54 protein-coding genes (1 of these 54 cut by a window edge) are annotated in these 56,614 nt (G+C 71.1%); 26 read left to right on the top strand and 28 right to left on the bottom strand.

Annotated elements, in window-relative coordinates:
• Positions 1-358, bottom strand: partial view of a methylenetetrahydrofolate reductase gene (locus ACFWW9_RS13115; RefSeq protein ID WP_390375641.1) — the 5' end (the start) only. 527 nt of this gene lie to the left of the window's left edge; only the first 358 of its 885 coding nucleotides appear in the window; its start codon is at positions 356-358; its stop codon lies off the left edge, out of view.
• A 103-nt stretch (positions 359-461) separates the two neighbouring features.
• Between ACFWW9_RS13115 and ACFWW9_RS13110 the strand changes: the two genes are divergently transcribed.
• The 4 genes from ACFWW9_RS13110 to ACFWW9_RS13095 all read left to right on the top strand — a co-directional run bounded on the left by ACFWW9_RS13110 (position 462) and on the right by ACFWW9_RS13095 (position 5,701).
• Positions 462-1,541, top strand: coding sequence for a polyprenyl synthetase family protein (locus ACFWW9_RS13110; protein WP_390375638.1), 1,080 nt, complete (start codon positions 462-464; stop codon positions 1,539-1,541).
• A gap of 2 nt (positions 1,542-1,543) precedes the next feature.
• Positions 1,544-3,064: a phytoene desaturase family protein gene (gene crtI, locus ACFWW9_RS13105; RefSeq protein WP_390375635.1), complete on the top strand. Its 1,521-nt coding sequence runs from the start codon at positions 1,544-1,546 to the stop codon at positions 3,062-3,064.
• A 166-nt stretch (positions 3,065-3,230) separates the two neighbouring features.
• Positions 3,231-4,757 (top strand): polyprenol phosphomannose-dependent alpha 1,6 mannosyltransferase MptB, encoded by a 1,527-nt coding sequence (gene mptB / locus ACFWW9_RS13100; RefSeq protein ID WP_390375632.1) that lies wholly within the window; start codon positions 3,231-3,233, stop codon positions 4,755-4,757.
• Positions 4,754-5,701 (top strand): phytoene/squalene synthase family protein, encoded by a 948-nt coding sequence (locus ACFWW9_RS13095; RefSeq protein WP_390375629.1) that lies wholly within the window; start codon positions 4,754-4,756, stop codon positions 5,699-5,701. Before mptB ends, ACFWW9_RS13095 begins: the two co-directional genes overlap by 4 nt.
• On the opposite strand, the gene ACFWW9_RS13090 is transcribed toward ACFWW9_RS13095, so the two are convergent.
• Positions 5,683-6,048, bottom strand: coding sequence for an Rv2175c family DNA-binding protein (locus tag ACFWW9_RS13090; RefSeq protein ID WP_390375626.1), 366 nt, complete (start codon positions 6,046-6,048; stop codon positions 5,683-5,685). The two genes, ACFWW9_RS13095 and ACFWW9_RS13090, sit on opposite strands and share 19 nt — an antisense overlap.
• Before the next feature lie 79 nt (positions 6,049-6,127).
• Between ACFWW9_RS13090 and pknB the strand changes: the two genes are divergently transcribed.
• The 3 genes from pknB (at position 6,128) to ACFWW9_RS13075 (ending at position 9,022) form a co-directional block, all read left to right on the top strand.
• Entirely contained in the window at positions 6,128-8,209 is a 2,082-nt protein-coding gene (gene pknB / locus ACFWW9_RS13085) for a Stk1 family PASTA domain-containing Ser/Thr kinase (RefSeq protein ID WP_390375623.1), read from the top strand.
• 106 nt (positions 8,210-8,315) lie between these two features.
• A complete protein-coding gene (locus ACFWW9_RS13080; protein WP_390375621.1) occupies positions 8,316-8,624 on the top strand; it encodes a hypothetical protein in 309 nt (102 codons plus the stop codon).
• A complete protein-coding gene (locus ACFWW9_RS13075) occupies positions 8,621-9,022 on the top strand; it encodes a type II toxin-antitoxin system VapC family toxin (protein WP_390375618.1) in 402 nt (133 codons plus the stop codon). Before ACFWW9_RS13080 ends, ACFWW9_RS13075 begins: the two co-directional genes overlap by 4 nt.
• Before the next feature lie 58 nt (positions 9,023-9,080).
• Here ACFWW9_RS13075 and ACFWW9_RS13070 read toward each other — a convergent pair whose 3' ends face one another.
• A complete protein-coding gene (locus tag ACFWW9_RS13070) occupies positions 9,081-10,469 on the bottom strand; it encodes a class II 3-deoxy-7-phosphoheptulonate synthase (RefSeq protein ID WP_390375615.1) in 1,389 nt (462 codons plus the stop codon).
• 110 nt (positions 10,470-10,579) lie between these two features.
• On the opposite strand from ACFWW9_RS13070, the gene ACFWW9_RS13065 reads away from it, so the two are divergent.
• Complete coding sequence (locus tag ACFWW9_RS13065; RefSeq protein ID WP_390375612.1) at positions 10,580-11,602, top strand: DUF2891 domain-containing protein; 1,023 nt, start codon at positions 10,580-10,582, stop codon at positions 11,600-11,602.
• A gap of 48 nt (positions 11,603-11,650) precedes the next feature.
• Here the strand turns inward: ACFWW9_RS13065 and ACFWW9_RS13060 are convergent, their stop codons facing one another.
• The 3 genes from ACFWW9_RS13060 to ACFWW9_RS13050 form a co-directional block, all read right to left on the bottom strand.
• Positions 11,651-12,676, bottom strand: a complete 1,026-nt coding sequence (locus ACFWW9_RS13060) for a 6-phosphofructokinase (RefSeq protein ID WP_390375609.1) — start codon at positions 12,674-12,676, stop codon at positions 11,651-11,653.
• 137 nt (positions 12,677-12,813) lie between these two features.
• Complete coding sequence (locus ACFWW9_RS13055; protein WP_390375606.1) at positions 12,814-13,326, bottom strand: polyadenylate-specific 3'-exoribonuclease AS; 513 nt, start codon at positions 13,324-13,326, stop codon at positions 12,814-12,816.
• Between the two features lie 22 nt (positions 13,327-13,348).
• Positions 13,349-14,113 (bottom strand): lysophospholipid acyltransferase family protein, encoded by a 765-nt coding sequence (locus tag ACFWW9_RS13050; protein WP_390375749.1) that lies wholly within the window; start codon positions 14,111-14,113, stop codon positions 13,349-13,351.
• Between the two features lie 197 nt (positions 14,114-14,310).
• Here ACFWW9_RS13050 and ACFWW9_RS13045 point away from each other — a divergent pair, with 197 nt between their 5' ends.
• Positions 14,311-14,763: a hypothetical protein gene (locus ACFWW9_RS13045; protein ID WP_390375603.1), complete on the top strand. Its 453-nt coding sequence runs from the start codon at positions 14,311-14,313 to the stop codon at positions 14,761-14,763.
• Here the strand turns inward: ACFWW9_RS13045 and ACFWW9_RS13040 are convergent.
• Genes ACFWW9_RS13040 through ACFWW9_RS13015 form a run of 6 tightly spaced genes read right to left on the bottom strand, consistent with a single transcriptional unit; the run spans position 14,760 to position 18,944 of the window.
• Positions 14,760-15,731: an ROK family glucokinase gene (locus ACFWW9_RS13040; protein ID WP_390375600.1), complete on the bottom strand. Its 972-nt coding sequence runs from the start codon at positions 15,729-15,731 to the stop codon at positions 14,760-14,762. The two genes, ACFWW9_RS13045 and ACFWW9_RS13040, sit on opposite strands and share 4 nt — an antisense overlap.
• Positions 15,725-16,075 (bottom strand): hypothetical protein, encoded by a 351-nt coding sequence (locus tag ACFWW9_RS13035; RefSeq protein ID WP_390375597.1) that lies wholly within the window; start codon positions 16,073-16,075, stop codon positions 15,725-15,727. The genes ACFWW9_RS13040 and ACFWW9_RS13035 overlap by 7 nt, the downstream gene beginning before the upstream one ends.
• Positions 16,076-16,079: 4 nt before the next feature.
• Positions 16,080-17,312, bottom strand: coding sequence for an ArsA family ATPase (locus tag ACFWW9_RS13030; RefSeq protein WP_390375594.1), 1,233 nt, complete (start codon positions 17,310-17,312; stop codon positions 16,080-16,082).
• Entirely contained in the window at positions 17,309-17,743 is a 435-nt protein-coding gene (locus ACFWW9_RS13025; RefSeq protein WP_390375591.1) for an SRPBCC family protein, read from the bottom strand. The genes ACFWW9_RS13030 and ACFWW9_RS13025 overlap by 4 nt, the downstream gene beginning before the upstream one ends.
• Before the next feature lie 22 nt (positions 17,744-17,765).
• Positions 17,766-18,554, bottom strand: coding sequence for a metallophosphoesterase (locus tag ACFWW9_RS13020; protein ID WP_390375588.1), 789 nt, complete (start codon positions 18,552-18,554; stop codon positions 17,766-17,768).
• Between the two features lie 9 nt (positions 18,555-18,563).
• Positions 18,564-18,944, bottom strand: coding sequence for a polyketide cyclase / dehydrase and lipid transport (locus ACFWW9_RS13015; protein ID WP_390375585.1), 381 nt, complete (start codon positions 18,942-18,944; stop codon positions 18,564-18,566).
• 112 nt (positions 18,945-19,056) lie between these two features.
• On the opposite strand from ACFWW9_RS13015, the gene ACFWW9_RS13010 reads away from it, so the two are divergent.
• Both ACFWW9_RS13010 and ACFWW9_RS13005 read left to right on the top strand, forming a co-directional pair.
• A complete protein-coding gene (locus ACFWW9_RS13010; RefSeq protein ID WP_390375582.1) occupies positions 19,057-20,868 on the top strand; it encodes an AMP-dependent synthetase/ligase in 1,812 nt (603 codons plus the stop codon).
• A gap of 296 nt (positions 20,869-21,164) precedes the next feature.
• Entirely contained in the window at positions 21,165-24,224 is a 3,060-nt protein-coding gene (locus tag ACFWW9_RS13005; RefSeq protein WP_390375579.1) for a BTAD domain-containing putative transcriptional regulator, read from the top strand.
• Positions 24,225-24,612: 388 nt separating this feature from the next.
• Here the strand turns inward: ACFWW9_RS13005 and ACFWW9_RS13000 are convergent, their stop codons facing one another.
• The 4 genes from ACFWW9_RS13000 to ACFWW9_RS12985 all read right to left on the bottom strand — a co-directional run bounded on the left by ACFWW9_RS13000 (position 24,613) and on the right by ACFWW9_RS12985 (position 29,764).
• Positions 24,613-25,749 carry a glycosyltransferase family 4 protein gene (locus ACFWW9_RS13000; RefSeq protein ID WP_390375576.1) on the bottom strand — a complete coding sequence of 379 codons (1,137 nt, stop codon included), beginning with the start codon at positions 25,747-25,749 and terminating at the stop codon, positions 24,613-24,615.
• A 14-nt stretch (positions 25,750-25,763) separates the two neighbouring features.
• Positions 25,764-27,023, bottom strand: coding sequence for a hypothetical protein (locus ACFWW9_RS12995; RefSeq protein ID WP_390375573.1), 1,260 nt, complete (start codon positions 27,021-27,023; stop codon positions 25,764-25,766).
• 43 nt (positions 27,024-27,066) lie between these two features.
• Entirely contained in the window at positions 27,067-28,044 is a 978-nt protein-coding gene (locus tag ACFWW9_RS12990; protein WP_390375571.1) for an NlpC/P60 family protein, read from the bottom strand.
• 355 nt (positions 28,045-28,399) lie between these two features.
• Positions 28,400-29,764: an NYN domain-containing protein gene (locus ACFWW9_RS12985; protein ID WP_390375569.1), complete on the bottom strand. Its 1,365-nt coding sequence runs from the start codon at positions 29,762-29,764 to the stop codon at positions 28,400-28,402.
• A gap of 63 nt (positions 29,765-29,827) precedes the next feature.
• On the opposite strand from ACFWW9_RS12985, the gene ACFWW9_RS12980 reads away from it, so the two are divergent.
• The gene (locus tag ACFWW9_RS12980; protein ID WP_390375566.1) at positions 29,828-31,561 is read left to right on the top strand and encodes a DEDD exonuclease domain-containing protein; all 1,734 of its coding nucleotides are present in this window, start codon (positions 29,828-29,830) and stop codon (positions 31,559-31,561) included.
• Between the two features lie 162 nt (positions 31,562-31,723).
• Positions 31,724-32,008 (top strand): Lrp/AsnC family transcriptional regulator, encoded by a 285-nt coding sequence (locus ACFWW9_RS12975; RefSeq protein WP_390375563.1) that lies wholly within the window; start codon positions 31,724-31,726, stop codon positions 32,006-32,008.
• Positions 32,009-32,062: 54 nt separating this feature from the next.
• Here ACFWW9_RS12975 and ACFWW9_RS12970 read toward each other — a convergent pair whose 3' ends face one another.
• From ACFWW9_RS12970 to ACFWW9_RS12955, 4 genes are read right to left on the bottom strand one after another with little or no spacing between them, the layout of a single operon-like run.
• On the bottom strand, positions 32,063-33,727 hold the full coding sequence (locus ACFWW9_RS12970) for a cytochrome bc complex cytochrome b subunit (RefSeq protein WP_390375560.1): 1,665 nt from the start codon (positions 33,725-33,727) through the stop codon (positions 32,063-32,065).
• Positions 33,724-34,848, bottom strand: a complete 1,125-nt coding sequence (locus ACFWW9_RS12965) for a ubiquinol-cytochrome c reductase iron-sulfur subunit (protein ID WP_390375557.1) — start codon at positions 34,846-34,848, stop codon at positions 33,724-33,726. Before ACFWW9_RS12965 ends, ACFWW9_RS12970 begins: the two co-directional genes overlap by 4 nt.
• Entirely contained in the window at positions 34,845-35,651 is an 807-nt protein-coding gene (locus tag ACFWW9_RS12960) for a c-type cytochrome (protein ID WP_390375554.1), read from the bottom strand. The genes ACFWW9_RS12965 and ACFWW9_RS12960 overlap by 4 nt, the downstream gene beginning before the upstream one ends.
• 49 nt (positions 35,652-35,700) lie before the next feature.
• A complete protein-coding gene (locus tag ACFWW9_RS12955; RefSeq protein ID WP_390375551.1) occupies positions 35,701-36,309 on the bottom strand; it encodes a heme-copper oxidase subunit III in 609 nt (202 codons plus the stop codon).
• 93 nt (positions 36,310-36,402) lie between these two features.
• Between ACFWW9_RS12955 and ACFWW9_RS12950 the strand changes: the two genes are divergently transcribed.
• From ACFWW9_RS12950 to ACFWW9_RS12935, 4 genes are all read left to right on the top strand, one after another.
• The gene (locus ACFWW9_RS12950; RefSeq protein ID WP_390375548.1) at positions 36,403-36,807 is read left to right on the top strand and encodes a ribonuclease E inhibitor RraB; all 405 of its coding nucleotides are present in this window, start codon (positions 36,403-36,405) and stop codon (positions 36,805-36,807) included.
• A 51-nt stretch (positions 36,808-36,858) separates the two neighbouring features.
• Positions 36,859-37,272 carry a hypothetical protein gene (locus ACFWW9_RS12945; protein ID WP_390375545.1) on the top strand — a complete coding sequence of 138 codons (414 nt, stop codon included), beginning with the start codon at positions 36,859-36,861 and terminating at the stop codon, positions 37,270-37,272.
• 10 nt (positions 37,273-37,282) lie between these two features.
• Complete coding sequence (gene trpD / locus ACFWW9_RS12940; RefSeq protein WP_390375540.1) at positions 37,283-38,332, top strand: anthranilate phosphoribosyltransferase; 1,050 nt, start codon at positions 37,283-37,285, stop codon at positions 38,330-38,332.
• A 168-nt stretch (positions 38,333-38,500) separates the two neighbouring features.
• Positions 38,501-39,175: a lysophospholipid acyltransferase family protein gene (locus ACFWW9_RS12935; RefSeq protein ID WP_390375537.1), complete on the top strand. Its 675-nt coding sequence runs from the start codon at positions 38,501-38,503 to the stop codon at positions 39,173-39,175.
• Between the two features lie 72 nt (positions 39,176-39,247).
• Here ACFWW9_RS12935 and ACFWW9_RS12930 read toward each other — a convergent pair whose 3' ends face one another.
• Positions 39,248-39,646 (bottom strand): cytochrome c oxidase subunit 4, encoded by a 399-nt coding sequence (locus ACFWW9_RS12930; RefSeq protein WP_390375534.1) that lies wholly within the window; start codon positions 39,644-39,646, stop codon positions 39,248-39,250.
• 34 nt (positions 39,647-39,680) lie between these two features.
• Positions 39,681-40,619: a cytochrome c oxidase subunit II gene (coxB, locus tag ACFWW9_RS12925; protein WP_390375530.1), complete on the bottom strand. Its 939-nt coding sequence runs from the start codon at positions 40,617-40,619 to the stop codon at positions 39,681-39,683.
• Between the two features lie 231 nt (positions 40,620-40,850).
• Between coxB and asnB the strand changes: the two genes are divergently transcribed.
• A complete protein-coding gene (gene asnB, locus ACFWW9_RS12920; RefSeq protein ID WP_390375527.1) occupies positions 40,851-42,779 on the top strand; it encodes an asparagine synthase (glutamine-hydrolyzing) in 1,929 nt (642 codons plus the stop codon).
• A gap of 544 nt (positions 42,780-43,323) precedes the next feature.
• On the opposite strand, the gene ACFWW9_RS12915 is transcribed toward asnB, so the two are convergent.
• On the bottom strand, positions 43,324-44,961 hold the full coding sequence (locus tag ACFWW9_RS12915; RefSeq protein ID WP_390375525.1) for an FAD-dependent oxidoreductase: 1,638 nt from the start codon (positions 44,959-44,961) through the stop codon (positions 43,324-43,326).
• 95 nt (positions 44,962-45,056) lie between these two features.
• Between ACFWW9_RS12915 and ACFWW9_RS12910 the strand changes: the two genes are divergently transcribed.
• Together ACFWW9_RS12910 and ACFWW9_RS12905 are read left to right on the top strand one after the other, a co-directional pair.
• Positions 45,057-45,776, top strand: a complete 720-nt coding sequence (locus ACFWW9_RS12910) for a TetR/AcrR family transcriptional regulator (protein WP_390375522.1) — start codon at positions 45,057-45,059, stop codon at positions 45,774-45,776.
• Between the two features lie 93 nt (positions 45,777-45,869).
• Positions 45,870-46,019, top strand: coding sequence for a hypothetical protein (locus ACFWW9_RS12905; RefSeq protein ID WP_390375519.1), 150 nt, complete (start codon positions 45,870-45,872; stop codon positions 46,017-46,019).
• Positions 46,020-46,512: 493 nt separating this feature from the next.
• Here the strand turns inward: ACFWW9_RS12905 and ACFWW9_RS12900 are convergent, their stop codons facing one another.
• Together ACFWW9_RS12900 and ACFWW9_RS12895 are read right to left on the bottom strand one after the other, a co-directional pair.
• The gene (locus ACFWW9_RS12900) at positions 46,513-46,902 is read right to left on the bottom strand and encodes an iron-sulfur cluster assembly accessory protein (RefSeq protein WP_259621990.1); all 390 of its coding nucleotides are present in this window, start codon (positions 46,900-46,902) and stop codon (positions 46,513-46,515) included.
• Between the two features lie 105 nt (positions 46,903-47,007).
• Positions 47,008-48,018, bottom strand: coding sequence for a glycerate kinase (locus ACFWW9_RS12895; RefSeq protein WP_390375515.1), 1,011 nt, complete (start codon positions 48,016-48,018; stop codon positions 47,008-47,010).
• A gap of 40 nt (positions 48,019-48,058) precedes the next feature.
• Between ACFWW9_RS12895 and ACFWW9_RS12890 the strand changes: the two genes are divergently transcribed.
• Positions 48,059-48,703, top strand: coding sequence for a DUF3043 domain-containing protein (locus ACFWW9_RS12890; protein ID WP_390375512.1), 645 nt, complete (start codon positions 48,059-48,061; stop codon positions 48,701-48,703).
• 40 nt (positions 48,704-48,743) lie between these two features.
• Complete coding sequence (locus ACFWW9_RS12885) at positions 48,744-49,730, top strand: aldo/keto reductase family protein (protein WP_390375509.1); 987 nt, start codon at positions 48,744-48,746, stop codon at positions 49,728-49,730.
• Positions 49,731-49,760: 30 nt separating this feature from the next.
• On the opposite strand, the gene ACFWW9_RS12880 is transcribed toward ACFWW9_RS12885, so the two are convergent.
• Positions 49,761-49,961 (bottom strand): hypothetical protein, encoded by a 201-nt coding sequence (locus tag ACFWW9_RS12880; RefSeq protein ID WP_390375506.1) that lies wholly within the window; start codon positions 49,959-49,961, stop codon positions 49,761-49,763.
• A 71-nt stretch (positions 49,962-50,032) separates the two neighbouring features.
• On the opposite strand from ACFWW9_RS12880, the gene ACFWW9_RS12875 reads away from it, so the two are divergent.
• From ACFWW9_RS12875 to cobS, 3 genes are read left to right on the top strand one after another with little or no spacing between them, the layout of a single operon-like run.
• The gene (locus ACFWW9_RS12875; RefSeq protein WP_390375503.1) at positions 50,033-50,584 is read left to right on the top strand and encodes a bifunctional adenosylcobinamide kinase/adenosylcobinamide-phosphate guanylyltransferase; all 552 of its coding nucleotides are present in this window, start codon (positions 50,033-50,035) and stop codon (positions 50,582-50,584) included.
• A gap of 41 nt (positions 50,585-50,625) precedes the next feature.
• The gene (cobT, locus tag ACFWW9_RS12870; RefSeq protein ID WP_390375746.1) at positions 50,626-51,648 is read left to right on the top strand and encodes a nicotinate-nucleotide--dimethylbenzimidazole phosphoribosyltransferase; all 1,023 of its coding nucleotides are present in this window, start codon (positions 50,626-50,628) and stop codon (positions 51,646-51,648) included.
• Positions 51,648-52,370, top strand: coding sequence for an adenosylcobinamide-GDP ribazoletransferase (gene cobS, locus ACFWW9_RS12865; protein ID WP_390375500.1), 723 nt, complete (start codon positions 51,648-51,650; stop codon positions 52,368-52,370). The genes cobT and cobS overlap by 1 nt, the downstream gene beginning before the upstream one ends.
• Positions 52,371-52,400: 30 nt before the next feature.
• Here the strand turns inward: cobS and ACFWW9_RS12860 are convergent, their stop codons facing one another.
• Together ACFWW9_RS12860 and ACFWW9_RS12855 are read right to left on the bottom strand one after the other, a co-directional pair.
• A complete protein-coding gene (locus ACFWW9_RS12860) occupies positions 52,401-53,501 on the bottom strand; it encodes a branched-chain amino acid aminotransferase (protein WP_390375497.1) in 1,101 nt (366 codons plus the stop codon).
• A 16-nt stretch (positions 53,502-53,517) separates the two neighbouring features.
• The gene (locus ACFWW9_RS12855) at positions 53,518-54,813 is read right to left on the bottom strand and encodes an APC family permease (protein WP_390375494.1); all 1,296 of its coding nucleotides are present in this window, start codon (positions 54,811-54,813) and stop codon (positions 53,518-53,520) included.
• A gap of 196 nt (positions 54,814-55,009) precedes the next feature.
• Between ACFWW9_RS12855 and ACFWW9_RS12850 the strand changes: the two genes are divergently transcribed.
• A complete protein-coding gene (locus ACFWW9_RS12850; protein ID WP_390375491.1) occupies positions 55,010-56,506 on the top strand; it encodes a leucyl aminopeptidase in 1,497 nt (498 codons plus the stop codon).
• Positions 56,507-56,614 lie beyond the last annotated feature (108 nt).

Below are 56,614 nucleotides of genomic sequence, written 5' to 3'. Positions count from 1 at the left end.
TCCACTCGCCGTTGGGGTCGCCGGGCGGGTCGCCGCGCACGGCCAGGATGTTGCGCACGCCCACGGCGGCGTACCAGCCGATGACGTTGCGCAGCTCGGACACGGAGTGGTCGACGGCGGTCAGGTGCGCCATCGGGACCAGGGTGGTCTCCTGCGCGACGCGGCCGGTGGTGCGGATCGTGAAGTCGCGGCTGGACCCGCCCGCGCCGTAGGTGATGGACACGAACGCCGGGTCGAGGGGTTCCAGTTCGCGGATCGCGCGCCACAGGACCAGCTCGTCCGCGGCGTCGCGGGGAGGGAAGAACTCGACGGAGAACACGGGTCCGCGCCCGTGCAACCGTTCGACCACCGTCGTCATGCCAACAGCCTAGTGGGGCGTCCGACGCGTGGGAGACGGCTTTCACTTCCTGGGACGACCCCCCGGTGCGGCGCGGACGGGCCGAAGAGGTGACCATAGGGGGGTGTCCGCTCCAGAGCTGCTCCACCCGTTGGACCTCGCCCTGCCCAAGCGCGTCGACGAGGCGCTGGCGACCTACCTGGCCGACCGGCGCACGTTGGGCGCGCTGATGGACGAGAACTTCACCGGGGCGGTGGACGGCCTCGCGGCGTTCGTGCTCAGCGGTGGCAAGCGCATCCGCCCCACGTTCGCGTGGTGGGGCTGGCGGGCCGCGGGCGGTGACCCGGAGGGCCCGCTGGCGGAGTCCGTGCTCACGGCCGTCAGCTCGCTGGAGCTGATCCAGGCGTGCGCGCTGGTGCACGACGACCTGATGGACGCCTCCGAGGTGCGGCGCGGCCAGCCGACCGTGCACATCGCGTTCGCCCAGGAGCACCGCGACCGGCGCTGGCTGGGTGAGCCGGAGCGGTTCGGGCTCGCGGCGGCCGTGCTGATCGGCGACATCGCGCTGGCCTGGGCGGACGACATGCTGTTCGCGGCGGGCCTGCCGACGGACGCGTTGCAGCGGTTGAGCCTGCCGTGGCGCGACATGCGCACCGAGATGCTCGCGGGCCAGTACCTGGACGTGCTCACGCAGGCGCGCGGCGACTCCTCGCCCGACGCGGCCCTGCGGATCGACCGGCTCAAGACCGCCGCGTACACCGTGGAGCGGCCGCTGCACATGGGCGCGGCGCTCGGCGGCGGGTCGCCCGCGCTGATCGACGGGCTGCGGCGGTTCGGCGCGGACATCGGCGTCGCCTTCCAGCTGCGGGACGACCTGCTCGGCGTGTTCGGCGACCCCGCGGTCACCGGCAAGCCCGCGGGCGACGACCTGCGCGAGGGCAAGCGGACGCTGCTCGTGGCGCTCGGCATGGAGTACGGCGCGGACGTGCTGCACCGGGCGCTGGGCAACCCCGAGCTGGACGTGGAGACTGTCGACGAGGTGCGCGACGCGCTGGTCGGCGTGGGCGCGGTGGACGCGATCGAGGACCGGATCGCGGCGCTGACCGCGTCCGCGATGGCCGCGCTGGAGGCCGCGCCCGTCGTGGCGCCCGCGGGCGAGCGGCTGGCCGAACTGGCCGTCAGCGCGACGAAGCGGACCTACTGAGCATGAGGACCCTGCCGGGGCGCACCGACCACGTCGTCGTGGTCGGCGCCGGCCTCGCGGGCCTGTCCACGGCGCTGCACCTGCTCGGCGCGGGCCGCGCGGTGACGGTCGTCGAACGCGACTCCACGCCCGGCGGCCGGGCCGGGCGGCTGGACCTGGACGGCTACCGGATCGACACCGGCCCGACCGTGCTGACCATGCCGGACCTGGTGGAGGACGCCCTCGCGGCGGTCGGCGAGTCGCTGGCCGACCGGCTGGACCTGCTGCCCGTCGACCCGGCCTACCGGGCGCGGTTCGCCGACGGCTCCACGCTCGACGTGCACGCCGACGCCGACGCGATGGAGGCCGAGGTCCGGCGGTTCGCGGGCGGCGCGGAGGCCGCGGGCTACCGCAGGCTGCGGACGTGGCTCACCGAGCTGTACCGGGTCGAGCGGGACCGGTTCATCGGCGGCAACTTCGACTCCCCCGCCGACGTGCTGGGGCCGTCGCTGGCCAAGCTGGCGGCGCTGGGCGGGTTCGGGCGGCTCGGCCCGGCCATCGGGAGGTTCCTGCACGACGAACGCCTCCAGCGGGTGTTCTCGTTCCAGTCCCTCTACGCCGGGGTGCCGCCGAGGCGGGCGCTCGCCGCGTACGCCGTGATCGCCTACATGGACACGATCGCGGGCGTGCACTTCCCGCGCGGCGGGATGCGGGCGCTGCCGGACGCGCTGGCGGCCGCGGCGGCCGACGCGGGCGCGACCTTCCGCTACGACACGCCGGTGGCCTGGCTGGAGCGCATCGGCAGCCGCGTCACGGCCGTGCGCACGACCGGCGGCGAGCGCATCCCGTGCGACGCCGTGGTGCTGACCCCGGACCTGCCGGTGGCCTACCGGCTGCTCGGCAAGGCCCCGCGCCGCCCGCGCCCGGTGCGCTGGTCGCCGTCGGCGGTCGTGCTGCACGCGGGCACGACCCGGACGTGGCCGGAACTGGCGCACCACACGATCTTCTTCGGGCAGGCGTGGAACCGGACGTTCGAGGAGATCACCTCGACCGGCAGGCTGATGAGCGACCCGTCGCTGCTGGTCACGCAGCCGACGATCGGCGACCCCTCGCTCGCGCCCGCCGACCGGCACCTGAACTTCGTGCTCGCGCCGGCCCCGAACCTGGAGACCGGCCCGATCGACTGGCGCCGCGTCGGCCCCGCCTACCGCGACGAGCTGCTGCGCGTCCTGGAGGCCCGCGGGCTGACCGGGTTCGAGGCGTCCGTCGAGACGTCGAGGCTGGTCACGCCGCAGGACTGGGCCGACATGGGGCTCGCGGCGGGCACGCCGTTCTCGGCCGCGCACACGCTGGCGCAGACCGGGCCGTTCCGGCCGCGCAACCTCGTCGACGGCGTCGACAACGTGGTCCTGGCGGGCTGCGGGACCACGCCGGGCGTGGGCGTCCCACCGGTGCTGATCTCCGGGAAGCTGGCCGCCCAGCGGGTGGCCGGAACGCCGCTGCGCACCCGGTCGGAGCGGGCCCGCACGTCCGTCGTCAGCTGATCGGTCGAGGGACCGAACCGCGCACGGCCCAGACGCGAATACTCCACATGGGCACTGCCCGGAGTGATCTTCACGTGCGAAGATCCTCCGGGGTGTTAAGCCCTTGTCACGCTTGCGCGCCATCGCGTGCCGAGGCGTGCACGCGCTGTGCAACGATGTTGCCGCGATGGCTTCAACTCCGTCCCCTCCCAGATCCGGCGCCGCGTCCGTGCAGCAGGCGCTGCCCACTGCTACGCGCGTGCCCGCGGAACCGACCGGTATCCCGATCCGGACGATCCTGCTGGGGGTCGCGGGCGTCTCGCTGATCTCGCTCGGCGGAGCGGGCGCTGGCGCGGTGTTGAAGATCGACCCGCTGCTGACCAACACCTCGTTGAGCTGGATCCGTTACGGGCACGGCCACGACCTGGCGACGGCGGTGCTGTACCTCGGCCTGGGCCTGGTGATCTGGGCGTGGGTGCGGCTGGGGCGCATGGTGCGCAACCGGTACGTGGGCAGCGCCGCGGTGGTGATCGCCATCGCCGCGTGGACGCTGCCGCTGCTGCTGACGCCACCGCTGTTCTCGAAGGACATCTACAGCTACCTGGCGCAGGGCCAACTCGCGCTGCACGGCTTCGACCCGTACCGGGTGGGTCCGGCGGCGCTGCCGAGCCCGTTGAGCGACAACGTCAGCTGGGTGTGGCAGAACACGCCCGCGCCGTACGGGCCGCTGTTCATCCTCATCGCCAAGGGCGTCGTGTGGGCGACCGGCGGCAGCGTGATCACCGGTGTCGTGCTGATGCGGCTGATCCTCGCGGGCGGACTGGCGCTGACCTGCTGGTCGCTGCCGGGCCTCGCCCGCCACCTCGGCGGACGCCCTGCGGTGGCGCTGTGGCTGGCCGGGGCGAACCCGCTGATGCTGATCCACCTGATCGGCGGCGGCCACAACGACATCCTGATGGTCGGGCTGATGGCCGCGGGCGTGCTGATGGTGCTCGAGCGACGGCACGTCGTCGGCATCGCCCTCGTGGCCCTGGCGGTGGCGATCAAGGCCACCGCGGCGGTCGCGCTGCCGTTCCTCGTGCTGGTCTGGGCGGCCCGGCTGCCGGGGGCCAAGCGCGCCCGGCTCGTGAAGGCCATCGGCGGCGGGATCGGGGTGTTCGTGGCCGTCTTCGCCGTCTGCACGCTGGTCGCGAAGGTCGACCTCGGCTGGATCCCGGCGCTCAGCTCGTCGTCCACGATCGTGAACTGGCTGTCGCTGCCCAGCGCCGTCGGCGACTTCGTCTTCACCGTCGTGAACAGCTTCGTCTCCGTCGAGCCCGGCGTGTTCATGACCGTCGCGCGCGGGGCCGGGTCGGTGCTGCTGCTCTACATCGCCTGGCGGCAGTGGCGCGCGGCCGAGGACGGCGGGCCCAACGCGATCCGCCACGCCGCGTTGACCATGCTCGCCGTCGCCCTGCTCTCGCCCGCCACGCTGCCCTGGTACTTCAGCTGGCCCCTCGTCCTCGGGGCGGGTCTCGCGTGGACCCTCACCGGTCTGCGGGCCGCGGTGTTCTTCTCCTGCGTGCTACTGCTGGTGACCTACCCCAACGGCGACACGGCCCTCTACTCCTGGTTCTACCTGGCCTTCGTCGTCGCCGTCTCCGCGCTCGCCACGGTCTCGCTCGGCAGGCCGGACCCCCTCGAACTGTCGAGCAGGTACGGGCCACGCCCGTGAGCGACCGCGAACTCGACGCCGCCGGGATCACCGATCCGGCGGTGCGCGAGGCCTACACGCGCTGCAAGCGCCTCAACGCCCGCCACGGCAAGACGTTCTACCTGGCCACCCGGCTGCTGACGCCCGCGCAGCGCCCCGCCGTGCACGCGCTCTACGGGTTCGCGCGGTGGGCGGACGAGATCGTGGACGCGAGCAGTTCGGCGGACCGCGGGGCCGAACTCGACCGGCTGGAGAAGCAGCTCGACGAGCAGCTCGCGGGCGGGTGCACAGACCACCCGGTCCTGGCCGCGCTCGCCGACACCGTCGACCGCCACCGGATCGACCGCGGGCTGTTCACCGACTTCCTGGCGTCGATGCGGATGGACCTGGAGGTCACCGAGTACGCCGACCTGGCCGACCTCGGCCGGTACATGCACGGGTCGGCGGCCGTGATCGGCCTCCAGATGCTGCCGGTGCTGGGCACGGTCGGCCCGCGCGAGGAGGTCGAGGCGGGAGCGGCGGCGCTGGGGGTCGCGTTCCAGCTGACGAACTTCCTCCGCGACGTCGGCGAGGACCTCGACCGCGGGCGGCTGTACCTGCCGCTGGACGTGCTGGACGCGTTCGGCGTCGACCGAGACATGCTGGCGCGGTGCAGGCGGACCGGTCGGTCCGAACAGCCGGTCCGGCGCGCGCTCGCGCACCTCGCCGCCCACACCTACGCGGTCTACCGCGAGGCGGAAAAGGGCGTGGCGGGGCTGCGGCCGGTCTCCCGGCCGTGCATCGGCACCGCGCTCACGCTGTACCGGGAGATCCTGGACGGCATCGTCGAGGCCGACTACCAGGTGTTCTCCCGGCGCGTGGTCGTGCCTCGACCGCGACGGCTCGCCGTCGCGCTACCGGGTCTGGCCCGCGCCGTGCTGGCGCGGGCCGTCCGTCCGGGACCGGGTCAGAACGCCAACGCCTGAGCCCGTCGCTTCACCTCACGACCACGGTCGCCGCGCAGCGCCTCGATGGGCGTGCCGGGCAGCGTGTCGTCCTCGGTGAACAGCCAGCGCAGGATCTCGTCCGTCGAGTAGCCGGAGTCGCGCAGCACGGTGACCGTGCCGAACAACCCCTTCACGACGCCTGCCGCCGCGATGAAGTCGGCGGGGACGACGAGCACGCCGGCACGCCGTTCGGCGAGCAGCTGCCCGTCGCGAAGCAGCTGGTGGACACGGGTAATGGGGAGGCCAAGGCGGTCGGCGACCGTCGGGAGGTCGAGGACCTCCAGGTCGGGGGCCAATACATCCGCAGCGGCGGGAATCGCACTCACGGGGGTCACGATGCCATAACCTCTCTTTGAACGCCCTGCGCCAACCGGGTCATCCTCGTCCTCCGTACGATCGGTAGTTGTGGAGAGGTCTGGTACGAACGTGATCGGCGGATTGCTGGAACACCGCTACCGGGTGGACCGCGTGCTCGCCCGTGGCGGCATGTCCACCGTCTACCGCGGCGTGGACACGCGCCTGGACCGCGCCGTGGCCATCAAGGTCATGGACCCCCAGTTCTCGGCGGATCGCGCCTTCGTCGCCCGCTTCGAGCAGGAGGCCCGCACAGCGGCCCGCTTGAAGCACCCCGGCATCGTCGCCGTGCACGATCAGGGAGTCGACAGAGGCACACCCGACGGTGAGCACGTATTCCTCATCATGGAACTCATCGAGGGCGGCACGCTGCGCGACCTCATCACCGAACGGGGCACGCTGAGCACGCCGCTCGCGCTGAGCGTGCTCGAGCCGGTGCTGTCGGCGCTCGCCGCCGCGCACCAGGCAGGACTCGTCCACCGGGACGTGAAGCCGGAGAACGTGCTGATCGGCCACGACGGCGTGGTGAAGGTCGCGGACTTCGGGCTGGTCAGGGCCGTGGCGAGCGCCAGCACCACCAGTGACAGCACGATACTGGGGACGGTCGCCTACCTCTCCCCCGAGCAGGTGGCCACCGGCGCTTCGGACTCCCGCAGCGACGTGTACGCCGCCGGGATCGTGCTCTACGAGATGCTGACCGGGGTCACCCCGTACCTCGGGGACACGCCGATCTCGGTCGCCTACCGGCACGTCAACGAGGACGTGCCCGCCCCCAGCACGCTCGTCCCGAGCATCCCCGCGGAACTCAACCAGCTCGTCGTGCGCGCCACCCGGCGCGACCCGGCGCAGCGCCCCGCCGACGCGGGCGCGTTCCTGGCCGAGCTGGAACGCGTGCGCACCGGCCTGGGCGTGCCGAGGATGCCGGTGCCGACGCCCGCGCCGGGCCAGCACGACCAGACCGTGCGCGTCCGCCCGGTGCAGACGGCGCCGCCCGCCGAGCTGACGCTGCCCGTTCTGGCCGCCGCGTCCGCTTCTGCGGCCACCGTCATCACTCGGGCACCCCGGTTGCCCGGTGGGCCCGCGGGCGGGCCGCAGAGCGGCCCTCAGGGCACGATGGCGCTCAACCGGACCTCGTACCAGCCCGCGCCGCCCGCGCCCGAGCCCCCGGCGCCCAGGCCCGCGGCGAAGAAGCGCGTGCCGAAGAAGACTGCCGCCGAGGTCTACGAGGAGGAGCGCAAGCGCAACAAGCGCCGCTTCGCCCTGTGGGTGAGCCTCGTGGTCGTGCTGGCGATCCTGGTCGGCGTCACCGCGTGGTGGATGGGCAGCGGCCGGTTCACGTCCGTGCCCGGCGTCGTCGGCAACGAGGAGGAGAGCGCCGTCGTGCTCCTCCAGGGCGCGTCGCTGAAGTCCACGGTGGAGTTGGAGGCCAGCGACACCGTGCCGAAGGGCAAGGTGCTGCGCACCGACCCGCCGGAGGGCACCGAGAAGCTGCGGGGCGACGCGGTCACGGTCTACGTGTCCCTCGGCAAGCCCGTGGTGCCGACCGTGCAGGCGGGCATCGACCCCGCGGCGGCCGAGAAGGACATCACCCAGACCGGCCTGAAGTCCACGCTGAACCCGGACGAGGACGCCTTCAGCGACACCGTGCCGAAGGGCAAGGTCGTCACGCTGAAACCCGCGCCAGGGACGCAGGTGAAGGTGGGTTCGACGGTCACCATCGTGCTCAGCAAGGGCTCGCAGCCGAAGCCTGTGCCGAACGTGGCGGGCAAGACCAAGGACGAGGCGTTCGCGGAACTGACATCCCTCGGGTTCGAGCCCGTGGAAGGGCCCGCGGAGAAGAACGGCAGCGTCGAAGGTGGTCGGGTGATCCGGACCGACCCGCCTGCCAACACGAACGTGCCCGCCGGGGGGAACAAGCGGGTGACCGTGGTGCTGTCGTCGGCCCCGGAGACCGTCACGGTGCCGAAGGTCGAGGGGAAGAAGCTGAAGGACGCGAAGAAGCAGCTGGAAGACCTCGGGCTGAAGGTCGACATCCAGTTCAGCAGGAACGCGAACGCGACCGTGCTCAACCAGTCGGTGGCACCGGGGTCGAAGGTGGAGAAGGGCTCGCGGATCAGCCTCACGGCGCTGTAATTGTCGGGGGAATTGACCATTGGCCAATTCCCCCGACAATTCGCACAATCGTGTCACCGGCTTTATTTTCTTGCCCTTCGAGCGTTAGCGTGCGATGGTGAATTCCATGGAAATCGCACGGGTGACCGCCGACGAGTTGTCGCGGGACCTAGCGAACGTGCTGGAGCGGGTTACCGCAGGTGAAGAGGTCGAAGTGGTCCGGGACGGCATCGTGATCGCCCTCATGACCCCACCGGAACTCACCGAGGCGATGCTGGAGGGTCTGGTCAAAGCAGGAGTCCTGGATTCGGACTGGAAGACCACGCAGGCGGAGTTGAAGAGGTGGCTCGTGGCGAATCCGCCACTGCCCGCCGAACCGCACAGGCCGTCGCTCTCGGAGACCTTGATCGCGATGCGCGAAGAGGAGACCCGATGATCTACTTGGATTCCTGCGCGCTGGTGAAGCTCATCCGGGCCGAGGAGCACAGTGACACGTTGGTCGACCACGTGACCCGGAGTTCCGTTGCGCTGCTCAGCAGCGAACTGGCTCGCGTCGAGGTCGGCCGAGCGCTCACTCGCAATGGCGAGAGCCAGGAGGCTCGCGACAGGGCGGCCTACCTCCTGGAGAAGGTCGCCCGACTGCCCCTAAAGTCGTGCCTCCCCCACGCCGCGGTGCTTCCGGGCAAGCACCTGCGCAGCCTGGACGCCCTGCACCTGGCGACCGCCCAGCTCATGGGTCGGACGTTGACGCAGTTCATCACCTACGACAAGCGCCTCGCCCAAGCCGCGCACGACGCGGGCCTGCCCGTCGTGACACCCGGCACCACCGTCTGACTCGTGAAACGGCCCCCGGCACCATCAGGTGTCGGGGGCCGTTTCTGTCAGCCGAACTCTAGGAGCGGAGCATCTCCGCGACCAGGAATGCCAGTTCCAACGACTGCTGCGTGTTCAGGCGGGGGTCGCAGGCCGTTTCGTAGCGGCCGGACAGGTCCGCGTCGGAGATTTCCTGGGCGCCGCCCAGGCATTCCGTCACGTCCTCGCCGGTCAGTTCGATGTGGATGCCGCCGGGGTGGGTGCCCAGGCTGCGGTGGACCTCGAAGAAGCCCTGGACCTCGTCGACGATGCGGTCGAAGTGGCGGGTCTTGTAGCCGGTGGACGACTCGTGCGTGTTGCCGTGCATCGGGTCGCACTGCCAGATCACCTGGTGGCCCGAGGCGGTCACCTTCTCCACGATGGCGGGCAGCAGTTCGCGGACCTTGCTGTTGCCCATGCGGGAGATCAGCGTCAGCCTGCCCGCCTCGTTGCGCGGGTCGAGGCGCTCGACGTACTCGACGGCCATCTCCGGGGTCGTGGAGGGGCCGATCTTGAGGCCGATCGGGTTGGAGAGCATCTCCGCGAGGGCGATGTGGGCGCCGTCCAACTGCCTGGTGCGGTCGCCGATCCACAGGAAGTGCGACGACAGGTCGTACAGCCTGGGCTCGTCGTTCGTGTTGTCCAGGCGCAGCAGCGAACGCTCGTAGTCGATCAGCAGCGCCTCGTGCGAGGCGAAGATCTCCGTGGTGTGCAACGACATGTCGTTGACGCCGCACGCCGACATGAAGCGGAGGCCGCGGTCGATCTCGGCGGCCAGCGCCTCGTAGCGCTCGCCCGCGGGGCTGGTGCGGACGAAGTCCTTGTTCCAGTCGTGCAGGCGGTGCAGGTCGGCCATGCCGGCACTGGTCAACGCGCGCAGCAGGTTCATCGCGGCACCGGCGTTGGCGTACGCCCGGACCATGCGCGACGGGTCGGGGACGCGGGCCTCGGGGGTCGCGACGAGGGAGTTGATGATGTCGCCGCGGTAGGACGGCAGGCCGAGCGCGTCGATGCCCGACGAGCGCGGCTTGGCGTACTGACCCGCGATGCGGCCGACCTTGACCACGGGCACGCTGGCGCCGTAGGTGAGGACGACGGCCATCTGCAGCAGCGTCCGGATGTTGCCGCGGATGTGCGGCTCGGTGTTGTCGACGAAGGTTTCCGCGCAGTCGCCGCCCTGCAGCAGGAAGGCGTCGCCGCGTGCGACCTCGGCCAGGTTGGCGCGCAGCCGGTCGATCTCGGCGGGCACGGTGATCGGCGGAACGCTCTCGAGCAGGGTCCGCACCTTCCGCACCTGCTCCGGGTCCGGCCACTCCGGCTGCTGGGCAGCCGGGCGAGCCAGAGCGGCGTCCAACCGAGAGCGCATCTCGGGGGGAAGCGGCGGTAGCTCGGGAAGCGTGTCCACGGGCACGTCCACGGTCCAGTTCACAGTGAACAGGGTATTCGTTCCACTCTGAGAGACGCTCTGGGGGTTTCCGCAGTCGGGAAGGCGGCAGACGGCCGCTGCACGGACGGGTGGAAAACCTGCATCATGGCCCTATGAATTCCACCCGGTTGGATGACCCCACGGCGGCACGGCTGTTGGAGACCGCCGTGGCCAACGTCCAACGGGACTTCCCCGTGCACTGGACGAGCACGATCACGTCGAACGCGGACCTGGCCCCCCACCGCGTGCTGCACCCGGTGTTCGCCGGGTCGTACGACTGGCACTCGTGCGTGCACCAGACGTGGCTCGCGGTCCGGTTGCTGCGGTTGCGGCCCGAGCTGGACGGCGCTGCCGAGGCCGTCGCGGTGCTGGACTCGCTGCTGACCCCGGAGAAGTGCGAGGTCGAGGCCGAGTTCTTCCGCGGCCCGCGCGGCAAGCACTGGGAACGCCCGTACGGATGGGCGTGGCTGCTGGTGCTGGACGCCGAGCTGCGCACCTGGGACTCGGACCTCGCGCGGCGCTGGTCGGGCGCGCTGGCGCCGCTGACGGGCGTGCTGCGGGACCGGTTCCTGACGTGGGCGAGCACGGCCCGGCTGCCGATGCGGACCGGCACCCACGGCAACACGGCGTTCGCGACCGGCCTGGTGCTGGACGCGGCGCGCACCCTCGGCGACGACGAGCTGGCCGAGGCGTGCACGGAGGCGGCGCTGCGGTGGCACCGCGAGGACGTCGGCTACGGCGGGTTCGAGCCGGACGCGGCGGACTTCCTGTCCCCCGCGCTGGTCGAGGCGGACCTGATGCGCCGGGTGCTGGAGCCCGAGGCGTTCGCGGCGTGGTTCTCGGCGTTCCTGCCGAACCTGGACGAGGCGCGCTGGAAGGTGTTGCGGGAACCCGTACCCGTCGACGACCCGACCGACCCGTACGGCGCGCACCTCGCGGGGCTGGCCCTGTCGCGGGCGTGGGCGTGGCTGGCGGTCGCCGACGCGCTGCCCGAGGGGCACCGCTACCGGGAGCTGGCGCGGGCGTCGGCGGAGTCGCACCGCGAGGTCGGCTGGCGCTACGTCTTCGGCCACGGCTACGCGGCCGAGCACTGGCTGGGCACGTTCGCGGCGTACCTGGACCTGGGCGCTTACTGAACGAAAAGGGCCCCGAGCTATGTGCTCGGGGCCCTTTCCACCACATCCTTAACCGAAGAAGACCTCGGCCTCGGCGAGACGGTGCGGGGGTACCGTCTTGAGCTCGGCGGTGGCCTCGGACAGCTTCACGCGGACGATCTCGGTGCCGCGCAGCGCCACCATCACGCCGAAGTCGCCGTCGGCGACCGCGTCGGCCGCGTGCAGGCCGAAGCGGGTCGCGAGGACGCGGTCGTACGCGGTCGGGATGCCGCCGCGCTGGGTGTGGCCCAGCACGACCGCGCGGGACTCCTTGCCCGTGCGCTCGGCGATCTCCTCCGCGAGCCAGGTGCCGACGCCGCCGAGGCGGACGTGGCCGAACGCGTCCTTCTCACCGGAGTGCAGGACCTCGGCGCCGCCTTCGGGAACAGCGCCCTCGGCCACGACGATGATCGGCGCGTACTGCTTCTCGAAGCGCCGCTCGACCCAGCTGACGACCTTCTCGACGCTGAACGGGCGCTCGGGCACGAGGATCACGTTCGCGCCACCGGCGAGGCCGGAGTGCAGCGCGATCCAGCCCGCGTGGCGGCCCATGACCTCGACGACGAGCGCGCGGTGGTGCGACTCGGCGGTGGTGCGCAGCCGGTCGATCGACTCGGTCGCGATGTGCACGGCGGTGTCGAAGCCGAACGTGTAGTCGGTCGCGCCGAGGTCGTTGTCGATCGTCTTCGGCACGCCCACGACGCCGATGCCGTCGTCCGTGAGGCGCTTCGCGACGCCGAGGGTGTCCTCGCCGCCGATCGCGATCAGCGCGTCGACGCCTTCGGCCGCCAGCACCTCGCGGATCTTGTCGACGCCGCCGTCGACCTTGTACGGGTTCGTCCGCGACGAGCCGAGGATGGTGCCACCCCTGGTCAGGATGTCCTCGACGTCCGCGAGGCCGATGGACTTCGTCAGCCCCTCGATCGGCCCCTGCCACCCGTTGCGGAAGCCGACGATGTCCCAGCCGTGGACCTCGACGCCCTTGCGAACGACGGCCCTGATGACCGCGTTCAGGCCAGGGCAGTCCCCGCCGCCAGTGAGCACACCGATGCGCATCTGCTTCGCCCAATCTCTCTCGAAGACCGTTTGGTCGAGTGCCGCCCAGGGCGCCAGTGCCCGGCGTCACTACCTCGGAGCCCGAAGCGTGTCACGGACTGGATCGGTGCAGCAACACCGAGGTCACATTTCTGTGCTTACGCGACCGGGAATCCGCGCTTCTTCCGCTCCTGCTCGATCACCTTCCAGCGCGCCAGGTTGTGCCGGGCGTCCGCGAGGGCGTCGTGCGCGTCGGCCGGGGCCTGCGGCAACCGCGGCCTGCCGACGTCGTCCCAGCGCTGCCGGAGGTCGCGGGTGAAGCGCGGCAGGCTGCGCGGCAACGCGGGCATCGCGCCCCACAGCTGGGCCAGCGCGACGTGGTCGTACGCCGCGAACCAGGCCCACAGCTCCACCTCGTCGCGGGCCGCTCTGGGGCCGCCGAGGAAGTCCAGCAGGTCGCGCCGGAGCTTCTCCCGGCTGCGCCAGGTCGGGTCGGCGGGCGGCGGGAGCTGGTTGAGCACGTTGTTGCGCACCCACGGTCCCGCCTTGGCCGGGTCGAACTCGGTCGAGACCGCGTAGAACTCATCGCCTTCCTCGGTCACCACTCCGATCGAGATCAGATCGATGGTGGTGCCGTCCTCGATGAATTCGCAGTCGTAGAAGAAACGCACCGGGCCCACCCTAAGTGGCCGCTCAGCCCGCCTTCGTCTCGGGCACGCGATCGGCCGACTTGCCGTCGGGCTGCGCCGGGACCTCGACACCCGCCGCGGCCTCGGCGGCGGCCTGGTCCTCCTTGGCCTTGGCCGCGTAGACGTCCACGTACTCCTGGCCGGTCAGCTCCATCAGCGCGTACATGATCTCGTCGGTGATCGACCGCAGCACGAACCGGTCGCCGGAGAGGCCCTCGTAGCGGGAGAAGTCGAGCGGCTTGCCGATCTTGATCGTGATAGGCGTCGGCTTCCACATGCGCGACCCGATCGGGTTCGCCTTGTCGGTGCCGAACATCGCGATCGGGATCACCGGCACGCCCGCCTCCAGCGCGATCCAGGCGACGCCGACCTTGCCCTTGTACAGCCGTCCGTCCGGCGAGCGCGTGCCCTCCGGGTAGATGCCCAGCAGCTTGCCCTCGCGCAGGATCCGCACGCCCGTGGACAGCGCTCCCTGCGCCGCGGACGCGCTCGACCGGTCGATCGGGACCTGCCCGACGCCGGACATGAACGCCTTCTGCAACCAGCCCTTGATACCGGTGCCGGTGAAGTACTCGATCTTGGCCGGGAACGTCACCCGCCGCGACAGCTTCAGCGGCAGGAAGAACGAGTCGGACACGGCGAGGTGGTTGCTCGCCAGGATGGCGCCGCCGTCCTTCGGGATGTTCTCCGCGCCCTCGATGATCCGGGGGCGGAAGAACACCTTCAGCACGGGGCCGAGAAAAATGTGCTTCATCAACCAGTACAGCACTGCTGGGAGCGCCTCCCTCACCGACCTTGATCCGACGCCAGCCTACGGAGCCGACGGCACAAGGCACAACGAAGACGCGCCCCCAGTCGATACGGGCTCACATCCGCCCGGCTGCCGGAGCCCGGAACGCCGGGCGGACATGGGACGATGTCAGGGAGGAACACGACGCCCGTACACGGGAGGGCTGGAGCACGCAGATGGATTCCCGACGCGACTCGACCGACGGCCCCGAAGACGTGGACGCGGCCTTCGCCGAAATCGTCGCGAGCCTTGAACGCGACGGGATGGGCGCCAACTGGCCCGATCCCCCGGAGTTCGACGTGCCGGAGGACGAGCCGGTCGCGGCGGGCATCCGACCGGAGGGCCAGCCGCGGGTGGCGGCGCCCGATCCGGAGGAGGACGACGACGAGCACTTCGTCCCGCCCGACCCGCCACCGCTACCGCGCCTGCGAGCGGGCACGATCGCCGCGCTGGTCGTGATCGCGATCGGCGTGGTGCTGCTCGTCGTGCCGAGCCTGTTCGGCCTGTCGCCGCAGATCAGCGTGCCCGTGGCGCTGGTGGTGCTGTGCGGTGGCGTCGGCTGGCTGGTGCTGCGGGTCCGGCCGGGTCCGCCCCCGGACTCCGGGTGGGACGACGGCGCGGTCCTCTAGCGCTTGCGGCCGTTCGGCGCGGTGTGGTTCGCGAGGTCGCGGGCCAGGGTGGCCGCGCCGACCAGGCCCGCGTCGTCGCCGAGCTGGGCGGTGCGGATGCGGGCCAGCGGCCGGTGCCCGGCCCCGGTGATCGTCTCCGCGTACCGCTCCCGAGCCTCGTCCAGGAACAGCGGGGCCGACTCCGAGACGCCGCCGCCGATGACGACCATCTCCGGGTCGTACACGTCCGCGACCAGCGCCAACCCGTCGCCCAGCCACTTGGCCAGGTCCGACATGGCCCGCAGCGCGAGCGGGTCGCCGTCGCGCGCGGCGGCGGCGACGCGACGACCGGTGATCGCCCGCGAGTCGCGCAGGGCCTCGCGGACCAGGACGGTGGACACGCCGGGGTTCTTGGCCAGCAGCTCCACGGCCGTCGTGCTCAGTGCCGTGCCGCTGCAGTAGCGCTCCCAGCAGCCGTTCTTGCCGCACGGGCACGGCCGCCCGTCCGGCACCAGCCGGAGGTGTCCCAGCTCGGGGGCCACGCCGTGCGCGCCGCGGTACACGCGGCCGTCGATCAGCAGCGCCCCGCCGATGCCGGTCCCCAACGCCACCATGACCGCGATCTTCGCCCCGCGGGCTGCCCCGAACCGGTGCTCGGCCAGCGCGGCGGCGTTGGCGTCGTGCTCCAGCACCACGGGCAGCCCGAGCCGGTGCGACAGCCGCTGCGCCACCGGCGCCTGCCGCCACGCCAGGTGCGGCGCGAACCGCACCGTGCGGCGGTCCGTGGCGACGAACCCGGCCACGGCCAGCCCCACCGCCGAGACGGGGTGCCGCTCGGCCAGTTCGGTGACGGCCGACGTGATGGCGTCCTCCAGCGGGCCTTCCTCGCCCGGAGTCAACGCGCGGGTGATGTCCACCACCGCGCCGTCGGCGTTCACCACTCCCGCGCGGACGCTGGTCCCGCCGATGTCGACCCCGACGGTCAGCACTGCGACCCCTGGTCGGACTTCCGGCGCACCACCTGGATGTGCTGGACGCGCGGCTCCTCGGCCGGGGCGTCCGGGGACGTGGGCGTCGAGGGCTCGCTCAACGCCATCCGCAGCAGCGTGATCAGCCCGGACACGTGCTCCGCCGCCTTCGCGGCCAGCTCCGACCGGTCGCCCTTGATCAGCGCCGCGGCGTTGCACACCGGGCACCACCCGCAGGTCGCGGGGTTGTGCTCGCCCGCGCCCTCGGTCGCGATCCGCTGCAACCACGGCTGGGCCCGCTCGGCCGCCACGTCGACCAACAGCCGCAGCTCCTCGACCAGCTTGGCCGTCTTCTCGTCCGCCACAGGGTCACCGCATCCACAGGTTGGGGTCGGGGCGGAAGCGGACCGCCAGCCCGGTCTCGTCCATCTCCGCGCCGGTCACGACGCAGCGGCGCAGCAGCGACGGCAGCGCCACCAGCTTGCGCCTGCCGTCGACGGTCACGGCCAGCTCGTCGCCGACGCGCGCCAGGTCCAACGCCGCGTCGTCGCCCAGCGGCAGCACGATGCGCAGCAGGTACTCGGCCTCGGTGCCCTTGCCGCCGCCGGAGACCTCCAGCATCGGCGCGGTGGACGTCTCGACGCCGCGCAGCGGGTCGGCGCCCTGGTACAGCTCGGCGGCCACGTCGAGCAGCGCGGCCACGCCGACCGGCTCGGCGGCGCGGTGGTCGACGACGCTCATCGAGACGTCGCCCATGCCGGTCAGCTCGGCGGACTGGCGCAGGTCGGCCAGCACGGAGTCCTGCTCCTTACGGCGGGTCCGCAGCCACGTCGCGGCCGCTCCCCTGGCGGAGCCGGGGTCGGGGACGAGGCGGTTCGCCACCACGCCGTCGACCCGGATCCCCTGGAGCGCCAACGCGGTGAGCGTGCGGCGGGTCTCGGCGGCGACCACGCGTTCGGGCGTGAGCACGAGGCGGACGCTGGTCGCGGTCTGGTCGGTGAGCATCGCGCGCAGCAGGTCGAGGTGCTCGGCGAGCCTGCCGAGCGCGTCGGCCGTGGCGTCCCACTTCTCGACGGTCGCGGTGCCCGCGACCCCCGCGAGCAGGCCGCGCACGACGCGGCGGTGGGTCGGGAAGAGGCGTTCGAGGTAGCCCGCGAACGCCTCCGGCAGCGCCAGCAGGCGCAGGGTCTCGGCGGTCGGGCCGCAGTCGACGACGACCGTCTCCCACGGGCCCGCGTGCGCCAGCCGGTGCACCTCGGCGAGCGCGAGGAGCTCCTCGACGCCGGGCAGCACGGTCAGCTCTTCGGCGTCGAGCTCGTCGACCCCGGCACCCGCCAGGATGGTGCGCAGGTGGCCGCGCAGGTCGCGCCACGCGTCGTCCACGAGCCCGCGCGGGTCGATCTGGGCGGCGTACAGCCCGGAGTCCACTTCGGACGGTTGGCCGCCGAGGGGGACGCCGAGCGCGTCACCGAGCGAGTGCGCGGGGTCGGTCGAGACGACGAGGGCCTTGCGGCCGTCGGCGGCGAGTTGGGCGGCCGTGGCGGCGGCGAGCGTCGTCTTGCCGACGCCCCCCTTGCCGGTGAAGAGCAGGACGCGCGTCATCCAGCGTGTTCCACGCGCCGCTTGAGCTCCTTCAGAGCGGTGTCCATGATCATCTTCTCGGCCTTGCGGCGGAACAGGCCGATCATCGGGACCACCAGCTGCACGGACAGGGTGTACGTCACCTTCGTGCTGCCGCCGGACGCCTCCAGCAGGTAGCTGCCCTGCTGCGACTTCTGCATGTTGCCCTTGACCAGGGTCCAGCTGACGCCCTCGGCCGACCACTCGTAGGCCAGCACGTACTCGTCCTTGATGGGGCCCTGGTCGATGTTGAACTTCACCTGCGCCGCCCGACCGTCCTCACGGGAGTCGAGCACCTCGGTGCGCTTCACCCCGTTCGCCCAGTCCGGGTACGACTCGAAGTCCGCGATGACCGCCAGGATCTGCTCCGGCGGCGCGTCGATCACGATTGACTGGGTGGACTCATCGGCCATGCAGCGCAGGCTACCCGGTAGTTCACCAAGTCAACGCGTACGGCCTGCCCAGGCGTTGGAAGTGTCCGACGTTGACGCATTCCGTGCGACCGATCCGCACGCGACGGGACATGGGCTGGTGCACGTGCCCGAAAACCGACCAGCGCGGTTGTTCGCGGTGGATCGCCTCGACGAGCGCTTGCGAACCCATCTCCGGACGGCGGGCCACGACGTCGTAGGTGAGTTCGGCCACCGCGGGCGGGATGTGCGAGCAGAGGACGTCGACGTCGACGAGCTTGTCGACCGCGGCGGCGAAGTCCTCCTCGTAGCGGAGGTACGGGACCCACGGGGCGTCCGACCGCAGGACGAAGCCGCGGCCGAGGAGCGCTCCCCCGGCGAAGCCGAAGTTCAGGCCGCCGATCTCGACGACCTGGCCGTCGACCAGGTGCAGGCCCTCGCGGGCGAACTCCGGCCACAGCGCGGGCGAGTCGACGTTGCCGGGGATGGCGTAGGTGGGGGCGGTCATGGCCGCGAACATCTCGGTGTACTGGGCGCGCACGGCGTCGTCGACGACCTTGCGCGGATCGTCGAGCGACTCCCACAGCGACCTCAGGTAGAGGCCCGTCTCGGGGCCCATGCGGCCCCGGCGCAGCTCGGCGAAGACGCCGACCTTCTCCGCGCCGAACACCTGGCCGAGGATGCCCTTGCCGTGGTCGTAGTAGTCGACGAAGTCGACCAGGTCGCCCAGCACGACGAGGGCGTCGGCGCCGTCGCCCGCGCGGGCCAGCGCCTCGGTGTTGCCGTGGACATCGGAGACGACGTGAACCCGCACCCCGCCAACCTACGACACGAGCGGCGGGCAGCCGGGGGCGCGACCGGATTCCAAGGTCATCTTGAGGCCGAGCGAGACCTCCTTCGCCGCGAGTTGACGACGCCGGATCTCGCGGCGAACGCGCTTGGCGGGCACGTCGCCGGGCAGTTCGGCGCGCAGGAAGTAGTGCAGCAGCGTGCCGTCCAGCACCGGCTCCAGCCAGACCTCCATGGTGCCGACGAGCGCGCCGCCGACCGTCCACCGCAACCCTTGGTCACCGCGGTCCAGGTATACGTGGAGATCGAGATCGGGCCAGAAGCCGCGCCACGCGGAGGGCGGCGCGAAAGCGGCCGCCACCACCGACGGCGGCACCACCAGGAAGGTCTCGTCCACGACGTCCACACTCGCCACGGCTGGGAAGAGTGCCACGACACGGTCACGGAACACCCCACCGGCCTGGTGTATCGCCGGAATCACAGGCTAAGTTTCCCCACCGGTAACAAACAATCGTCCGGAGGTTGACGTGCGCGAGTTCAGCGTCCCCGCCACCAGCCCTGTGGCTGCCGAGGAGAACCTCACCGACATGGTGTGGGCGAACGCGGAGCGCTTCGGCAACGCGGTCAGCTTCCGCCGCCGCGTCGACGGCACCTGGGTCGACGTCACCGCGCGTGACTTCGCCGCGCAGGTGCTGGCCGTGGCCAAGGGGCTGATCGCGTCGGGCGTGCAGCCCGGCGACCGCATCGGCCTGCTGTCGAAGACCCGCTACGAGTGGTCCCTGCTCGACTTCGCCATCTGGTCCGTCGGCGGCGTCGTCGTGCCGATCTACGAGACCTCGTCGGCGGAGCAGGTCGAGTGGATCCTGTCCGACTCCGCGGCCAAGGCCGTGTTCATCGAGACGTCCGCGCACCGCGTGACCGTCGACTCCGTCGTGGACCGCCTGCCCGAGGTGCGGCACGTGTGGCAGATCGACGGTCCGGGCTCGGACGGCGCCGCGGGCGCGATCGACGAGCTGACCGCGCTGGGTGCCGAGTCGTCCGATGACGACGTGCGCGAGCGCAGGCGGATGGTCGGCGCGGACGACACCGCGACGCTGGTCTACACGTCCGGCACGACCGGCCGCCCCAAGGGCTGCGAGCTCACGCACCGCAACCTGCTGTCCGAGGTCAGGGGCGCGCTGGTGGCGTTCCCCGAACTGCTGATCGCGGGCAACTCGCTGCTGGTGTTCCTGCCGCTGGCGCACATCCTGGCGCGGGCGCTGGCCATCTGCGGCGTGTACTCGCGGGTGACGCTGGGCCACACCTCCGACGTGAAGAACCTCGTCGAGGACCTCGGCTCGTTCCGGCCGTCGTTCGTCGTGGCCGTGCCGCGGGTGTTCGAGAAGGTCTACAACGGCGCGAAGCAGAAGGCGCACGCGGGCGGCAAGGGCAAGATCTTCGACGCGGCCGAGGCGACCGCCGTCGAGTACAGCCAGGCGCTCGACAAGGGCTCCGTCGGCCTGGTGCTCAAGGCCAAGCACGCGCTGTTCGCGAAACTCGTCTACACGAAGCTGCAAGCCGCGCTGGGCGGGCGTTGCATCGCCGCGGTGTCCGGCGGCGCGCCGCTGGGCGAGCGCCTCGCGCACTTCTTCCGCGGCGTCGGCGTGCCGGTCCTGGAGGGCTACGGCCTCACCGAGACCAGCGCGGCGGCCGCGGTGAACACGCAGAAGGCGTTCCGGGTCGGCACCGTCGGCCTGCCGCTGGGCGGCACCTCGATCCGGATCGCCGACGACGGCGAGATCCTGATCAAGGGCGGCGTGGTGTTCCGCAGCTACTGGAACAACCCGGAGGCGACCAAGGAGTCGCTGGAGGACGGCTGGTTCCACTCCGGCGACATCGGCGAGCTGGACTCCGACGGGTTCTTGAAGATCACCGGGCGCAAGAAGGAGATCATCGTCACGGCGGGCGGCAAGAACGTCTCCCCCGCGGTGCTGGAGGACCGGCTGCGCGCGCACCCGCTGATCAGCCAGTGCATGGTCGTCGGCGACGCCCAGCCGTTCATCGGCGCGCTGATCACGATCGACCCGGAGTTCTTCCCCACGTGGAAGAAGCAGAACGACAAGGGCGACGACGTGACCGTGGCGGACCTGGTGACCGACGCGACCCTCGTCGCGGAGATCCAGGCGGCCGTGGACGACGCGAACCTGGCGGTGTCGAAGGCGGAGGCGATCAGGAAGTTCCGGATCCTGCCCGCCGACTTCACCGAGGCCAGCGGGGAGATCACGCCGAGCCTCAAACTGCGCCGCACGATCGTCGCGGGCAAGTACTCCGACGACATCGCGGCCATCTACACGAAGTAGGGAGAGGAAAAGAGGGGGGCGGCCTGGCCACGGCCGCCCCCGGCGGGGCCGTCTTCCGCAAGAACGGCCTCAAGTTAAGACGGGTGGCTCGCGATCTCGCGACCACGAGCCACCCGACCCCCAGTGGATCGCGTATCCGCTGTTCAGCGGACCCGATGAAGTTCGCGTCCCGTTCCCCCGAGCGGGACGTCTCCTAGACTGCCGCACCGCTCTGTCGTATCGCTGACGTCGTGATGACACCGGCCGTCAGCGCGCGAATAGGCTTGGGGGCGGTGGGCGAGTCGAGGGGATTGATCATGGGATCGGCTGGTGGGTTCCGGCTGCTGGGACCGTTGGAGGTCCACCGGGACGGCCGGGTGATCCCGATCAGGGCGGGCAAGCACCGCGCGCTGCTGGCGTGCCTGCTGCTGCGCGCGAACCGCGTGGTCACGGTCGGCGAGCTGGTCGAGGCGCTGTGGGGCGACGCCCCGCCCGCGCGGACCCGCGGCACGCTCCAGACGTACGTGATGCGGCTGCGCCAGGTGCTGGGCGAGCCGTCGTCGATCGTCACCACCCCCACCGGCTACCAGCTGTCCGTGCCGCTGGACCTGATCGACGTGCACCTGTTCACCGCGGGCGCGACGCGGGCGCGGGACACGGCCGACGCGGGCGACCTCACGGCCGCGCAGGCGATCTACGCCGAGACGATCGCGCTGTGGCGCGGCCCGGCGCTGTCGGACGTGCCGTCGGAGGCGCTGCACCGCGACGAGGCGCCGCGGCTGACCGAGCTGCTGATGGGGCTGCACGAGGAGCACGTCGACGTGGGGTTGGCGCTGGGCAACCACGAGCAGCTGGTGCCGGTGCTGCGCGGGCTCACCGCCGACCACCCGCTGCGCGAGCGGTTCTGGGCCCAGCTGATGCTCGCGCTGTACCGCAGCAGCCGCCAGGCCGAGGCGCTGGAGGTGTTCCGGCAGGTCGACCGGATGCTGGAGGAGCAGCTCGGCATCCACCCCGGCGAGGACCTGCGGGACCTGCACCAGGCCATCCTGAACGGCGACCCGCAGCTCGCGGCCCCTCCCCCGGCCGCGCCCGCCGAGGAGGCGCTGCCGGGCAGGCTGCCCGGCGACCTCGCCGACTTCGTCGGCCGGGAAGCGCTGGTGCGGCGGGTGGTCGAGCTGATCGCGTCGGAGGACCCCGGCACCGCCGTGCCGATCGTGACGCTGTCCGGGCCGCCCGGCGTCGGGAAGACCTCGCTCGCGGTGCACGTGGCGCACCTGCTGCGCGACCGGTTCCCCGACGGCAGGCTCTACGTCGACCTGCGCGGCTACGGCCTCGGGCCGACCACGACGACCGTGGACGTGCTCTCGCGGTTCCTGCGGGCGCTCGGCGTGCCGCCGCAGCAGATCCCCCTCGAAGCGGAGGAGCAGAGCACCCTGTTCCGGTCGCTGCTGACCGGCAGGCGGATGCTCCTGGTGCTGGACAACGCCTCCGCGCCCGACCAGGTGCGCCCGCTGCTGCCCGGCGCGGCGAGCTGCCCGGTGATCGTGACGAGCCGCGACGACCTGCGCGGCCTGATCGCGATGAACGGCGCGCGGCGGCTGCCGGTGGACGTGCTGGAGCCCGCCGAGTCGATCGAGCTGCTGACGTCGATCCTGGGCAGCGGGGCGGACGGCGCGGCCGTGGAGGAGCTGGCCCGGCGGTGCGCGCACCTGCCGCTGGCGTTGCGGGTGGCGGCGGCGAACGTGGCGACCAGCCCCGGCGGGACCGTGAAGCGGTACCTCGCCGACCTGCCCGCGGACGAGCCGCTGGCCGCGGTCGACCTGGCCTACGCGGCGCTGTCGCCCGCGCAGCAGCGGATGTTCCGGCTGCTGAGCCTGGTGCCTGGCCACGACTTCACCGCCGAGGCCGCCGCGAACGTGGCCGACGTGGACGTGCCGGTGGCCGCCCGGCTGCTCGGGCAGCTCAACGACGTGCACCTGCTGCTGAGACCGTCGCCGGGGCGGTACCAGTTCCACGACCAGCTGATGCTGTTCGCGGCCCGGCGGCGGGCGGCGCAGGACCACGAGCGGGAGCAGGGCGACGCGCGGGTCCGGCTGCTGGAGTTCTACGTCCGGTCCGTCGACCGCTGCGCGGAGTTGCTGTACCCGGACCTGCTGCGACTGCCCAGCGGCGAACCGGACAACGTGCGCCTGCCCCGGATCACCGTCACCGCGCAGGCGCTGCGGTGGCTCGACAGCGAGCGGGCGAACCTCACCGCGGCCATCCGGTCGGCCGCGGAGCAGGGCCCGCCGTCGATGTCGTGGCGGCTGGCCGACGCGCTGCGCGGCTACCTGTGGATCGGCAAGCACGTGACCGAGTGGCTGGCCATCGCCCGGTACGGGCTGCACGCGGCCCACGAGGAGCGCGACCTGCCCGCCAAGGCGGCCATGCACGGCAACCTCGGGTTGCTGCACTGGAAGCTCGGGGAGTTCGCGACCTCCGCCGCGCACTACGAGCAGGCGCTGGAACTGCACCGGTCGCTGGGCAACGCGTCGGCCGAGGCCGGGGTGTTGAACAACCTCGGTCTGGTGCACATGGAATCCGGAGACCTGGCGTCCGCGCGGGACGTGCTGCATGCCTGCCTGGCGTTGAAGAGAGGGCCCGACGGGGTGCGCACCGGGCGCAGCACGGTGCTGGTCAGCCTGGGGATGCTGGCGATCGAGACCGGGGACCTCGCCGAGGCGCACACGCACCTGACGGAGTCGTTGAAGATCAGCACGGCGCAGGGGCTTCGGGGCAGTGAGGCTACTTGTCGCAACTTCCTGGGGGTGGTGTTGCGGTTGCGGGGTGAGCCGGATGCGGCGTTGGAGCAGTTGGACACCGCGTTGGCCGTGACGTTGGAAGGGGGGTTCCGGGAGATCACGGCGCGGATCCTGGAGAGCACGGCGGTGTTGAAGGTGGGGGTTGGGGAGCCGGTTGCCGCGTTGGCGTTGGCGGGGCGGGCGTTGGACGAGCTGCGGGAGAGCGGGGATCAGCAGACGACCGCGAACGTGTTGGCGGTGATGGCTGAGGCGAATCGGAGTTTGGGGCGGTTGCGCACTGCGGATGAGCAGTTCCAGCAGGCGTTGACGAAGGCGAATCGGATTGGGTATCAGCCTGCGGCTGCTCGGGCGTTGATCGGGTTGGCGGGGACTCGGCGGATGATGGGGATGCCCGAGGAGGCGTTGGAGTCCTGCGAGAAGGCCGTGGGGATCGCGGTGGAGGTGGGGCTGCGGATCACCGAGGCCTTGGGGCGGGGGGAGGCCGCGGCTATTCGGCGGGCGTTGGGGGATTTTGGGGTTGCTGCTGAGGAAGCTGCCGTTGCGGAGAGGTTGCGGCGGGAGACGGGGATGGCGTGAGGGTGGGGTCGCCCGGCGGCTTTGCCTTCTAGCGTGGGTCTTCCGGTTTCAGCGAGGTCTCCCGGCGGCTTCGATTTCCAGCGTGCTGTGGCCGATTTGACATGAGGACCCCTCATTTCGACCTTTGTCGGGCTCAAAAGGCGGTCCAAAGAGAGTCCCGCCCGACCACAATTTTAAGGCCGAAATCCCCATGTCAAATCGGCCACGTTCCGTGGCCTGCGCCTGCTAGTCCCAGCGTGGTCGCCACCGACCCTGTGCCTGGGTGGTGGGCCGCCATGGTGTCTTGGGCCTGCTTGTGGGTCACCAATCAGCCCTGTGCCTGCTTGGTGAGCCACCACGTTGCCCCGGCGCCTGCTTGTGGTCACCAATCAGCCCTGGCTCTGATGCGCTAGCCGTCGATGAAGGTGTGCAGGCGGGTGGCGAGGTCGTTCCAGTTCCAGTTCTCCTCGACCCATTCGCGGCCCTGTGCGCCCATCTTGGCGGCGTCTTCCGGGTCTGAGAGGAGATGAGCGATGGTGTCCGCCACTTCCTCCACGTCCTCGCCGTCGACGAGTCTGCCGGTTTCGTGGTCCAGCAAGGTTTCCGGTGCGCCGCCGGAGTTGCCCGCCACCACGGGGAGGCCGGTGGCCGATGCTTCCAGGAAGACGATTCCCAGGCCTTCCACGTCCAGGCCCTTGCCTCGGGTGCGGCAGGGCATCGCGAAGACGTCGCCCGCGTTGTAGTGCGCCGGGAGTTCCGACCACGGGACCGAGCCGGTGAGGACGACGTGGTCGGCTACGCCTTCCTCGATGGCCAGGGCTTGCAGTTTCTTGCGGTACGGGCCGCCGCCGACGATCAGCAGGGCCGCGTCCGGGATGCGTTCGCGGATGGACGGCAGGGCTCGGATGAGGACGTCCTGGCCCTTGCGCGGCACCAGGCGGGAGACGCAGAGGATCACCGGGCGGTCGGTCAGGCCGTAGCGGGCCTTGAGTTCCGCGCGTGCCGCCGGGTCCGGTTTGTACAGGTCTGTGTCCACACCGGACGGGAGGTGTTCCAGGGGGGCCAGGCGGCCGAACGCCGCCGAGAAGCGGGAGCGGGTGTACTTGCTGACGTAGGTGATCACGTCCGCGTCGTTGCCGATCGCCCGGAGGGCCTGGCGGGCTCCGGGGAGCATCGACCAGCCGACCTCGTGGCCGTGGGTGGAGGCGATGATCCTGGTGACACCCGCCTTGCGCAGCGACGGGCCCAACAGGGCCAACGGGGCCGCCGCGCCGAACCAGACCGTGTCGATGTTCTCCGCGCGGACGATGTCGGTGGCGCGGCGGAGGACGTCCGGGGTCGGCAGCATGAGGCTGGTGGGGTGGCGGACGACCTGGAAGTTCTGGGCCGGGTCGAATTCCGGGTGGGAGCCGGTGGAGGAGGTCCACGACGGGGCGTAGACCACCAGGTCGTCGGCGGGGAGCCTGGACGCGAAGGCGTGCAGGTAGGACTGGATGCCGCCGGGGCGGGGCGGGAAGTCATTGGTCACCAGGAGGGTCCGACGCACCCGACCTACGGTACCTACCGGAAGAACTCGGTCCGCAGGAACTCCCGCCAGCCCTCGGTGAGGCCCGCGGTGTCGGTGCCGATGGTCGCGCGGAGCACGCCGTCCACATCGGACTTGGCCGCCGCGAGCTTGCGGTAGAGGGCGACGAGGCCCGGTTCGCCCAGCAGGTGGGCGAGGTAGCGGTTGACCGACCAGGCCTCCTGGTAGGCGAGGTCCATGGCGGGACCGCGGAAGTCGGCGTCGGACGGGAGCGCGGTGGGCGGGGCGGTGCGCATCCGGGTCGCCAGGGCGGGTGCGGCCTTGGCCGCCGGGACGTCGCTGTCGCGGAAGCCGACGTAGTCGGCGAAGCCCTCCAGGAGCCACAGGGGCGCGCCGTCGACGGTGTCGCCGCGCACGGCGACGTGGGTGATCTCGTGCCGCAGGAGGACCCGCAGGGACAGCGGGGACAACGCCGTCGCGCCCGCCGGGTTGAGCACGACCCGCTGGCCGCGCGCGGTGTGGGCCACCGGGTCGATCTGCTCCGCCACCGCCACGCCCGCGATGGAGCCCACGGCGAACGCGGGACCGACCAGGGCCCGCATCTCCTCGGGGCCGCCGGGCACCAGGACGGCCACCTGCCGCGGCCACGCGGTGCCCCAGACCTCGCTGACGACGTCGACCGCGCTCGGCAGCTCGGCGAGGACCCGCGCGGCCAGCGCCTCGCCGCCGGGGTGGCTCAGGACCAGGCCCGCGGGCGAGGTGAGGACGTGGCACGGGCCGAAGTCCCACGGGCCGCGCCAGGTCTCCCCCGCCGCCGTGTCCGACGCCAGCAGCCAGCGGTCGCCGTGGCGGGCGAACAGGTAGCCCATGGGTCGGGTGCTGGGTTCGGCGTCCACGCCGCTGAGCCGGTACCTCAGGCGCACGGACGGGGCCCACAGCTCGTCGGCCGCCGGGCGGGAGGTCGGGGTGGTCGGGTTCGTGCCGTCGACCTGGTAGCCCCACTCGGCGAGCGGGACGCCCGCGAGGTTGTGGAACAGGTCGCGCTGGTGGTCGAGGAACACCGGGTCCGCCGGGTCGACCGTGGCCAGGAACCCGGACTCGTCCCGGTCGCGCAGCGCCGCCGCGCGCTGGTCCAGCAGGGCGCTCACGGCGTGCTGGCGGGCGTCCTCGACCGCGGCCGACGGCGGCGGGGTGGACGCGCCGACGGGCTGCACGACCTGTGCGAGACCGGCGAGGAACGTCGCGACGATGGCCGCGACGAGCACCGCTCGCACCCGCGAGACGCTGAAGGCCACCACACCGAGGGTAGTCGGTGCGGTGGCCTCCACCGGATCGAACTCAGCCCGAGATGCGCCGCATCGCCGAGATCGACCCCGGAGCCTCCAGGGACGTGATCTTGACGGGCACGCCGTCGGTGGCCGCGTGCACGACCTCCGAGTTGCTGATCGCGAGCGCGACGTGGCCGAAGCCGTTGTAGGCGATGATGTCGCCCGCCTGGACCTCACCGCGCGTCACCGGGCGGCCCGCGGCCCCCTGGCCCTGGCTGGTGCGCGGCAGGCTCACGCCCGCGGCGCGGTACGCCATCATCACCAGGCCGGAGCAGTCCCAGACGTCGGGGCCGGTCGCGCCGTAGGAGTACATGTCGCCGCGCTGGGCGAGTGCGAACGCCACCGCCGCACCCGCGGCGCCCGCGGGGACGTCGATGTCGCTCATGTCGCCGGAGCTGGTCAGGGTCGACTTCTCGGACCCGGTCAGCTTGTTCAGCGCCGCCTTGACGTCCTTCTTCTGCGTGTCGAGGTCCGCCGCGCGCTTCTTGATGTCCTCGGTGATCTTGATGGCCTCGTCGTTGGCCGTCTTCGCGCGCGTCTGCGCCTCGGTGGCCTTCTTCGTGGCGTCCGAGGCCTGGTCGACCGCGCCGGAGAGCTTGTCGAGCGCCTCGAAGTTGTCGGAGGCGAGCACGCCGAGCGCCGACATCCGGTTGAGGAAGTCCTGCTGCGAGTCGCTGACCAGCAGCGCGGACAGCTGGTTGAAGCGCGCCCCCTCGAACGACGCCTCGGTGAACTTGTCGACCTGCTGGCGGAAGGTCTCCTCGTCGGCCTTCGCCTGGTCGCCGACCTGGGTGGCCGCCGCGACGTCGGCCGTGGCCTTGTCGAGCTCGTCCTGGTTCTGGGCCTGCTTCTCCTCGGCCTGCAGCAGCTCCTCGTTGAGCTTGGAGGCCTGCTCCGACAGGTCGTTGTACTGCTTCAGCGCCTCGGAAGCGTTCGCCGGGGTGTTCGGCTGGGCCACCGCTGACGCGGGGGCGATGCTCGCTGCCACGGCGGCAACCGCAGTGGCTGCGATCGCCCCGCGCATACCGCGCTTGAGTCGTTGCGACGCCACAGTCGCGCATGTCTCCTTCGTGATGAACCGCCTACCGGAGGGCTGACCGGACTCGAGGCGCGCCAAGCGCGCCGGTCCGCTGCGCAACCCGCAGATCGATCTTGTCCGGCACGGCTCCCCGACGGGCCGATTCGGCGGTGATCCCGTGTCGCCGTCCAGGATGGACGACCACCTGCCACGAGGTCTCGGCCAGGTTACGAAAAGTGAGCGCCCGCGTCCACCTGGTGATCGAGAAAAAATGCACAAGCGTGACCTTGGCTCGCCCGGATGCCGATCGGCGAGGCGGAAAACCTCACACCCGGCCGAGGCGCGAGAGCAGCACGGCCGAGGGCACGGGGTGCGCGCCACGCCTGCGGACCGAGTCCGCGACCGCGCGGTCGGACGTGACGACCACCACCGGGCGCCCTTCCGGCTCGGCGGTCACCAGAGCGCGGATCACGTCGTCCGCGAGCACACCGGGGTCGCTGAACAGCACCCGGACGCCGCGCGGGGCGGCGGCGGGCACGGCGACCACGCCCGCGCCGTCGAACACCAGCGTGACCTCGGCCCCGGTGCGCGCGGCCAGCACCGCCAACTGGTGCACGAGCCGGTCGCGCTGGTCCGACAGCGGCAGGTCCGGGTAACCCGTCTTGGTGACGTTGTAGCCGTCCACGATCAGGTGCACCGCGGGCAGCGCGAGCAGCCGGTCCAGCGCGGCGGGGTCCTCGACCCTGCCGACCGTGCCCTGCGCGGCGCTCGCCCCGCGCACCAGGTCGGCGGGCCGGGGGCCGGTGCCGCCGAGCGCGAGCTCGCGGCGCAGGCCGTTGACCGCGCCGTCCAGGGTGTCCACGAGCAGCGCGAGCCGGACCTCGTCGGCCTGCCGGGCCTCGCGGGCGGACTGGCGGGCGACGTCCGCGTCGGCCTCGGCCCGCGCCGCCTTGCCCCGCTCGGTCTCCGCGCGTTCCCGTTCCCGGTCGCGCTCGGCGGTCAGCCGGACCAGCTGGGCGTGGGCCTCGGCGCGCGCCTGCGCGACCTCGGACGCGGCCGAGTCCGCCCGGTCCTTGGCCTCCTTGAGCCGCACGCCCTGCTCCCGCAACCGCTTGCGCAGGCGTTCCAGCTCGACCTCGGCCTCCTCGCGGATCTTCTCCGCGAAGCCCGCCGTCTGCGTCCGCTCCTCGCGCAGCCGTTCCAGCTCGGCGACCATCCGCTCGGCCTTCGCCACGGCCGCGTCCCGCTCCAGCCGCAACGCCGCGTCACCGGCCCGCCGCGACACCAACTCCACGTAGTGCGGCGCCACGTCGTCGCCGAGCAGCACCGCGGCCGCCGCGGCGGCCACCGGGTCCGGGGCCGTCAGCTCCAGCGTCGACGGCCGGTTCGAGCGCAACCACTCGACCACGGCCGTCCGGAAGTTCGCGGAGGTCCGCAACCCGCTGATCAGCGTCGACGCGCCTAAGCGAGCGCGTTTGGCGGGCGCGAACCGCGCCACCGGCCGCAGCTGCTGCGGCACGTCGACCTTCGCCATGTCCCCCAGCGCGTCGGCGGCCAACTCCGCCAACCGCGCCCGCAACCCGTCCGGCAGCGCACTCCAGTCCACAGTGGACTCGGCGGCGGGCGTCAGCTCGGCGTCCTCCAGGTCAGGGGCCGCGAGCTCGTCGGGTTCGGGGTTCGGGTCGTGCACCGGTACAGGCTACGGCTCAGTAGTAACGAGCACAGCGTTGGACCGGCGGGCCCACGATCAAAAATGTCGTACCCCTCGATTAGCTTCCGCCCTGTGAACGCGCAACTCTCGTTCGACGAGCTGGGGACCCCACTTCGCGACACGACGTTCGTGGTCTTCGACCTGGAAACCACCGGGGGCAGCGCGAACGACGACGCGGTCACCGAGATCGGCGCGGTGAAGATCCGCGGCGGCGAGGTGCTGGGCGAGTTCGCGACCCTCGTGGACCCGGAGCGGGGCATCCCGCCGCAGGTCGTGGCCCTGACGGGCATCACGCAGTTCATGGTCACGGGCGCGCCCCGCATGGACCGGGTGCTGCCCGCGTTCCTCGAGTTCGCCGCGGGGGCGGTGCTCGTGGCGCACAACTCGGGCTTCGACGTGGGCTTCATGAAGGCCGCCTGCGAACGCCACGGCTACCACTGGCCGAAACCGAGCGTGGTCTGCACGGTCCGCCTGGCCAGACGCGTCCTGACCCGCGACGAGGCCCCGAGCTGCCGCTTGGGCGCACTGGCCCAGCTCTTCGGCACTGCCACGACCCCGACCCACCGGGCACTCGACGACGCCCGCGCCACGGTCGAGGTCCTGCACCGACTGCTCGAACGCGTCGGCCCCCTCGGCGTGCAGTCCCTGGAAGAGCTCCTGGCGTACCTCCCGGAGGTGACCCCTCAACAGCGGCGCAAGCGCGAGATGGCCGCCCACCTCCCCCACGAACCGGGCGTCTACCTGTTCCGCGGCCCGAACGAGGAGGTGCTCTACGTAGGCACCGCATCGGACCTGCGCAAACGCGTGCGCCAGTACTTCACCGCCAGCGAGGGCCGCCGCAGGCTCCGCGAAATGGTCGCCTTGGCCGTGAGGGTCGACTCCGTCTCCTGCGCCCACTCCCTGGAAGCCGAGGTGCGGGAACTACGCCTGCTGGCAGCGCACAAGCCCGCCTACAACAGACGCTCGAAGAACCCCCAGCACGCCTGGTGGCTCACGCTGACCGAGGAGGCATACCCGAGGCTGTCCATGGTCCGCGAGGCCCGCACAGGAGCACTGGGCCCCTTCCGCTCCCGCCGCGCCGCGGAAACAGCGGCGGACGCCGTCCTGGAGGCCCTCCCCCTACGAGCCTGCACCCAACGAATCCCCGCCAAGTCCCCCAAGGGCACCCCGTGCGCCCTGCACGAACTGGGCCGCTGCGCAGCACCCTGCGCCGGAAAGCAGACGGTGATCGAGTACTCCCCCGCGGTGGACGCACTACGAGAACTGATCGCGGGCCAAGACGTGGCACCCCTCCACGGCCTGGTCGCCCAACTCGACGAGTACGCGAAAGCCCACCGCTTCGAAGAAGCAGCAGGCAGACGAGACCGCCTGGCCGGCCTCGTACGAGTACTGGACCGAGGCCAACGCCTGGCGGCACTGGCAGCGCTACCGGAAGTGGTGGCCGCAAGACCGGACCGCGAAGGCGGCTGGGAGTTCGCCGTGGTCAGGTACGGCCGCTTGGCATCAGCCGGAGTGGCCAGACGAGGAACCCGCTACCTCCCCGTGGTGGAAGCCCTCCTGGCCTCAGCGGAAACAGTCATCCCCGCCGAAGGCCCACTGAAGGGCGCAGCACCAGAAGAAACCGGCTTGGTGCTGCGATGGCTCAACCAACCGGGAACCCGCCTGGTCCGCTGCGACGACCCCTGGACCTCCCCGGCGGCCTCAGCGGCGAGCTGGCGCGAGTGGGTGGAACTGGCGGACGCCGGGCGGGATCAGTACCGGGAGTACGACCACTGAGGAGCCCGGCTCCCGGTAGCGGCGGCTCCCAGCGTGGTCGGAGGCGCTTTCCGTCGTGGGTGTCGGTCGCCGTCCCGCCAGTGGTCGTCGCGGGCCCTCTACCGCACCTCGCACCCGCCTGCCCTCTAGCATTGCGGCACACCATCTGACTAGGAGGACCCAGTGATCAACGCGATCGTGCTGATCCAGGCCGCTGCCGAATCCATCCCCGAGGCAGCGCAGACGATCGCCGAGCTCGAAGGGGTCACGGAGGTGTACTCCTGCGCCGGTGACGTGGACCTGATCGCGATCGTGAAGGTCGCGCGCCACGAAGACCTGGCGGAGTTGGTGCCTGGGCAGATCGGGAAGGTGCCCGGCGTGCTGAACACCGACACCCACATCTCGTTCCGCTCGTACTCCAAGCGCGATACCGAGGCCGCGTTCTCCATCGGTCTCGAAGAGGGCTGACAGCAGGCGAAAGGCCCCGCACCCAAGAGGTGCGGGGCCTTTCGCGTCCAACGATCAGGCGTCGGGCTGCTGCAGCTTGCCCGCCAGTTCGGCGGGCTTGTTCTCCGCGGAGATCTCCTCCGACACGCCGTGGGCCTTGCGGGCGTTCGCCAGTGCCGTCGTCTCCTCGGGGGAGTCCGGCGTCAGGAAGCTGCCGGGCACCGGGTGGCCTGCCGACCCGAGCTTGTTCATCTTCTTGGGCACCGAGGCGCCCTGGTACGCCAGCGGCAGCGGGTGCCCGTGGTCGTCCACCGGCCCGAGCGGCTGGTGCACCTCGATGAACTCGCCGTGCGGGAGCCGCTTGATGATGCCGGTCTCGACGCCGTGCTCCAGCACCTCGCGGTCGCCCCGCTGCAAGCCGAGGCACAACCGGTAGGTGATGTAGTACGCCAGCGGCGGCACCAGCAACATGCCCACGCGGCCGACCCACGTCAGCGCGTTCAGCGAGATGTCGAACTTCATCGCGATGATGTCGTTGCCGCCCGAGAGCAGCAGGACCATGAAGAACGAGATCGCCATCGCGCCCAGCGCGGTCCGCACCGGCACGTCGCGGGGACGCTGGAGCAGGTTGTGGTGCGCGTAGTCCTTGGTGAGCTTCTTCTCGATCCACGGGTAGAACGCGGCCACCTGCGTGAGCAGCGGCAGGCCCAGGATGAACGGCAGGAACGCCGCCGGGATCGTGTAGTTGCCGAGGTACAGCTCCCACGCGGGCCACAGGCGGATCAGACCGTCGGTCCAGCCCATGTACCAGTCGGGCTGGACGCCCGCGGACACCTGCGCCGGGTTGTACGGGCCGAAGTTCCACACCGGGTTGATCTGGAAGAGGCCGCCCATGATGGCGGTGACCGCGACGACCACGGCGAAGAAGCCGCCGCCCTTGGCCGCGAACACCGGCATGATGCGGACGCCGACGACGTTGGTCTCCTTGCGGCCCACGCCGGGGAACTGCGTGTGCTTCTGGTACCAGACCAGCGCCAGGTGGACCGCCACGAGACCCAGGATGATCGCGGGGATCAGCAGGATGTGCAGCGTGTAGAACCTGGGGATGATCTCGGTGCCGGGGAACTCGCCGCCGAAGGCCAGCCAGTTGATCCAGGTGCCGACCACGGGGAACGAGATCAGCAGGGCCGCCATCACGCGGAGGCCGGTGCCGGACAGCAGGTCGTCGGGGAGCGAGTAGCCGAGGAAGCCCTCGATCGCGCCGAGCATGAACAGCAGGATGCCGATGACCCAGTTGATCTCACGCGGGCGGCGGAACGCGCCGGTGAAGAAGATCCGGAGCATGTGCACGACGATCGCGGCCATGAACAGCAGCGCGGCCCAGTGGTGCACCTGGCGGACGAACAGACCGCCGCGGACCTCGAACGAGATCTGGAGGGTCGACTCGAACGCGCGGGACATCTCGATGCCCTGGAGGTTCGTGAAGGAGCCGTTGTAGACGACCTCCTGCATGGAGGGGTCGAAGAACAGCGCCAGGTACGTGCCAGACAGCAGCAGGATGATGAAGCTGTACAGCGCGATCTCGCCGAGCAGGAACGACCAGTGCGTCGGGAAGACCTTGTTCAGCTGCTTGCGCATGCCGCCGGCGAAGTGGAAGCGCTCGTCGGCGGCCTTGGCGGCCCCGCCTGCCGCGCGAGCGGCCGCGTTGGGCTGCTTCGTCGGAGTGGTGATGGCACTCATGACTTACGCTCCCAGAACGCCGGACCCACGGCTTCGATGAAGTCGCCGCGAGCGATCAAGTATCCGTCCTCGTCCACCGTGATCGGCAGCTGCGGCAGGGCTCGGGTGGCCGGACCGAACCGCGGCTTCGCGTAGTGGAAGACGTCGAACTGCGACTGGTGGCACGGGCAGAGCAGGAGACCGGTCTGCTGCTCGTACAACGAGGTCGGACAGCCCAGGTGGGTGCAGATCTTCGAGTACGCGTAGAAGTCACCGTAGTTGAAGTCCTCCTGACCCGCACGCTTGACGACCGGCTGGCCGGGGCGGAGGCGGATCAGCATGACGGGACCGTCGGCGCTCTTGATCGCGTGGACGAGGGCTTCCTCGTTGTTCCGGTCCGACTCGCGGAACGGGAACACGGTCTCGAAGCCACCGGCCTCCAGGTCCTCCGGGCGGACCAGCTCGACCTCGTGGAACTTGCCGGTGTGGCGGCGCAGGTAGACCTTCTCGCCGTTCACGGGCTTCCACGCGGTGTGCCAGAGCGACTTGCTGCTGTCGCTGTCCTGCCACGGGTTCTTGATCAGACCGCCGAGCGGGACGGCCAGCACGCCGAGGCCGAAGATGCCCGCACCGAGACCGGCGGTCTTCTTGATCAGCGAACGGCGGCCGAGCGTGCTGCGCTCACCGGCGTCGGCCAGCTCCGCGAGCACCGTGGCCTGGTCGACCTGGGCCGACGGGCCGTCGTGGCGCTGCTGCACGGCGAGCTCGTCCGGGATGAACTTCTTGGTGTAGAGCAGAGCGCCCACACCCAGACCCAGGATCGCGATGCCGAGGGTGATGCCGATGATCGGGTTGTACAGGGTGTAGAGCAGGTGCTTGCCGCTGTTCGGCGCCTCGTAGCGCCACGGCCAGAACAGGAACGCCGCCAGGAACGCGACGCCGCCCAGCGCGGCGATGAGGAACCAGAGCGCGACCAGGCGCTCGGCCCGCTTCTCCGCGCGGGTGCCCTTGACGGGCCACTTGTCCTCGTAGTGGACGAGCTCGACGCCGTCCATCTTCAGGCCGAGCTTGACCAGCTCGTCCCTGCTCATCTGTCCGAGCTCGTCCTCAGTGGGCAGCTCGGTCGGCGTGTCGCCGCTCATGCCTTGGCTCCGATCCAGAGGGTCACGCCGATCAGGGCGGCGATCCCCACGATGAACGCGATCAGACCCTCAGATACCGGGCCGAGCCCGCCGAGGGCGGCACCACCGGGGTTGTTGTTCCCGTCGGTGACCGACTTGATGTACGCGATGATGTCCTTCTTCTCCTCCGGCGTGAGCTGCCGGTCGGAGAACTTCGGCATGTTCTGCGGGCCCGTGAGCATGGCCGTGTAGATCTGCTCCTCGGTCACGCCGTCCAGCGCGGGCGCGAACTTGCCCGAGGACAGCGCGCCGCCGCGGCCGGTGAAGCTGTGGCAGGCCGAGCAGTTGAGCCGGAACAGCTCGCCGCCTCGCGCGGGCTCCTTGCCCTGGAGCGCCAGACCGTTCTCGTCCGGGGCCTCCGGGCCGCCGCCCTTGGACTGGATGAACGCGCCGAGCGCGTCGATCTCCTCCGGGGTGAACTTCACCGGCTTGCGCGTGGCCTGCGCTTCCTGGCGCGCCATCGGCATCCGGCCGGTCGACACCTGGAAGTACACCGCGGCGTCGCCGACGCCGATGAGGCTCGGGCCGCGGTCCTTCACGCCGTCCAGTGCCGTGCCGTGGCAGCTGAGGCAGGTGTTGTTGTAGAGCTGTTCACCCTGCCGCACCAGGGCCGGGTCGTCCTGCGCCTGGGCGGTCTGCGGGTTCGGCGCGAGCGCCGTGAACAGAAAGCCCGCGCTGAGCAACGCGAACCCGAGCGCGAGGAGGCCCGAGATCCGCCTGCGCAGCTTGGTGCGCGTCCGGGCCCTCTTGGTGTTGGTGGTCATGTGTGCGGCAACCCTTGCTGTCAGTTCGGGGCTTCGTGCTCGTGGTGGGTCAGGGCACGACGTAGATGACGGCGAACAGGCCGATCCAGACGACGTCGACGAAGTGCCAGTAGTACGACACGACGATCGCGGAGGTCGCCTGCGCCGGGGTGAACTTGCTCAGCTTGGTGCGGATGAGCAGGAACCCGAACGCGATCAGGCCGCCGATCACGTGCAGACCGTGGAAGCCGGTGGTGAGGAAGAAGACGGTGCCGAACGCGGACGACGGGATCGTCGTGCCGTGGTGCACCAGCTCGTAGTACTCCCCGGCCTGACCAGCGACGAAGATCGCGCCCATGATCAGCGTCACCACGTACCAGCGGCGCAGACCGAAGACGTCGCCGCGCTCGGCGGCGAACACTCCCCACTGACAGGTGAAGGAGGAGGCGACCAGGATGACCGTGAAGAACAGGGCGTACGGCCTGTTCAGCTCGGTCGGCTCCGGGGGCCAGACACCTTCGTTCTGGGCTTTCACCGTGAAGAACATGGCGAAGAGCCCAGCGAAGAACATGAGCTCGCTGGACAGCCAAACGATCGTGCCGACGCTGACCATGTTCGGGCGGTTCAGCGAGTGCACGCGCTGGCCGGTGGAAGGCGCTGCCGTTGTCACGTGACGCATTATTGCTTGCAGGTTTTCCGTCCGCCCATCGGGTCCAACCGGGGTGAACGGGGGCTCACCGGCTGCCCGGATCACGGAGGGTGAGGGAATCGCATGGCGGTGCTCGGCTGGTTGCGTGAACTGCTGCGGCGGGATCGGGAACCCGAACTCCTGACCGGATCTCCCGGACTGGTCGTGGTGGTCGAGGCGTTCGACCCGGCGGAGGCGGACTCGGCCGCGCTCGCCCGCTCGGAGCGCTGGGACCCGGACCGGCCCGCCGTGCTGCGCCACCACCTCGTCCTCCCCCCTGACCAGGTCGAACGCGCCGCGACGCTGCTCGCGCAGGACGGCTACGAGCTGCGTCCGGTCGACGGTGAACCCGGTCACCTGCACGCCGTGCGGGTGCAGGTGCTGGACGCGCTGCACTGCGCCCAGGAGCGTTCGCGGATGGCGGGCCTCGCCCAGCGGCTGGGCGGTGACGCACCGGGGTGGGATGCGCTGCAACCCGAGCCCGCCTAGGCCGATAGCATCGCCACACCTGGTCACCCGACCCGCCGGAGGATCGTCCACATGAGCACGCCGACCACGAAGATCCTGGTGTTCAGCCACCGCCCCGAGGTGCGTGAGACGATCATCACGGCCGTGGGTCGTCGTCCGGCCCCCGATCTGGGCAAAGTGGACTACATCGAGGCAGGCACGATCGCCGAGGTGCTGTACGAGGTGGACAACGGCAACGCCGACCTCCTCATCCTCGACGGCGAGGCGCAGCCGACCGGTGGCATGGGCCTGTCCCGCCAGCTGAAGAACGAGATCACCGAGTGCCCGCCGATCGTGGTGGCGGTGCGCCGCCGGGACGACCGGTGGCTCGCTACCTGGTCGCAGGCCGACGCGGTGATCGTGCACCCGCTGGACCCGCTGGCCGCCGCCGAGACCGTGGCCGAGGTGCTGCGGACCACGGTGTCGCTGCCCGTCGTGCGCGGCTGAGCGGCAGGCCATGTCCAGAACCTGGCCGTTACTGCTGAACCAGCTCGTCGACCGGGTCGACCTCTCCGCCGAGGACACCGGCTGGGCGATGGACCAGGTCATGACCGGGTCCGCCACGAGCGCCCAGATCGCCGGGTTCGTCGTGGCGCTGCGCGCCAAGGGCGAGACGCCCGAGGAGGTCGACGGCTTCGCCACGATGATGCTGGAGCACGCGCGCCGCTTCACCGTGGACGTGCGGGCCGTCGACATCGTCGGCACCGGCGGCGACAACTCCGGCTCGGTCAACATCTCCACGATGGCCGCGATCGTGACCGCCGCGGCGGGCGTGCCCGTGGTCAAGCACGGCAACCGCGCGGCGTCGTCGAAGTGCGGCACGGCCGACGTGCTGGAAGCGCTGGGCGTGGCGATCGACCTGCCGCCCAAGGGCGTCCAGACGACCGCCGTCGAGCTGGGCGTCGGGTTCTGCTTCGCCCCGATCTTCCACCCCGCCCTGCGCTTCGCGGGCCCCACCCGCGGTGAGCTCGGCATCCCCACGGTGTTCAACCTGCTCGGCCCGCTGACGAACCCCGCGCAACCCGCGGTGGGTCTCGTGGGCTGCGCGCGGGTCAACGCCGCCCCGCTGATCGCGGCCGTGTTCGCCCGGCGCGGCAAGACCGCCCTCGTGGTGCGCGGCGACGACGGCCTGGACGAGATCACCACCACGACCACTACGGCGGTGTGGGTCGCCGACGGCGGCACCGTGCGCACCGACGTGATCGACCCCTCTCGGCTCGGCGTGCGACCCGCGCTGCCCGAGGACCTGCGCGGTGGCGACGCGGCGACGAACGCCGAGGTCGTGCGCGAACTGCTGGCCGGCAAGCCCGGCGCGGTGCGCGACGCCGTCCTGATCAACGCCGCGGGCGCCATCGCCGCCCACCGCGGTCTCTCCGGCGACCTGCACGCCGACCTGGCGGCCGCGCTGGGCGCGGCCGGGGACGCCATCGACTCCGGCTCGGCGGCGGACCTGCTGCGCCGTTGGGCCGCCCGGTCCACGGAGCTGAAGGCCCATCCGGTCGACTGATTGCGCCGTTCGGGGAGTTTGAGGGCCGTTGGCTGAGGTTTCAGTCACTGGTTCACGCACCCGCAACGATGCGGGTTCATGCTGGTACCACGAACGCGATCGGACGCTGTCGGTCGCGTCACCACGCGAGGCCGCTGTCGGCCGAGCCCTCCGAGCGAGCGAGGAGACATGACAGTTCTGTCTGCGATCATGACGCGGGTGGTTTCACCGGTCGCGAGGATGGTCTACCGACCGACAGTCGAGGGCTTGGAGAACATCCCCGGCACAGGACCCGTGATCCTGGCGGCGAACCACCTGTCGTTCGTCGACAGCATGATCATCCCCATCGTGGTGCCCCGGCGGGTCTACTTCCTCGCCAAGGCCGAGTACTTCGAGGGCACGGGCTTCCGCGGGGCGCTGTCGCGCTGGTTCTTCACCGGCATGGGCAACATCCCGGTGCGCCGCGGCCAGGGCCGGTCGGCCCGCGACTCGCTGGACACCGTGATCAAGGTGCTGGCGGACGGCGACGCGTTCGGCATCTACCCCGAGGGCACCCGGTCGTTGGACGGCATGCTGCACCGCGGCCGCACGGGCGTGGCGCGGATCGCGCTGGAGTCCGGCGCGCCGGTCGTGCCGATCGGTCTCGTGGGCACGGACAAGGTGATGGCCGTCGGCCGGAAGATGCCGCGCATCGTGCCGGTGACGGTGCGGTTCGGCAAGCCGCTGGACTTCTCCCGCTACGCGGGCATGCAGGACTCGCTGCCGGTGCTGCGGTCGGTGACCGACCAGATCGTCTACAACATCCTCGAGCTGTCCGGACAGGACTACGTGGACAACTACCAGGCGAGCGCCACGGCCGCCTGAGAGTCCCCTTGAGACGCGAAGAGGGCCACCCCGGACTTCGGGGGTGGCCCTCTTCGTTCGCGCTGGGTGGGACTACTCGTGGTTGGGACCCGTGTGGTACTCGAACACGAGGCCACCGACCATGATCAGGACCAGCACGATCCCGATCACGAGCAGCCAGATGTGCCAGAACGCCAACGCCAGGCCCGCCACGGCGGCCGAGGCGGCGAGACCGATCGGCCAGTAGCTGCCGGGGCTGAAGAAGCCCAGCTCGCCCGCGCCGTCGCTGATCTCCGCGTTGGGGCTGTCCTCCGGGCGCTGCTCGATGCGCCGCGACACGAACCGGAAGTACGTGCCGACGATCAACGCCAGCCCACCGGTCAGGGCCAGGGCGACGATGCCGACCGGCTCGTGCGACCAGACCCCGTAGACCACTGCCATCAGGAACGAGAAGGCGGTGATCAAGTCAAAAATCCGGGCTTCGACCTTCATGGTGTTTCCTCGCTCTCCGCGCTCGCTACCCGGACTACTTCGAGCCGCCGCCGGACGCCTCGCGGGCGGTCCGATCGGTGTTGAAGGGCTCGGTCGTGGTCGAGTGCGGCGTGCACCAGTCGGCGCAGTTCAGCTCGGTGAGCGCCTCGGCGGCCGTGTAGGTCTTGCCGGTCTTCTCGTTGACCTGCTGGCGCAGCTTGATGTACTTGTCGAAGTCCGCCGACTCCAGAGCGCGGACCTCGAAGTTCATCACCGAGTGGTAGGTGCCGCACAGCTCGGCGCAGCGACCCACGAACGAGCCGGGACGGTCGATCCGGTCGATCTGGAAGACGCTGTCCTGGTTGTTCTTGTCCGGCTCCGGGAAGACGTCCCGCTTGAAGTGGAACTCCGGGACGTAGAACGAGTGGATCACGTCGGTCGACTTCAGCGTGAAGCGGATCGACTTGCCCGCGGGCAGCACCAGCAGCGGGACCTCGCCGGAGCTGCCGGTGGTCCGCACGGCCTGCTTCGCCGCGTCCTCGGTCTTGAACTCCGGGTACTGGAACTCCCAGTTCCACTGGAACGCGATCACGTCCACGGTGACGTCAGCCGGCTTCGACTTGTCCGTCACGTAGTTCTGGGTGATCGCCGTGAAGTAGAAGAGAACCGCCACGATGATCGTCGGAACGACGATGAGCACGAGTTCCAACGGCAGGTTGTACGCCGTCTGACGAGGCAGTTCCTCGCTCTTCTTGCGGTGGAACGCGATCGACCACAGGATCAGGCCCCAGACGATCACGCCCACGACCAGCGCGGCGACCACGGACCAGGTCCACAGCTCGCGCATCCTCTCGGCCTGCGGCGTGACGGCCACGGGCCATCCGAAGCGCAGGACCTCTTCCGTGGAGCAACCGGTGGCCCCGATGCCGACCAGGCCGACTAGCCCGGCGACCTTGGCCGTCCGTGCTGCCCTGGTGCCCTCCTTCAGGCCCACTGCTCGCGCCTCCTCAAAGACGGTGCACGGCCCGCGGTGGTGGTCTGCGGGCCGGTGAAAAACACGCTGTCCGACCAAGAGGAAGTCCTGGCCGGGATCATGCGGGAGCGTAGCCCAGCACGGTGAGCGCCACCCCTCGGGGGCAGTGCGCCGTAGTGCAGTTTCGGTCACACCGAGCCACCCCGGCATACTGGTGGCCTTCCTTACGCGACACGAGAGGTGCCGATCGCTGTGTGCGGCTTCGTGGGACTGGTCAGCCCTGACAAGAGCCAAGCGGAGCACGCGCGCCCCGCGGTGGCGGCGGCCCTGCGCTGCCAGCGGCACCGCGGGCCCGACGAGAGCGGGACCTGGCAGGGCGACGAGGTGGTCTGGGGCTTCAACCGCCTGTCGATCATCGACGTCGAGCACTCCCACCAGCCCATGCCGTGGGGTCCGCCGGAGGAGCCGGGTCGGTACACGATCCTGTTCAACGGCGAGATCTACAACTACCTGGAGCTGCGCGCGGAGCTGACCGGCAAGTACGGCGCCCGCTTCGCCACGGACGGCGACACCGAGACCATCGTCGCGGCCTACCACTACCTCGGCCCGGCCGCCGTGGCCCGGTTGCGCGGCATGTTCGCGTTCCTCATCTGGGACTCCCAGCGCAAGGTCGTCTTCGGCGCCAGGGACCCGTTCGGCATCAAGCCGCTGTACTACGCGGTCGGCCCGCACGGCGTCGCCCTCTCCAGCGAGAAGAAGAGCGTCCTCGCCCTCGCGCCGACCATCGGCATCCGGCCGACGCTCGACCGCAAGGCGCTCCAGCACTACCTGATCCTCCAGTACGTGCCCGAGCCCGAGTCGCTGCACGGCGAGATCAGGCGCATCGAGTCCGGCACCTCCTTCACCATCCGCCCCGGCGGCAAGCCGGTGACCGAGCGGTACTTCCCCGCGACGTTCCGCCCGCGCGCCGTACGCGGCGAGTCGGACGAGAACCGCCTGTACGACGAGATCACCGAGGCGCTGCGCGACTCCGTCGCCAAGCACATGCGCGCCGACGTGACCGTCGGCTCCTTCCTGTCGGGCGGCATCGACTCCACGGTCATCGCCGCGCTGGCCAAGGAGCACAACCCGGACCTGATCACCTTCACGACCGGCTTCGAGCGCTCCGGCTTCTCCGAGGTCGACGTCGCCGCCGAGTCGGCCGCCGCCATCGGCGTGAAGCACGTGGTCCGCACGGTGAGCGCCCAGGAGATGATGGACTCCCTGCCGCTCATCACCTGGTACCTGGACGACCCGGTGGCCGACCCGGCACTGGTGCCGCTGTGGTTCATCGCCCGCGAGGCCCGCAAGCACGTCAAGGTCGTGCTCTCGGGCGAAGGCGCGGACGAGCTGTTCGGCGGCTACACCATCTACCGCGAACCGCTCTCCCTCGCCCCGTTCGAGAAGGTCCCCGGCGCCCTGCGCAAGGCCATGGGCAAGGTCTCCACGAAGATCCCGCAGGGCGTCCGCGGCAAGGACCTCCTGCGCCGCGGCGCGCTCACGCTGGAGGAGCGCTACTACGGCAACGCCCGCATCTTCATGGACGACCAGGTCCGCGCGGTCCTGCGCACGTACGACCCGTCCGTGACCCACATGGACGCCACCGCCCAGGCCTACCGCGAGTCGGCGAACTGGGACCCGGTGACCCGCATGCAGCACGTGGACCTCTTCACGTGGCTGCGCGGCGACATCCTGGTCAAGGCCGACAAGGTCACCATGGCCAACTCGTTGGAGTTGCGCGTCCCCTTCCTGGACCCCGAGGTCTTCAAGATCGCCTCGCAGATCCCGTCCGATTTGAAGATCACCAAGGACACGACGAAGTTCGCCCTGCGCAAGGCGATCCGCGACATCATCCCGCCACACGTCCTCAACCGCCGCAAGCTCGGCTTCCCCGTCCCGATCCGCCACTGGCTGAAGGACGAGATGCACGACTGGTCGCTCCAGATCGTCGCCGACTCGCAGACGGACCAGTACATCGACAAGGCGGCGGTCCGCCGCTTCATCGAAGAGCACCGCACCAACGTGCAGGACCACAGCCGCCGCATCTGGGCCCTGCTGGTCTTCATGCTGTGGCACGGCATCTTCGTGGAAGGCCGCATCTCCCCCGTCGTCCCGGAACCGCACTACCCCGTCAAGCTCTGACCCAGCCCCCGAAGACCCCCGACCACCGCACACCCGCGGGCGTCGGGGGTCTTCGTGCGTCGGGCCGCGTTCGCCAGGGCGACCCAGCTCACGCCTCAAGGCAATAGACCGCAGCGACGTAACCGGTTGAGCGTGAACGGCCAAGCCAGCGCTGTCACCGATCACTGGTAGCGGCCGGCCAAGTCTGACCAACACCGCACCGTGGGCAAGCGATGCTGGTCAAGCTCGACCGGCACCACTCACGCCTGCCACCGAGGTCCTCACCAGCTCGGGCAAGGTGCTCCACGCGACCACCGTTGCCTGGTCCCGCGATCGAGATCCAGTGCCCCTTGGCCGGGATCAGGATGATCGGTCGGGTGAACTGGTGGACCGGCTACCTGCGGCGTCCGGCCACACCGGGTGCTCAGGCATGTCACCTGACCGGTGCCTGAAGCGTCCGGCAGCACCGGATGCCCGCGGCTCCCGGCAACACGGGGCGTCTGGCGGTGCCGGGTGCGTGAACCTGTGGCTGGACCGGGTGTCTGGGGGTGTGGCCGGAAGGCGGTCAGGCTGGGACCGCTAGGGCGGCTCGGTCGAGGATTTGGTTCATCACCTCCTCCAGGGTCCTTTCGGGATCAGGGTCGGTTGTGGTGGCTCGCCAGGCGACGAAGCCGTCCGGGCGGACGAGGAGTGCGCCGTGGGGGCCCACGCCCGCGGCGGTTGGCCAAGTGGTGTGCTCGTCCGACGCGTCTCCGTCCGGTGCGAGGCGGAAGGCGCGGACGAGGATGCCGGTTCTGGCGGAGACGGCTTTCGCCGCCGCGCACCACTCCCCCGCTTCCGGGCCCGCGAGCACAGTGAAGGTGCCCGCCGCGAGGTCGACCGTGGACACTTGGTCGCCTTGGTGGCGCAGCCACACGTGGGGGACACGGCTGCCCGGTGAGCCGTCCAGGTCTTGGTCCACGTGTTCGGCGGATGGGAGGTCGGGTCTGGGGTCGACCACGGCCGTCGACCGGTACTGGTAGCCGAAGGTGGTGACGAGCAGGGCTGTCATGCCCACCGCGGCGCGGTCCGCGGCTCTCTCCGGCCGCAGGTCCCAGTGGAGTTCGCGGTGGCGGCCGCGGAGCAGCGCCTGGTCCATTGTGGAGTGGGCCACGGGTTGGCGTTCGGCCTCGTAGGTGTCGAGCAGGGCGGGGCCTGCCTGTCCGTCGAGGACGGCCGCGAGCTTCCAGGCGAGGTTGTGGGCGTCGGCCAAGCCCGTGTTCAGGCCGAAACCACCGGTGGGCGGCACCACGTGCGCGGCGTCGCCGACCAGCAGGACACGGCCGTCGCGGAACCTGGTCGCCACACGCGCGGTCGACTGCCACGGGAGCGCGCCGAGGATCTCCACCTCCACTTCGGACGACCCGATGGCGGCCGACACCAACTCGCGGCACCGGTCGTGGGTGAAGTCGGCCGGTGTCACGCCGTCGGACGCGGCGTACGGGATGTGGAAGATCCAGCGGTCGACGTTGTCGACCGGCATGAGGATGCCCGCCGATCTCGGGTTGTCGATGGTGCACAGGGCGAACCGGAGGTCGCCGACCACTGTGGACAGGTCGGCCCGGAACAGGACGTTGACCATGTGGCCGCCCAGCTCGCCCGGACCGGTGCTGGGGATGCCCAGCAGTCTTCGCACCGTGCTGGACGAGCCGTCGGCGGCCACCACGTACCGGGCTCTGATCTCGCCCGGTTCACCGGTGACCTCGACCACGACACCGGACTCGTCCTGGCGCAGCGCGTGCACCCTGCTGCCGAACTCGACGCTCGCCCCGTGGGCGCGCGCCTCGGACAGCAGCACCGGGTCGATCAGGTCTTGCGGACAGGGCCCGAGCGTGGCCGGACTGATCCGGCCAGCCTCCGATCGCAGGTCGGCCGCATCGCCCCTGCTGGTCACGGTCGCCTGGTCCACCTGCGCCAACGTCGGCGCGGACAGCACCCCCTGGTTGTGCGCCAGCGCCGCCGACAGCTCCGCGAGACGGCCCTCCACGCCCACCTCGCGGAACAGCTCCGCGCTGCGGCCGTTCACCGCGAACGCCCTCGGGTGGCGCGCGGGCCCCGGATGTCGTTCGACCACGAGCGCGCGAACCCCCTGCCTGGCGAGGAACAGCGCGCTCGCCAACCCCACCGTCCCGGCCCCCACCACCAGAACGTCCACCTCACGCATGTCATCCCCCTTCGTTGGGAACAGTGTTCCCGTGCATGGGAACACTGTAGCCGGGGAGTTACCATGGGCGCCACTCCAAATTCCTAGGGAGCAGCGTGAAGATCGACAGGCCCCGCTCGTTCGACCTGGTGTGGACCCGTTCCAGCATCGAGAACCAGCGGTCGAAGCCCACGATGAGCAGCGTCCGGATCGTGGAAGCCGCCCTGCGGATCGCCGACCAGGAGGGGGTCCAGGCGCTGTCGATGCGGCGGCTCGCGACCGAGTTGAGCACGGGGACGACGTCGCTGTACCGGCACGTCGCGGGCAGGGACGACCTGATCGACCTCATGGTCGACTCGGCCTACGGCGAGATCGACCTGCCCGAGCGGCCGAGCGGGCTGTGGCGGGACGACCTCAAGCTCGTGGCGCGGTCGTCGCGGACGATGATGCGGAAGCACCCGTGGCTCGCCACCGAGGTCGCGAGCCGTCCGGCCATCGGCCCGAACGCGCTGCGGCACCTCGACTTCGCGCTCACCGCGGCCGGTGGCGTGAGCCAGGACATCACCGTGGCGTCCGGGTTGCTCGGGGCCGTCGGGAACTACGTGCTGGGGGCGGTCGTCAACGAACTCGCCGAACAGGAAGCCCGCAGGCGCACGGGGCTCACCGAGGAGGAGTGGCGCGCGGCCGTGTCGCCGTACATCGAGGACGTGATGTCGGGCGGGCGCTACCCGGCGGTCAACCGGCGGATCCGGGAGGCCGACGACCTGGACCACGACGCGCAGTTCGACCTGGGACTGGACTGCCTGCTGGACGGGATCGCGGCGCGGGTGGGGTGAGTCACCCGGTCAGAGACTACCGTTTGGTAGGGCTATCGCAGGTCAGAGCCCACGTCCTACGGTCGAGGGGTGACTACACCCGAAGCTGCGACCATGACGGAACTGATCGAGGACTGCGCCGGGATCCCGCGCTCGATCACGCACGCGGAACGCCCGCTGCCCACGCCTCGCGCCGCTGCCGAGTGGCGGGTCGACGAGACGACTGCGCGGCGGTTCGAGGGACTCAACGACTACGGCGTCTGACGCCGGGGCACGACGTGTAGGGCGGCCTGGGTGGCCCCCCAAGATCAACGCTAGCGATGGGGTCCGACATTTTCGGGGCCTTCGCGGGCGGATGGTCGGGGGTGCGCTCGATCGGGTGACAGGCCGGGTGTGCGGTGGGTGCGCTGGACGCCGACTGGCGCTTGAGGGCGCGGAGCGGGTGGCCGAGGCCGGGACGAGCGAGCTACCAGGACGAGCGGCCTCGTCTGGAGCGCTCGAACCCGGTGCTGGGGCGAGCAGAACCCAGGACCGAGCGAGTAGGCGGACGCCCAGGACCGACGAACGCAGAAACCAGCGAACAGATGCGGAACCGGCGAGCGGACGCCCGAGCGGACCAATGACCCGTGCTAGCGGGAAGGCGCTTGCACCACTCGGGTGGGGGTCGACTGCTTGGGGTGAGGGGCTGCGGAGCAACAAGGTCCGGGTACGCGAAAGGCGGCCGACCCCGGTGGGGTGGCCGCCTTTCGCGGTGGGACTAGTGGAACGAGTCGCCGCAGGCGCAGGAGCCGCCCGCGTTCGGGTTCTCGATCGTGAAGCCCTGCTTCTCGATGGTGTCGACGAAGTCGATGACCGCGCCCTCGACGTACGGCGCGCTCATGCGGTCGACGGCGACCTTCATGCCGCCGAAGTCGCGGACGGCGTCGCCGTCCAGGCTGCGCTCGTCGAAGAACAACTGGTAGCGGAGACCCGCGCAACCGCCGGGCTGGACGGCGATGCGCAGGTGCATGTCGTCGCGGCCCTCCTGGTCGAGGAGCGCCTTCGCCTTCGCGGCCGCCTGGTCGGTGAGCGTCACGCCGTGCGTGGGCGCTTCAGGAGCCGGTGCGGCAGCTTCGGTGGAGGCGGCTGCGTCCTGAGCGGTGGTCATAGCTCTCCCTCAGAGGTCGAAACGGGCGGTCAGCCCTGACAACACGGGCGGTACCCGCTTTGTTCCTTCCACCCATGGTGGCACAGGACGCCGACAAGTCGGGCGTCACCGTGACCACTGTCCCGCCACCTGGGCCGCGAGCGCGCCCAGGGTTCCGGCGGGGTCGGCCATGGCGGCTTCGACGGAACCCGCGTGGTCGGCCACGGCGTAGGAGTCGGTAATGCCTGCTGAGCCCGCTTCCCGACGGCCCACGCTCACCTGGCCCGCCAGCACCAGGCACGGAATGCCGCGGGCCGACGCACCGGACGCCACCGCGGTGACGAGCTTTCCCCGGAGCGACTGCCAGTCGAAGCTGCCCTCACCGGTGATGGCCAGGTCGGCGACCGCGAGGGCGTCGTCGAGGCCGGTGAGCGCGCGGACCAGTCCGGCGCCGGACTCGACGGTCGCGCCCAGCGCGAGCAGGGCGGCTCCCAGACCACCGGCGGCTCCGGCTCCGGGCAGGTCACGGACGTCGCGGAGGCGGTCCATGGCCGCGAGCCGAGCCTCCAGGCGGGCCACGGCCTCGGGGGAAGCGCCCTTTTGCGGACCGAACGTGACCGCCGCGCCGTGCGGGCCGAGCAGCGGGTTCTCCACGTCGGACGCGGCGATCAGCCGGACCGTGACGTCCGTCACCACGGACAGCAGGCCCTCGCCGCCGTCGGTGGTGCCCGAGCCGCCGAGGCCGACCACGATCGTGTGAGCGCCCGCCGACGACGCGGCGAGCACGAGGTCGCCGACGCCTCGCGTGGTGGCGCGCTCGCACCACTCGGCGCGCTGGTCGCGCGGCACGAGGTGCAGGCCGCACGCCTCCGCGGACTCGACGTAGGCGGTACCGTCGTGCAGCAGCCACCGGGCGGTCACGGGCGTGCCGAGCGGACCGGTGACCTCGGTGGAGCGCAGGTCACCGCCCAGCGCGGCGTGCAGGACGTCGACGAATCCGGGGCCGCCGTCGGCCAGCGGCCGCAGCAGGAGTTCGTCGCCGGGCGCGGTCGAACGCCAGCCGAGGGCGATCGCCTCGGCCGCCTCACCCGCCGTCAGGGTTCCGCCGAAGCAGTCGGGAGCTACCAGTACGCGCACCTCGCGCAGGGTACGGAAGGCATTGTCATACCCTTGTCGGGTGAGGTTCCTGCGCCGCAGCTCCGACGAGACCACCGCCACCGTTGACGACACCGTGCCGGAGGTGGCCGCCGACGACGTGGACAAGAGCCGCACGCCGGGCAAGGGACGTCCCACCCCGAAGCGCCGCGAGGCGCAGGGCAGGCGGACCGGCCCCGTGCCGCCGCCTCCCCGCACGCAGCGCGAGGCGCTCAAGCGCGCCCGCAGCACCAAGAGCACGCAGACCAAGGAAGAGCGCCGCGCCGCCTCGGCCGACCGCCGGGCGAAGATGCTCGCGGGCGACGAGAAGTACCTGCTGCCGCGCGACCGCGGCCCGGTGAAGGCCTACATCCGCGACCTCGTGGACGCGCGCCGCAACCTCATGGGCCTGTTCATGCCGTTGGCGATCATCGTGTTCGTGGCGCTGCTGACGCCGTTGGTCGTCGTGCAGCAGTACGCGACCCTGGTGACGACGTTCATGCTGCTGGCGATGGTGCTGGAAGGCATCGTGCTCGGCCGCATCGTCACGAAGAAGGTGCGCGCGAAGTTCCCGACCGAGCCGATCCGCGGGCTGTCGATCGGCTGGTACTCGTTCATCCGGGCCAGCCAGCTGCGCAAGCTGCGCGTCCCGAAGCCGCGTGTCTCGCCTGGTGACACCATCAAGTAACCCTTAGCAAGACAAACGATGCGGTACTAGGCTCGGAACCATGGAGTTCCGACGCCTCGGCCGCAGCGGCCTGAACATCAGTGAAATCTCCTACGGCAACTGGCTCACCCACGGGTCCCAGGTGGAAGAGGAGCAGGCGCACGCGTGCGTGCGGGCCGCGCTCGACGCCGGGATCACGACGTTCGACACCGCCGACGTCTACGCCAACACCAAGGCGGAGTCGGTGCTGGGGCGCGCGCTCGCGGGTGAGCGCCGCGAGTCGTTGGAGATCTTCACCAAGGTCTTCTGGCCGACCGGGCCCGGTGGGCCGAACGACCGCGGCCTGGGGCGCAAGCACGTCATCGAGTCGGCGAACGCCTCGTTGAAGCGGCTCCAGACCGACTACGTGGACCTCTACCAGGCGCACCGGTTCGACCGGTCCGTGCCGCTGGAGGAGACCATGCTGGCGTTCGCGGAACTCGTGCGGCAGGGCAAGGCGCTCTACATCGGCGTGTCGGAGTGGAACGCCGAGCAGATCACCCGCGGCGCCGCGCTGGCCCGTGAGCTGAACGTGCCGTTCATCTCGAACCAGCCGCAGTACTCGATGCTGTGGCGGGTGATCGAGTCGCAGGTCGTGCCCGCGTCCGAGCGCGAGGGCCTGAGCCAGATCGTGTTCTCGCCGATCGCTCAGGGCGTCCTGACCGGCAAGTACACGCCGGGTGGCGAGCTGCCCGCCGGGTCGCGGGCCACCGACGACCGCGGGTCGCAGATGATCTCGCGCTGGATGCGGGACGACGTGCTCACGAAGGTGCAGGAGCTCAAGCCCCTCGCCGACGAGGCCGGTCTCACGCTGTCGCAGCTCGCGGTGGCGTGGGTGTTGCAGAACCCGAACGTCGCGAGCGCGATCACCGGCGCTTCCCGGCCGGAGCAGGTGCACGAGAACGTGAAGGCCGCAGGCGTGAAGCTGGAGGCCGAACTGCTGGAGAAGATCGACAAGGTGCTCGAGGGCGTGGCGGAGACCGACCCGCGGCTCACCGTGGTGGCGTAGGTGGACGGGCCCCGCGAACGGCGGGGCCCTCTACTCCGCGGGCGCCAGCGACATCGGCCCGTAGACCTCGGCCTCGCTGCGCAGCAGCGTCACCGACGTGATGCCCGCCTCGGACAGCTCCTGCCACTGCGCGCTGAACCAGTCCTCGGCGTCGTTCTGGTCGGCGAAGGTCTCGGCGGGACCGTCGACCTCGCGGCCCTGCGCGTCCTGGTAGCGCCACCGGTAGTCCACGACGGCCTCCTCGGGATGTCCTCCGGGTAACGTTCCAGGTCAGGCTAAGCGATCGGCGGACGGAGATCGGTGTGACGCGGCGGACACTCGTGCTCGGCGGCACCCGTTCCGGGAAGTCGGCGCACGCCGAAGGCCTGCTCACGGAGGCCGCCGTGACGTACGTGGCGACTGCTCGCCGTTATCCGGGGGACGACGACTGGGACCGGCGGATCGCCCGGCACGTCGAGCGCAGGCCCGGCACGTGGACCACGGTCGAGTCGCCGGACCTGCCGCGGCTCCTCGGCACGGCCGAGGCCACCGACCCCCCGCTGCTCGTCGACGACGTCGCCACGTGGCTCACGGGCGTGCTGGACGACGCGAACGCGTGGGAGGGCGAAGGCGCGGACGACGTCGAACTCGCGTGCAAGGAGTTGGTCATCGCGACGGGGCTGTGCCGGGCGCGGCTGGTGCTGGTGTCGGCCGAGGTCGGCCTCGGCGTCGTGCCGTCCACCCGCTCTGGCAGGCTCTTCCGTGATCACCTCGGTTCGCTCAACGCGCGGCTGGCCGAGGTGTGCGACGAGGTGCTGCTGCTCGTCGCGGGAATCCCACTGACACTGCGCGAAGCCGGAGGTACTGGGCCGTGAGCACCACCGAGGACGAGGACCCGGACTTCATCTTCCCGCCCGTGGACGCCCCTCGCGAGCAGGTGCTGCTCCAGGCGCTGGCCCGGCTGGACCAGCTCACGAAGCCGGTCGGCTCGCTCGGCAAGCTGGAGGGCGTCGCCGCGTGGGTGGCGTCGTGCCAGGGCGTCTGCCCGCCGCGGCCGTTCACCCGGCCGCGGGTCGTGGTGTTCGCGGGCGACCACGGGATCGCCAAGCACGGCGTGTCGGCCTACCCCAGCGAGGTCACCGCGCAGATGGTCGCGAACTTCCTCACGGGCGGCGCGGCGGTGAACGTGCTGGCCACGGCCGCGGGCGCGACCGTGCGGGTGGTCGACATGGCCGTCGACGGCGACACCGCGGACGTCGTGAGCGCGTTCAAGGTGCGCAAGGGCTCCGGGTCGATCGACCGCGAGGACGCGCTGACCCGCGAGGAGGCCATCGCGGCGATCACCGCGGGCATGACGATCGCCGACGAGGAGGTCGACGGCGGCGCGGACCTGCTGATCGCGGGCGACATGGGCATCGGCAACACGACCCCGGCGGCGGTGCTGATCGCGTCGCTCACCGGGTCCGAGCCGGTGAGCGTGGTCGGGCGCGGCACGGGCATCGACGACGCGACCTGGATGCGCAAGACGGCCGCGATCCGCGACGCGATGCGCCGGGCCCGCAAGCAGATCAGCGACCCGGTGGCGCTGCTGGCGACCGCGGGCGGCGCGGACATCGCCGCCATGGTCGGCTTCCTCGCGCAGGCCTCGTTCCGCGGGATCCCGGTCATCCTCGACGGCGTGGTGGTCGGCGCGGCGGCGATCGTGGCCGAGGAGCTGGCTCCGGGCGCCCGCGAGTGGTGGAAGGCCGGGCACCGCTCGGCCGAGCCGTCGCACGCGCTGGCGCTGGGCCACCTCGGGCTGGAGCCGCTGCTGGAGTTCGACATGCGGCTCGGCGAGGGCACCGGCGCGGTGACCGCGCTGCCGCTGGTGATGATGGCCACGAGGGTGCTCGCGGAGATGGCGACCTTCGACAGCGCGGGCGTCTCGGGCCGGGAGTAGTGCACGGCGTCCGGCTGGCCCTCTCCTGGCTCACGGTGCTGCCGGTGCGGTCCGACGTGGTCGACGCGCGGGTCGCGAGGCACGCCATCGCGCTCGCCCCGCTGGTGGGCGTGCTCCTGGGCGGTGTCACGGCCGCGGTGCTCCACGGCTTGGCGTGGCTGCACGCGCCGTCGATGCTGGCCGGGCTGCTGGCCGTGGGCCTGCTCGCGCTGGGCACGCGGGGCATGCACCTGGACGGGTTGGCGGACACCGCCGACGGGCTGGGCTGCTACGGGCCGCCGGAGCGGGCGCTGGCCGTGATGAAGGACGGCGGCGCGGGCCCGTTCGCGGTGGTCACGCTCATCGTGGTGCTGGGCGCGCAGGCGTCGGCGTTCGGCGCGGTGCCGTGGGGCGCGGTGGTCGTGGCGCTGGCGGCGGGGCGGGCGGCGTTCGCGGTCTGCTGCCTCAAGGGCGTGCCCGCGGCCCGACCGGAAGGGCTCGGCGCGCTGGTCGCGGGCAGCCAGTCGTGGCCGGTGGTGGCGCTCTGGTGGGTCGTGCTGGCGGCGGCGAGCTTCCTCGTCGTGCCGCACGGCCCGATCGTGGTCGCGGTGGCGCTCGGCGGCGTGCTGCTGCTCGTGCGGCACACCCGCAAGCGGTTCGGCGGCATCACCGGGGACGTGCTCGGCGCGGCCTGCGAACTGGCCACGCTGGTCGTGCTGGTCGGCTGCGCGCTGGGGCGGTGAGGGCCCCCGCGCGGAGGCCCCCACCGGTGCTCAGACGAGCTTCGTCATCCAGCCGTGCGTGTCCTCGACCGTGCCGTGCTGGAGGCCGGTCAGCCGCTCGCGCAGCCTCTTGGTCACCTCGCCGGTCTCGCCGCCGGAGACGCTGAACTCGCCCTCGGCGTGCTTCACGTGGCCGACCGGCGTGATCACCGCGGCGGTGCCGCAGGCGAACACCTCGGTCAGCTCGCCGGACTCGGCCTTCTTCTCCCACTCCTCGGTGGAGATGCGCCGCTCCTCGACCGCGTAACCGAGGTCGGCGGCCATCGCCAGCAGCGAGTCGCGGGTGATGCCGGGCAGCAGCGCGCCGCTCAGCTCGGGCGTGACGACGCGGGCCTCGGACCCGGAGCCGAGGACGAAGAACAGGTTCATCCCGCCCATCTCCTCGACCCACCGGCGCTCCACGGCGTCGAGCCACACGACCTGGTCGCAGCCCTTCTCGGCCGCCTGTGCCTGCGCGACCAGCGACGCGGCGTAGTTGCCCGCGAACTTGGCCGCGCCCGTGCCGCCGGGGGCCGCGCGGACGTACTCGGTCGACAGCCACACGCTCACCGGCTTCACGCCGCCGGGGAAGTACATGCCCGCGGGGGACGCGATCAGCGCGTAGAGGTACTCGCTGGAGGGGCGGACGCCGAGGCCGACCTCGCTGGAGATCATGAACGGCCGCAGGTAGAGGGACTCCTCGGCGGCCGAGGGCACCCAGCGCTCGTCGATGGCGACGAGCTGCCGGATCGACTCCAGGAACAGCTCGTCCGGGAGTTCGGGCATCGCGATCCGCTGCGCCGACAGGCGGAAGCGGGCGGCGTTCGCCTCGGGGCGGAAGGACGCGATCGACCCGTCGGGCCTGCGGTAGGCCTTGAGCCCTTCGAAGATCGCCTGGCCGTAGTGCAGCACCATCGAGGCGGGGTCGAGCTCCAGCGAGTGGTAGGGCTCGACGGCCGGGGAGTGCCAGCCCTGCTCGCGGTTCCAGCGGATCGTCACCATGTGGTCGGTGAAGTGCTGGCCGAAGCCCGGCTTCGCCAGTACCTCCGCTACGCGTTCCGGGGTGGCCGGCTGCGGGGTGGAGGTCACGGTGAAAGGCAACGCTGTCGTCATGGGTAGACGATAAGGCCTAGTCTTGCTTCAGAAAATCGCCGTCCCGAGAATCGGACATCCGACTTTCCGCAGGCGGGAGCGATCGGGCCCGTAACCGGGCTCCGAGACCGGAGCACAACCCCAGCAGAGCTGCGCCCACCGCCATCGTGATCACGGTCGTGAGCAGGGCGTCCACGGGTGCGCTCATGGCCAGCAGCACCGAGAGCCCGAGCCCGAAGCACGCCGTGCGCATCGGCCACGTGCGGTCCTCCTGGAGGAGCAGCCGGGCCGACGCGTTCGTGAAAGCGTAGTAGAACAGGGTGCCGCACGCGCCGAGCGCCAGCGCCGTCGGCGGAGGGACCACCACCAGCACCACGACGGCGGCCAGGCAGCCGACCACGTCCAGCGGCCACGACGGGGCGAGGCGCGCGGGCAGGTCGCCGGTCGCGGCCAGCGCGCCGAGCGTCCGGCGCAGGCCGCCGAGCACGGACGTGAGGACGGTGACCGCGGCGACCATCGCGGCGAACCCGACCAGGGGCACGAGCCACTCGCCGTCCGCGGCGAGCAGCGCGTCCCGCAGCGGCGCGGACGACAGGGCGAGCCGCGCCGCGCCGAGCTGGTGCTCGACGGCGGCGGCGACCGTGAGCGTGACGCCGAGCGAGAGGGCGATGAGCAGCGGGATCGCCCAGCGCAGGGTCCGGTCGGAGTGGACGGGGTCGTCGCGCAGCGGGGCGGTGATCCGCTCGAACCCGGTGAACGCGACGAACATGATCGCGGCCACGCCCATGAACGCGGTGAAGCCGTCGTCCGCGACGGGCGCGTCGGGCGCCGGGGGCGGGGCGACGCCGAAGCACGCGACCACGACCAGCGCCAACGGGACCAGCACGACCCCGGCGACGAGCGCGAGGACGCGGCCGCTCCAGCGCACGCCCGTGGCGCTGAGCACTCCCGCGCAGCCGAGCACGAGCAGCGCGACGAGCGTGCGGTTCTCCGGGAACACGTACGTCGCGACCATCCCGGCCAGCGCGGCGGCGACGGCGGCGCGGCCGAGGACGTACGCGCTCGCGCCCAGGCGGGCGGGCCACGGGCCGAGCTGGGTGCGGATGAAGTCGTAGCCACCGCGCGCCGACGGGTACGTGCGCGACTGGTCCGCTGTGGAGAACGCGCTGCAGAGCGCGGCGAGAGCGGCGACAATGGTGGCGGGGATGAGCCACCGGCCCGCGGCGGAGGCTGCCGGGGCGAGGCCGATGAAGACACCGGCGCCGGTGGTGGACGTGAGCCCGAGCACCACGGCTCTCGGCACCGCCGAGCGGCCATGAGGCGATTGCGTCACGCGTACACACTGGCAGATGGCCCGCCGGGATCGGAACCACCCGACGACGGTCACACGATCGTGTTAATTGTTACTCCGCGCAATCGACGGTGCCGTCGACAGTGGAGGTCCCCAGCCCTTTAGCATCCTTCAGGATCCACCCTCGTTCCCGCCGCACAGCTCAGTAGTGCCGGGAGGAATCGCCAAGGAGCACTACGTGACAGGGCCGAAGCTGGCGCTTACTGACAGTGACCTCACCACCCTTGCCGCGGACGTCGTCGTGGTGGGCACAGTGCAGGGTCCGGACGGCCTCGCGCTGGCCGACGGCGGCGCCGCCGTCGACGCCGCGTTCGAGGGCGGGCTGGTCTCCCTGCTCGACACCCTCGGCGCGAAGGGCAAGGCCGAGGAGGTCGTCAAGCTGCCGACGCTCGGCAAGCTCGCCGCGCCGCTGCTGATCGCGGTCGGCCTCGGCAAGCCGGACGCCGACGGCGCCATCACCGAGGAGCAGGTCCGCCGCGCCGCGGGCGCAGCCGCCCGTTCGCTGAGCGGCCGCAAGCGCGCCGTGACAACGCTGTCCGCCGTCCACCTCGGAGCGACCGTCGAGGGCACGCTGCTCGGCGGCTACGGCTTCACGACCTACAAGTCCGAGGCGGGCGACGGTCCGCTCGGCAAGCTCGACCTGGTCGCCCCCGCGACCGGCGCGCTCAAGGACCACCGCGCCGCGCTGAAGGCGGCCACGGCCATCGCCGAGGCCGTCACCACGACGCGCGACCTGGTCAACACGCCGCCGAACGACCTGTTCCCGGCCTCGTTCGCCGACCGCGCCGCGACCCTCGGCAAGGCCGTCGGCCTCGACGTCGAGGTGTTCGACGAGAAGGCCCTCCGCAAGGCGGGCTACGGCGGCATCCTGGGCGTCGGCATGGGCTCGTCCCGCCCGCCGCGCCTGGTCCGCCTCACCTACGTCGGCCCGAAGGCGACCAAGAAGGTCGCGCTGGTCGGCAAGGGCATCACGTTCGACACTGGCGGCATCTCGATCAAGCCCGCCGCAGGCATGGACGAGATGACCTCGGACATGGGCGGCGCCGCCGCGATCGTCGCGACGATGGTCCTGGCCGCGAAGCTCAAGTACCCGCTGGAGATCACCGCGTGGGTGCCCATGGCGGAGAACATGCCGTCCGGCGCGGCCTACCGCCCCGGCGACGTCCTCACCATGTACGGCGGCAAGACCGTCGAGGTCCTCAACACCGACGCCGAGGGCCGCTTGATCCTCTCCGACGCCATCGCGCGCGCCTGCGAGGACAACCCGGACTACCTCATCGAGACGTCCACGCTGACCGGCGCGGCCGTCGTGGCGCTCGGCAAGAAGACCGCGGGCGTCATGGGTTCGGACGAGTTCCGCGACCGCGTCGCCGCCGCGGGCCGCGCGGTGGGCGAGAACGCCTGGGCCATGCCGCTCCCCGAGGAGCTGCGCGCCGACCTCGACTCCCGCCTCGCCGACCTGGCGAACGTCATGGGCCACCGCTGGGGCGGCATGCTCGCCGCGGGCATCTTCCTCCGCGAGTTCGTCACCGAGGGCGTCCAGTGGGCCCACATCGACATCGCGGGCCCCTCCTGGCACTCCGGCGGCCCAACGGGCTACACCACCAAGGGCAGCACCGGCGTCCCCGTCCGCACCCTGGCGGCAGTACTGGCCGACATCGCCGCCAACGGCTGATAGCGGAACAAAGGTGAGCCCCGGCGCATCAGCGGCCGGGGCTCACCTTTTTCGTATTCACGTTCCCACCAGGGTGACTACCGCGCGAGGCCGCGTCGGTAGGTCGGG

It is taken from the genome of Umezawaea sp. NPDC059074 (assembly GCF_042738955.1).
Classification (GTDB): Bacteria; Actinomycetota; Actinomycetes; order Mycobacteriales; family Pseudonocardiaceae; genus Umezawaea.
This window is presented reverse-complemented; position numbering and strand designations above follow the sequence as displayed.

Bases quoted from the DNA above. Each gene is read 5' to 3' on its own strand.
- ACFWW9_RS12900 (WP_259621990.1), bottom strand. From the start codon at position 46,902: ATGACCACCGCTCAGGACGCAGCCGCCTCCACCGAAGCTGCCGCACCG.
- ACFWW9_RS12965 (WP_390375557.1), bottom strand. From the start codon at position 34,848: ATGAGCGGCGACACGCCGACCGAGCTGCCCACTGAGGACGAGCTCGGA.
- ACFWW9_RS12980 (WP_390375566.1), top strand. From the start codon at position 29,828: ATGTCGTACCCCTCGATTAGCTTCCGCCCTGTGAACGCGCAACTCTCG.
- ACFWW9_RS13075 (WP_390375618.1), top strand. From the start codon at position 8,621: ATGATCTACTTGGATTCCTGCGCGCTGGTGAAGCTCATCCGGGCCGAG.
- ACFWW9_RS12915 (WP_390375525.1), bottom strand. From the start codon at position 44,961: ATGCGTGAGGTGGACGTTCTGGTGGTGGGGGCCGGGACGGTGGGGTTG.
- ACFWW9_RS12945 (WP_390375545.1), top strand. From the start codon at position 36,859: ATGAGCACGCCGACCACGAAGATCCTGGTGTTCAGCCACCGCCCCGAG.
- ACFWW9_RS12955 (WP_390375551.1), bottom strand. From the start codon at position 36,309: ATGCGTCACGTGACAACGGCAGCGCCTTCCACCGGCCAGCGCGTGCAC.
- mptB (WP_390375632.1), top strand. From the start codon at position 3,231: ATGGCTTCAACTCCGTCCCCTCCCAGATCCGGCGCCGCGTCCGTGCAG.
- crtI (WP_390375635.1), top strand. From the start codon at position 1,544: ATGAGGACCCTGCCGGGGCGCACCGACCACGTCGTCGTGGTCGGCGCC.
- ACFWW9_RS13025 (WP_390375591.1), bottom strand. From the start codon at position 17,743: ATGGCCGATGAGTCCACCCAGTCAATCGTGATCGACGCGCCGCCGGAG.
- ACFWW9_RS13080 (WP_390375621.1), top strand. From the start codon at position 8,316: ATGGAAATCGCACGGGTGACCGCCGACGAGTTGTCGCGGGACCTAGCG.
- ACFWW9_RS12950 (WP_390375548.1), top strand. From the start codon at position 36,403: ATGGCGGTGCTCGGCTGGTTGCGTGAACTGCTGCGGCGGGATCGGGAA.
- ACFWW9_RS12970 (WP_390375560.1), bottom strand. From the start codon at position 33,727: ATGAGTGCCATCACCACTCCGACGAAGCAGCCCAACGCGGCCGCTCGC.
- ACFWW9_RS13065 (WP_390375612.1), top strand. From the start codon at position 10,580: ATGAATTCCACCCGGTTGGATGACCCCACGGCGGCACGGCTGTTGGAG.
- ACFWW9_RS13030 (WP_390375594.1), bottom strand. From the start codon at position 17,312: ATGACGCGCGTCCTGCTCTTCACCGGCAAGGGGGGCGTCGGCAAGACG.
- ACFWW9_RS13060 (WP_390375609.1), bottom strand. From the start codon at position 12,676: ATGCGCATCGGTGTGCTCACTGGCGGCGGGGACTGCCCTGGCCTGAAC.
- ACFWW9_RS12935 (WP_390375537.1), top strand. From the start codon at position 38,501: ATGACAGTTCTGTCTGCGATCATGACGCGGGTGGTTTCACCGGTCGCG.
- trpD (WP_390375540.1), top strand. From the start codon at position 37,283: ATGTCCAGAACCTGGCCGTTACTGCTGAACCAGCTCGTCGACCGGGTC.
- ACFWW9_RS12960 (WP_390375554.1), bottom strand. From the start codon at position 35,651: ATGACCACCAACACCAAGAGGGCCCGGACGCGCACCAAGCTGCGCAGG.
- ACFWW9_RS13045 (WP_390375603.1), top strand. From the start codon at position 14,311: ATGGATTCCCGACGCGACTCGACCGACGGCCCCGAAGACGTGGACGCG.
- ACFWW9_RS12905 (WP_390375519.1), top strand. From the start codon at position 45,870: ATGACGGAACTGATCGAGGACTGCGCCGGGATCCCGCGCTCGATCACG.
- ACFWW9_RS12860 (WP_390375497.1), bottom strand. From the start codon at position 53,501: ATGACGACAGCGTTGCCTTTCACCGTGACCTCCACCCCGCAGCCGGCC.
- ACFWW9_RS13005 (WP_390375579.1), top strand. From the start codon at position 21,165: ATGGGATCGGCTGGTGGGTTCCGGCTGCTGGGACCGTTGGAGGTCCAC.
- ACFWW9_RS12885 (WP_390375509.1), top strand. From the start codon at position 48,744: ATGGAGTTCCGACGCCTCGGCCGCAGCGGCCTGAACATCAGTGAAATC.
- ACFWW9_RS12930 (WP_390375534.1), bottom strand. From the start codon at position 39,646: ATGAAGGTCGAAGCCCGGATTTTTGACTTGATCACCGCCTTCTCGTTC.